This is a genomic window from Candidatus Goldiibacteriota bacterium HGW-Goldbacteria-1 (assembly GCA_002839855.1).
In the GTDB taxonomy this organism is placed as follows: domain Bacteria; phylum Oederibacteriota; class PGYV01; order PGYV01; family PGYV01; genus PGYV01.
Map to the genome: position 1 here is coordinate 17,323 of PGYV01000010.1, position 57,671 is coordinate 74,993.

The 57,671-nt window shown below is 42.9% G+C and carries 46 protein-coding genes (1 of these 46 running past the window's edge); 1 reads left to right on the forward strand and 45 read right to left on the reverse strand.

Annotation, left to right across the window (positions count from 1 at the left end; translation table 11 throughout):
- Positions 1 to 378: 378 nt before the first annotated feature.
- The 15 genes from CVV21_10660 to CVV21_10730 all read right to left on the reverse strand — a co-directional run bounded on the left by CVV21_10660 (position 379) and on the right by CVV21_10730 (position 17,010).
- A complete protein-coding gene (locus CVV21_10660) occupies positions 379 to 2,790 on the reverse strand; it encodes a hypothetical protein (GenBank protein PKL90847.1) in 2,412 nt (803 codons plus the stop codon).
- Entirely contained in the window at positions 2,774 to 3,115 is a 342-nt protein-coding gene (locus CVV21_10665; protein PKL90848.1) for a hypothetical protein, read from the reverse strand. The genes CVV21_10660 and CVV21_10665 overlap by 17 nt, the downstream gene beginning before the upstream one ends.
- An 86-nt stretch (positions 3,116 to 3,201) precedes the next feature.
- The gene (locus tag CVV21_10670; GenBank protein ID PKL90849.1) at positions 3,202 to 4,059 is read right to left on the reverse strand and encodes a hypothetical protein; all 858 of its coding nucleotides are present in this window, start codon (positions 4,057 to 4,059) and stop codon (positions 3,202 to 3,204) included.
- A gap of 27 nt (positions 4,060 to 4,086) precedes the next feature.
- Positions 4,087 to 4,923: a hypothetical protein gene (locus CVV21_10675; protein PKL90850.1), complete on the reverse strand. Its 837-nt coding sequence runs from the start codon at positions 4,921 to 4,923 to the stop codon at positions 4,087 to 4,089.
- Positions 4,923 to 5,936 carry a phenylalanine--tRNA ligase subunit alpha gene (locus CVV21_10680; GenBank protein PKL90851.1) on the reverse strand — a complete coding sequence of 338 codons (1,014 nt, stop codon included), beginning with the start codon at positions 5,934 to 5,936 and terminating at the stop codon, positions 4,923 to 4,925. Before CVV21_10680 ends, CVV21_10675 begins: the two co-directional genes overlap by 1 nt.
- Before the next feature lie 153 nt (positions 5,937 to 6,089).
- Positions 6,090 to 6,251: a hypothetical protein gene (locus CVV21_10685; GenBank protein ID PKL90852.1), complete on the reverse strand. Its 162-nt coding sequence runs from the start codon at positions 6,249 to 6,251 to the stop codon at positions 6,090 to 6,092.
- Positions 6,252 to 6,405: 154 nt separating this feature from the next.
- Entirely contained in the window at positions 6,406 to 7,176 is a 771-nt protein-coding gene (locus CVV21_10690; protein PKL90853.1) for a hypothetical protein, read from the reverse strand.
- A 192-nt stretch (positions 7,177 to 7,368) separates the two neighbouring features.
- On the reverse strand, positions 7,369 to 8,139 hold the full coding sequence (locus CVV21_10695) for an MBL fold metallo-hydrolase (protein ID PKL90854.1): 771 nt from the start codon (positions 8,137 to 8,139) through the stop codon (positions 7,369 to 7,371).
- On the reverse strand, positions 8,139 to 8,957 hold the full coding sequence (gene uppP / locus CVV21_10700) for an undecaprenyl-diphosphatase UppP (GenBank protein PKL90855.1): 819 nt from the start codon (positions 8,955 to 8,957) through the stop codon (positions 8,139 to 8,141). Before uppP ends, CVV21_10695 begins: the two co-directional genes overlap by 1 nt.
- Before the next feature lie 186 nt (positions 8,958 to 9,143).
- On the reverse strand, positions 9,144 to 12,032 hold the full coding sequence (locus tag CVV21_10705; protein PKL90856.1) for a hypothetical protein: 2,889 nt from the start codon (positions 12,030 to 12,032) through the stop codon (positions 9,144 to 9,146).
- Positions 12,033 to 12,563: 531 nt separating this feature from the next.
- Positions 12,564 to 13,904: a hypothetical protein gene (locus CVV21_10710; GenBank protein PKL90857.1), complete on the reverse strand. Its 1,341-nt coding sequence runs from the start codon at positions 13,902 to 13,904 to the stop codon at positions 12,564 to 12,566.
- Positions 13,905 to 14,047: 143 nt separating this feature from the next.
- A complete protein-coding gene (locus CVV21_10715; protein PKL90858.1) occupies positions 14,048 to 14,260 on the reverse strand; it encodes a hypothetical protein in 213 nt (70 codons plus the stop codon).
- Positions 14,257 to 15,585: a hypothetical protein gene (locus CVV21_10720; protein ID PKL90859.1), complete on the reverse strand. Its 1,329-nt coding sequence runs from the start codon at positions 15,583 to 15,585 to the stop codon at positions 14,257 to 14,259. The genes CVV21_10715 and CVV21_10720 overlap by 4 nt, the downstream gene beginning before the upstream one ends.
- Before the next feature lie 7 nt (positions 15,586 to 15,592).
- Positions 15,593 to 16,432 carry a hypothetical protein gene (locus tag CVV21_10725; GenBank protein PKL90860.1) on the reverse strand — a complete coding sequence of 280 codons (840 nt, stop codon included), beginning with the start codon at positions 16,430 to 16,432 and terminating at the stop codon, positions 15,593 to 15,595.
- A 20-nt stretch (positions 16,433 to 16,452) separates the two neighbouring features.
- Positions 16,453 to 17,010, reverse strand: coding sequence for a dCTP deaminase (locus CVV21_10730; protein ID PKL90861.1), 558 nt, complete (start codon positions 17,008 to 17,010; stop codon positions 16,453 to 16,455).
- Between the two features lie 170 nt (positions 17,011 to 17,180).
- On the opposite strand from CVV21_10730, the gene CVV21_10735 reads away from it, so the two are divergent.
- On the forward strand, positions 17,181 to 17,897 hold the full coding sequence (locus CVV21_10735; GenBank protein PKL90862.1) for a short-chain dehydrogenase: 717 nt from the start codon (positions 17,181 to 17,183) through the stop codon (positions 17,895 to 17,897).
- A 606-nt stretch (positions 17,898 to 18,503) separates the two neighbouring features.
- Here the strand turns inward: CVV21_10735 and CVV21_10740 are convergent.
- From CVV21_10740 to CVV21_10885, 30 genes are all read right to left on the reverse strand, one after another.
- Entirely contained in the window at positions 18,504 to 18,821 is a 318-nt protein-coding gene (locus CVV21_10740; protein PKL90863.1) for a hypothetical protein, read from the reverse strand.
- Positions 18,822 to 18,899: 78 nt separating this feature from the next.
- Positions 18,900 to 20,378, reverse strand: a complete 1,479-nt coding sequence (locus CVV21_10745) for a transcriptional regulator (GenBank protein PKL90864.1) — start codon at positions 20,376 to 20,378, stop codon at positions 18,900 to 18,902.
- 101 nt (positions 20,379 to 20,479) lie between these two features.
- Positions 20,480 to 21,046: a TIGR00730 family Rossman fold protein gene (locus CVV21_10750; protein PKL90865.1), complete on the reverse strand. Its 567-nt coding sequence runs from the start codon at positions 21,044 to 21,046 to the stop codon at positions 20,480 to 20,482.
- A gap of 14 nt (positions 21,047 to 21,060) precedes the next feature.
- Positions 21,061 to 21,402, reverse strand: a complete 342-nt coding sequence (locus tag CVV21_10755) for a hypothetical protein (GenBank protein PKL90866.1) — start codon at positions 21,400 to 21,402, stop codon at positions 21,061 to 21,063.
- Between the two features lie 14 nt (positions 21,403 to 21,416).
- On the reverse strand, positions 21,417 to 22,895 hold the full coding sequence (locus CVV21_10760) for a phospholipase (protein ID PKL90867.1): 1,479 nt from the start codon (positions 22,893 to 22,895) through the stop codon (positions 21,417 to 21,419).
- A 435-nt stretch (positions 22,896 to 23,330) separates the two neighbouring features.
- Positions 23,331 to 24,914, reverse strand: coding sequence for a hypothetical protein (locus CVV21_10765; GenBank protein ID PKL90868.1), 1,584 nt, complete (start codon positions 24,912 to 24,914; stop codon positions 23,331 to 23,333).
- The gene (locus CVV21_10770) at positions 24,887 to 25,276 is read right to left on the reverse strand and encodes an NADPH-dependent 7-cyano-7-deazaguanine reductase QueF (protein PKL90869.1); all 390 of its coding nucleotides are present in this window, start codon (positions 25,274 to 25,276) and stop codon (positions 24,887 to 24,889) included. The genes CVV21_10765 and CVV21_10770 overlap by 28 nt, the downstream gene beginning before the upstream one ends.
- A gap of 212 nt (positions 25,277 to 25,488) precedes the next feature.
- Positions 25,489 to 27,696, reverse strand: a complete 2,208-nt coding sequence (priA, locus tag CVV21_10775) for a primosomal protein N' (protein PKL90870.1) — start codon at positions 27,694 to 27,696, stop codon at positions 25,489 to 25,491.
- Entirely contained in the window at positions 27,693 to 28,451 is a 759-nt protein-coding gene (locus CVV21_10780; protein ID PKL90871.1) for a hypothetical protein, read from the reverse strand. The genes priA and CVV21_10780 overlap by 4 nt, the downstream gene beginning before the upstream one ends.
- Positions 28,439 to 29,365, reverse strand: coding sequence for a hypothetical protein (locus CVV21_10785; GenBank protein ID PKL90872.1), 927 nt, complete (start codon positions 29,363 to 29,365; stop codon positions 28,439 to 28,441). The genes CVV21_10780 and CVV21_10785 overlap by 13 nt, the downstream gene beginning before the upstream one ends.
- Before the next feature lie 205 nt (positions 29,366 to 29,570).
- Positions 29,571 to 29,765, reverse strand: a complete 195-nt coding sequence (locus tag CVV21_10790; protein PKL90873.1) for a hypothetical protein — start codon at positions 29,763 to 29,765, stop codon at positions 29,571 to 29,573.
- Positions 29,765 to 30,880, reverse strand: coding sequence for a hypothetical protein (locus CVV21_10795; GenBank protein ID PKL90874.1), 1,116 nt, complete (start codon positions 30,878 to 30,880; stop codon positions 29,765 to 29,767). Before CVV21_10795 ends, CVV21_10790 begins: the two co-directional genes overlap by 1 nt.
- Positions 30,877 to 33,264 carry a penicillin-binding protein 1C gene (gene pbpC, locus CVV21_10800; protein ID PKL90875.1) on the reverse strand — a complete coding sequence of 796 codons (2,388 nt, stop codon included), beginning with the start codon at positions 33,262 to 33,264 and terminating at the stop codon, positions 30,877 to 30,879. Before pbpC ends, CVV21_10795 begins: the two co-directional genes overlap by 4 nt.
- Positions 33,179 to 39,352: a hypothetical protein gene (locus tag CVV21_10805; GenBank protein ID PKL90876.1), complete on the reverse strand. Its 6,174-nt coding sequence runs from the start codon at positions 39,350 to 39,352 to the stop codon at positions 33,179 to 33,181. The genes pbpC and CVV21_10805 overlap by 86 nt, the downstream gene beginning before the upstream one ends.
- A 114-nt stretch (positions 39,353 to 39,466) precedes the next feature.
- Positions 39,467 to 40,288, reverse strand: coding sequence for a hypothetical protein (locus CVV21_10810; GenBank protein PKL90877.1), 822 nt, complete (start codon positions 40,286 to 40,288; stop codon positions 39,467 to 39,469).
- A 66-nt stretch (positions 40,289 to 40,354) separates the two neighbouring features.
- Entirely contained in the window at positions 40,355 to 41,146 is a 792-nt protein-coding gene (locus CVV21_10815) for a peptidoglycan editing factor PgeF (GenBank protein ID PKL90878.1), read from the reverse strand.
- On the reverse strand, positions 41,143 to 42,267 hold the full coding sequence (locus tag CVV21_10820) for a hypothetical protein (GenBank protein PKL90879.1): 1,125 nt from the start codon (positions 42,265 to 42,267) through the stop codon (positions 41,143 to 41,145). Before CVV21_10820 ends, CVV21_10815 begins: the two co-directional genes overlap by 4 nt.
- A 3-nt stretch (positions 42,268 to 42,270) precedes the next feature.
- Entirely contained in the window at positions 42,271 to 43,449 is a 1,179-nt protein-coding gene (gene ftsZ, locus CVV21_10825) for a cell division protein FtsZ (protein ID PKL90880.1), read from the reverse strand.
- An 11-nt stretch (positions 43,450 to 43,460) separates the two neighbouring features.
- A complete protein-coding gene (gene ftsA, locus CVV21_10830) occupies positions 43,461 to 44,708 on the reverse strand; it encodes a cell division protein FtsA (protein PKL90881.1) in 1,248 nt (415 codons plus the stop codon).
- A 14-nt stretch (positions 44,709 to 44,722) separates the two neighbouring features.
- A complete protein-coding gene (locus CVV21_10835; GenBank protein ID PKL90882.1) occupies positions 44,723 to 45,307 on the reverse strand; it encodes a hypothetical protein in 585 nt (194 codons plus the stop codon).
- Complete coding sequence (locus CVV21_10840) at positions 45,300 to 46,223, reverse strand: D-alanine--D-alanine ligase (GenBank protein PKL90883.1); 924 nt, start codon at positions 46,221 to 46,223, stop codon at positions 45,300 to 45,302. Before CVV21_10840 ends, CVV21_10835 begins: the two co-directional genes overlap by 8 nt.
- Before the next feature lie 29 nt (positions 46,224 to 46,252).
- Positions 46,253 to 47,152 carry a UDP-N-acetylenolpyruvoylglucosamine reductase gene (locus CVV21_10845; GenBank protein PKL90884.1) on the reverse strand — a complete coding sequence of 300 codons (900 nt, stop codon included), beginning with the start codon at positions 47,150 to 47,152 and terminating at the stop codon, positions 46,253 to 46,255.
- On the reverse strand, positions 47,152 to 48,516 hold the full coding sequence (locus CVV21_10850) for a UDP-N-acetylmuramate--L-alanine ligase (protein PKL90885.1): 1,365 nt from the start codon (positions 48,514 to 48,516) through the stop codon (positions 47,152 to 47,154). The genes CVV21_10845 and CVV21_10850 overlap by 1 nt, the downstream gene beginning before the upstream one ends.
- Positions 48,509 to 49,609: an undecaprenyldiphospho-muramoylpentapeptide beta-N-acetylglucosaminyltransferase gene (gene murG / locus CVV21_10855; protein PKL90886.1), complete on the reverse strand. Its 1,101-nt coding sequence runs from the start codon at positions 49,607 to 49,609 to the stop codon at positions 48,509 to 48,511. The genes CVV21_10850 and murG overlap by 8 nt, the downstream gene beginning before the upstream one ends.
- Complete coding sequence (ftsW, locus tag CVV21_10860) at positions 49,606 to 50,727, reverse strand: putative lipid II flippase FtsW (protein ID PKL90887.1); 1,122 nt, start codon at positions 50,725 to 50,727, stop codon at positions 49,606 to 49,608. Before ftsW ends, murG begins: the two co-directional genes overlap by 4 nt.
- Positions 50,714 to 52,084 (reverse strand): UDP-N-acetylmuramoyl-L-alanine--D-glutamate ligase, encoded by a 1,371-nt coding sequence (gene murD / locus CVV21_10865; protein ID PKL90888.1) that lies wholly within the window; start codon positions 52,082 to 52,084, stop codon positions 50,714 to 50,716. Before murD ends, ftsW begins: the two co-directional genes overlap by 14 nt.
- Positions 52,085 to 52,088: 4 nt before the next feature.
- Positions 52,089 to 53,171: a phospho-N-acetylmuramoyl-pentapeptide-transferase gene (locus tag CVV21_10870; protein ID PKL90889.1), complete on the reverse strand. Its 1,083-nt coding sequence runs from the start codon at positions 53,169 to 53,171 to the stop codon at positions 52,089 to 52,091.
- Between the two features lie 29 nt (positions 53,172 to 53,200).
- Positions 53,201 to 54,529 carry a hypothetical protein gene (locus CVV21_10875; GenBank protein PKL90890.1) on the reverse strand — a complete coding sequence of 443 codons (1,329 nt, stop codon included), beginning with the start codon at positions 54,527 to 54,529 and terminating at the stop codon, positions 53,201 to 53,203.
- Between the two features lies 1 nt (position 54,530).
- Entirely contained in the window at positions 54,531 to 56,006 is a 1,476-nt protein-coding gene (locus tag CVV21_10880; GenBank protein PKL90891.1) for a UDP-N-acetylmuramoyl-L-alanyl-D-glutamate--2,6-diaminopimelate ligase, read from the reverse strand.
- Positions 56,003 to 57,671: the 3' portion of a hypothetical protein gene (locus CVV21_10885; protein ID PKL90892.1), read on the reverse strand. It continues 458 nt past the right edge of the window; 1,669 of the gene's 2,127 nt are visible here — the last part of the coding sequence; the start codon falls outside the window, past its right edge — the gene reads right to left on this strand; its stop codon occupies positions 56,003 to 56,005. Before CVV21_10885 ends, CVV21_10880 begins: the two co-directional genes overlap by 4 nt.

Below are 57,671 nucleotides of genomic sequence, written 5' to 3' on the forward strand. Positions count from 1 at the left end.
TTTCAGTATGCGCCGCCCTAACCTGCTGTGTATCCGGCAGGAGCGGTTTAATGCATCGCCGGCAAATCCGTATGTGCCGTGGGCTTACGATTGCCAATGAATTAACATACCTTTGGATTTCAGGTTTGTTTGGATGCAAGAACACCAATTTGCGGCGCGTACTGAAAAAACATACACAAACCCTGTAAAGCCGAGGGACGGATGCACGGAGGGACAGAGGGACAGAAGTAAAGACAAACATAAAACCAAACAACAATACAAAATCTGCGGGCTAAAGACCCGCGTCTACCAAACCTTTCAAACCGCCCGGCCGTTACCTTTCCGCTTATGCTTAATTGCCTATAGCTTAAATCGCTATCATTTCCGAGCCGCCGCATTTTACCCCTGTTTTTTCTGCTCGTTTATCCAGTTATTTACAAAAACATCCACCTGAGAACCGGACGCGAAAACTTCAAAAACCTCCACGTCTTTCTCTATCCCTTTAAGCGCCACACCCTGTTCCATTTTAGACATGCACACATACCTGTTAAGCGTTCCGTCATAGTAATAGTGAATGTCATATGACAGGTTAAGTTTTTCTTTTGGGATAATATCCACTTCCGATTCGCGCCTTAACGCGTTATAAATTTCATTGGTTATAACAATCCCCTGGTTAAAGAGTTTCCGCTCGTGAACATAAACCCTTCTTGGAACAGCTTTTGTTCCGTAAAGTTTTTCAAGGTATTTTTTCACATCGCCATTACTGCCTGACAGCCTTGCGGCCTGGGTAAGGCTTGGGGACAGTACAATATTAAACCTGACCTGTTCTTCGCCGATAACCGCGAAAAAAAGTTCGCCTTCTGTCACGCCTATTCCTATTTCCACCTTGGGCATTGAATACTCTTCCGCGATTCTGCCGATAAGCTCATCCACATTTATATTTATCACGTTCAAACCGGCAAGAGCTTCCTTTATTTCATCCGGCATCGACGGTTCTATTTTCACCAGTACCGCGGGTTTTTTTTCTTTGGACAGCGCGCCCAGCCGCATAAGTTCCCTGAATATTTCCTTGGATTTTTCCGCCGCTTTCATTTCCGCGTCTTTGCGCAGCTTTGTATATTCCCGGTGTATCACGCATGCCGCCCTTACACAGTCCGCAGCCTTGGCGTAATGCGCCGCGTATCCGTCGCCCGCAAAATATATTTCCGTGCCGGCGTTTTCTTTTGACAGTTTATAAACGGTATTCAGGTAAGGGGTTAAAAAAGAAGCTGTGTCCTTGGTAAGTTTCATTGTGGTTTCCGTAGAGTTTCTTAAATCCGCAAACATGAATATCTTCCTGCCGCGCGCGCTTCCCTGCCCTCCCGGATACGCCGCACCCTGTTCCCTGAAGTAAAAAAGCCCTGATTCTTCAAAATGATTTTCTATCCGTGTCTTTTCATCATCGGGTATAGATACACATGCCGCTTCGTCCATCCCTATTTCTTCAGAAGTAATCCGTTTTATCACGCTCTGCCGCAGTATCTTTATGCCCTGCATCTGTTCGCTGAAAGCTGATTTCTTTCCGTATTTTTTTCTGATGTCTTTAAAGTCAGACGCAGTCTTAAAATACAGCGACATTATTTCAAGCGAATGCCATGCAATTTTTTCCAGCTCTTTGCGTAAAAGGGTGCCAAAGACATTATTTCTGCTGCGTTTTATCCTGTCCTCGGCTTCATCAATATATGCCATAAGTTCCTTTGCTTTCTTTCCCCCATTATCTTTAAGCGCGGAAAAAAGGTACTTTTTTACCTTAGCCTCATGAAAAACATCAGCTGCGGCTTCCCGGTGCTTTATCATATTTAGCAGCCGCCCGCTGCCCGATGCCGAAATTATATCCATCACTTTTTTCCTGACACGGCCGGCTTCAAAAGACTCTGTAAGTTTCTGCTTTAAATCCCTGTCTTTTTTTATTATATTCAGAAACCGTTTAAAATCTTTTTTGTCATACAAAATTATCTTTACCATCGCAAAATCCCCGGCAGCATACTTGACACCGCCTTTGGACGATATGTTTTTCGAAGCCGCCGCAGTGTCTGAAAGCGCCTGCAAAAGCCCGTTTATCTCTGCCGCGCTTATGCCAATTCTTTCATCTTTTGAAATAAGGAATTTCTCCACATTGTTAAGCTCCGCTATATCATTATAGACAAGGACATACCTGTTAATCAGGGGCTGAATCTTTCTTTTTTCCGCGGCGGTCTTTTCGTTTCTCATTTTATCCGTATCTTTATCTTCAAGGATTTCGGACAGAATAGCTTCAACTGTTTTTCCTATATGATACTTAAGAGTACCCCTCATTATGCTTAATTTTTCAAAATGGGTATGAAAGTATTCTTCGGTTATGGATGCAAAAAGGGAAGCCAATGATACCCAACAGAAAAATTCCAGGTCTTTTATTTTCAGCGTATTTTCCTGGTTTATGGCGTTTATTATGACGTTATGCGTCTTTTCCAGCAGCCTTGACCTGTTGCCGTAATACCAGGAACTGTATCTGTCCCAGCCAAGGCTTTCAAAATCTGAAAGTATTCCAAAATACAGCCCCGTCATGTGCGGGTCAGACGGCAGCGCTCCAAAATCTTTCTGTTTGTCATCCGTTATTACAAGCGAGATAAAACTTTCAATAAAATCATATACCTCTTTTTCAAAAGAAAAATCAAAAGTAACCCTGTAAAACTTATTTGTCGGGTCATACGCGACTTCCGCATTCTTACAGTAAAATTCCAGGTCAATCTTTCTGGGTGCCAGCCCTGCGCCTTCGCTAATTTGTTTTTTCATGGATGCGGATTCCGACCCCCTTTTTTATCTTATTTTTTCTTATGAAACCAACCGGCGCTTCAAAAGTGTGCTTTGCCCCGGCAGTAATAAAAAACTTAAAAGGTTTCAGCGATTCGGCATAATTTAAAACAACAAAATCCTTATCCGTCATTATGATATCCAGGTTAAACCTCATAAAAAATGTGTGAATTGAACTGCAGTCAGGAAAGAATAAGACGCCGTATTCAGGCATAGTTTTTCTGAACATTAACCCCGCAAGCCTGTCAAAAAATGACTCTGCGGTTTTATACTTTCTGATTAATATTTGGCTGCTTTTTTTCTGCATAATCTGATTTTACATATAGTTGGCCCAATTGTAAACACATAACTGCTAAAGCCCGGTACATCCCCCACTTATAAATCCGCCGCGCTTTAAAACCCCGACATTAACTTAATAATAATAGGCCCAAAAAGCACCATAAAAATTACGGGAAAAATGAATACCATAAGTGGAAAAAGCAGCTTTACAGGCGCTTCGTGCGCTTTTTTCTTCATCTGCATGAACCTTTTTTTTCTGGCTTCATCCGCCTGCGCCCTGACAATTTCCCTGACGTTTCCACCGGATTTATCCGCCCTTATAAAGGCGCCTACGGCAGAACTTACCTCCGGGATACCTATCCGTTCTTCCATATCTGACATTACTTCCTGAAAACTTTTTCCAAGCCGCATTTTTTTTGCCGCAACCCCAATTTCACCGGCAAAACTGCCTTTTGTTTTTTCCGGATATCTGCATACGGCGCGCGATACTGAAAGCCCGCCTTCTATGAACGCGCAGATAATATCCAGCGCGTCGGGTAACTCTTTAAATATACTGTCATTTTTTTTACGCAGTTTTGAATTTAATATCATTGACGGTATAAAAAACGCGCATACCCCTGAAAAAACCGCGAATAAAACATCCCCAAAAGATGCCAGAATTACAGCAGACACGCACAGCGCTGTAATCTCTTCCGTGTAAATAAAAGTAGCCGTGGTGTATCTGCCGTCCAAATCAAGTTTTTGCAGCACGGTATTTATTCCGCGGTAACGCGAAGTATTCGTAAAATTTGAATTGAATTTTAGAATTCCCGATTTGACATAAGCCGCAAGTTCTTTAATACCGCCACCGGCAGAAAGCCTTCTGCCCGCGGTAATTTCCAGAACAGTGCTGCGCCTTTCCGTTATCATCCCCGCGGCATATGTAAAAGCAGCCGCGCACACCCCAGCAAAAATTGCTGCAAGTAAGTTCATCTCTACCCCTCTATGTTGTAATTTTTTTTACTCTATCCTTACAATCCTGCTTATGAAAAACGCGCCTGCAGCTTCCATCAATACCGCCGTGCATAAAATTAACATTCCTGCTTTTGTATTAAAAAGCGGTTCGGTAAAAGACGGGTCAATAAAAGTAATGGCGCCTATTAACAGCACCGGTAAAAGCCCCACTGTAATTCCCGACATAACACCCTGCGATGTCAGCGCTTTAATTTCACGGTCAGCTTCATCGCGTTTTCTTATGGTTTCAAGTATGCCGCCAAGAATTTCGCTGACATTTCCGCCTGTTTCAAGCGCCGTTTCCAAAGCGGTAAGCATGATAACGTTTTCCCTTACAGGTACCTTTAGCGCAAGGGCGCTTAAAGATTCCGCCATTGATATGCCAAGCTGAGTACCTGACAGAACCGCCTTTATTTCCCTTCCAACCGGGCTTTTATCGCGCGCTGCAAAAGCGGACATAGCAGAAGCCAGGCTTAAACCCGACTTCATTCCGGAAATCATACTTTCAAGAAAAGCCGGAAGGTTCTTTCTGTATTCAATACAGTATTTTTTATGTTTATACGAAACGTAATATTTGGGAAGAAAATACACGGCAGGAAGAAAAAGAATCAGGACAAAAACATTCTGCATAATTAAAGATAACGCCATAAATACCGCAAATAGGACAATTTGAATCTTTTTAATTTCATTACCTTTTATCTCTGCCACGCTTTTTCTTACAAGGGTATTAACACTTCCCCTATAAGTTTTAACGGCGTTTGAAATGACAGACGCGATTTTACCCTTGTGATACACGGCAAGCGCGGCTGCGGCAAACATAAATATGGATACAATTATTTTCATTATTTGAACTGCTTTAAGAACCTTACGTCATTTTCAAAAAGAAGGCGCATGTCGTCAATCTGATACTTCAGCATGGCTATCCTTTCAACACCCATTCCAAAAGCAAAACCTGTATATTTTTCCGGGTCAATCCCTACGTTAGAAAGTACATTTGGGTGTATCATTCCCGCCCCCATTATTTCAAGCCACCCTGAATGCTTGCAGGCGGGGCATCCTTTGCCCATGCAGTTAACGCACTGCACATCCACTTCCGCGGAAGGTTCCGTGAAAGGGAAAAAACTTGGCCTAAAGCGTGTCTTTAGCGTGTTGCCGAAAACCTCTCTTAAAAACAGATCCAGAACCCCTTTTAAATCCGTAAAATGAATATTTTCATCCACCATAAAACCTTCCACCTGATGAAAAACCGATGAATGCGAAGCGTCCACGGCATCGCGCCTGTAAACCCTTCCCGGCGCTATTATTTTAAGCGGCGGTTTATGTTTTTTCATCGCCCTTACCTGCACGGGCGAAGTATGCGTCCTTAAAAGGTATCCGTTTTCCATATAAAAAGTATCATGCATATCAAGCGCGGGATGGTCTGCCGGGAAATTAAGCGATGTAAAATTATTTTCTTCCGTCTCTATTTCAGGCCCTTCTTCTATGGAAAAACCCATCCTTAGAAAGATGGAATTAATCTCTTCCGTTACAAGCGTCAGCGGGTGAAGCGCGCCTTTTTCTATATTATAAGCCGGCAGAGTAACGTCCACATCTTTTAAGCCTTCGGCTTTTTTGGATGACAGCATCTGCTTTTCTTTTTCTTCGGCAAGCGCTTCGCACATTTTCTTAAGGTCATTTATTTCAAGCCCGGCTTTTTTCTTCTCTTCCTTGTCCGTAATATCTTTCATGCCGGAAAAAAGGTCGGTGACAATTCCCTTTTTACCGGTATATTTCGCTTTAAACGCGTTAAGGCCGGCAGCATCGCTGACAGTTAAAATATCCTGCTTCATTGAATTTTCAATTGACGGTTTGTCCATAATCTCCCCTGCTTTTTAGTATCTGACGTTAATAAAAAATCCGGACAATGTCCGGATTTTTTTTAATATACTCTATAAGTGCTTTGTTGTAAAGCCTTTTTTACCGCGTGCTTTTAACTTTTTAAATGGCTTTTATGCTGAATAACTGCGGCCTTATTTACTCTCTTCTTTTACCCTTTCAAACTCATCATCATCGTGCTCTTTCTTGTCGGCTTTTTTCGCTTCCATATAAAGCAGGTACGCACCTACAGAACCGGTCTTTTCAAAAACCTTCCATAATTCCTTGCGGCGGTTCAAGCCAGTCGTTTTTTCCATAGCGCTCCGCATCTCCTATTATTTTCTATGTTAACCTATCCCATTTTTATGTTATGAAACTTTGTTCCGTACTTTAACAATGATTTTTTCTTTTATGAAATTATAGCAGAATAAGTTTTAAAGTCAAGAAAACCTAAATATTTTTATGCTATTTTCAGCGTTTTACCCCTGTATATATCATGCTATCGCCTTTAATTATTGATGCTTCAGAAAAATCATACCCGGAGTACATTTTGATATCTTTTAACCCCGAATTTTCAAGGATTTCTTTCATCTCATCAAAACCAAAAATACGCAGAGATTCGCTGTGGTTAAGGTTATATGTTTTTTCCTGATATTTCGCTTTTACATCCAGCATTATAGTCAGCACGCCTGTCTTTTCATCAAAGGTATTTTTTTCATGGATATCCGCTCTGCGTTCCCCGTCTTTATTTATATACGCGTTTTCTCTGTTTAAGAGGCGGGCATTGGCAAAGATGTTCCACGTTTCCATTACAAACACGCCGCCTTTTTTAAGCGCTTGCGCCATTTTAGTACAACAGCCCTGAATTTTCTTCCTGTCAATCAGGTAACATAAAACAGAATCCACGCAGATAACCGCGTCAAATAATTCACGGGATTTTATTTCTTCCAGCCCCATTGATATTAAATCTGCCTGTAACCCTTCTCTTTTCAGTTTCTCTGCTGTCTGTTCAATCATGCGGGGGCTTTTATCAATTCCGGTCATTTGATACCCGCAGCGGGCCAGCGGCACTAAAAACCTGCCTGTACCGCACCCTGCGTCCAGTACGGTATTTACCCTTCTATCAGAACCGGCAAAAATTTCATCCATAAAAGCAATTTCCTGCCCGTCTGCTTCATGTGAATTTTCCCCGTAAAGCACAAGGTCATAAAAAGCCGCAAAATCCGTATTGTATCCGTCCATCCGTCAATTCTCCCGCTTATACTTATCTGCCTATAGCTTAATTTAAGATTATATAAAGTCAACTGCCGCACCCTAAAGGGTGCGCCTACCAAATCAAGCCGCCAAGCCGCCAAGCCGCCAAGCCGCCAAGCCGCCAAGCCGCCGAGCTACCGAGCTGCCGAGCTGCCGAGCTGCCGAGCTGCTGCCTATAGCTTAACCCTCTATGTTCAACTCAAGCCCGTCATACGCCATCTTCACATTTCCGGGAAGCTGCGCTTCGGTTTTATTGTGTTCAAGCGAGTGGGCTATATGCGTTAAATATACTTTTTTTGCGCCTATTATCTCGGCAGCTTTTAGCGCCTGACTAAGGCTAAAGTGTGTCGGATGGGGTTCGTGGCGCAGCGCGTCCAGCACTAATACATCAATTCCTTTTAACTCTTTTATAGTCGCGTCAGGCAGCGCGGATACATCGGTTACATAAGCAAACCTGCCCGTTTTAAACGCCGCTATCTGTATATCGCCGTGCATCACCGGCAGCATCTGCACCTGAATATCTTTTGCTGTAAATATTGAATAGGGCTCTGTTTCTATCAGGTCCACTTTCGGTTTGCCCCCGCCTTCCTGGGTATCTTCAAAAATGTAAGCAAACCTCTTTCTTACCTCCGCGGCTGTCTGCGCGTCGCAATAAGCGGGTATCGCGTTTAACTGCAGTTCGTTATAACGCCTTATATCATCAAGCCCGGCTATATGATCCGCATGCGCGTGGGTTAATAACAGCGCGTCTATCCTTTTAATTCCATATTCCAGCGTCCTTAATCTGAATTCCGCGGGCGTGTCTATTACTACAGTTGTGCCTTTATCCTGTATCATAACCGAAGTCCTGTAACGGTTATTTTTAGGGTCTAAAGATGTGCATGTGGGGCAGGAACACCCGGCTACCGGAACTCCGTGCGAAGTGCCTGTACCAAGAAATTTAATCTTCATCAGTTAATTCCGTTTAATAAAATAATGATTCCCGCGGCTATTGCCAGCCTGTAAATCATAAACGCCATAAACCCGCGTTTTTTAATGAACGCCAGAAGAAATTTAATGGCAAATAGACCCGCAGCAGCGGACGCAATAAAACCTGCCGCTATAACCGCAATGCCTGCATCCGGGCCCGCCTGAATAATATCCGGAAGTTCGTGTACAAAAGCGCCGGCAATGGCGGGAATGGAAAGAAGAAAGGAAAATTCAGCTGCATCCTCTTTTTTGAATCCCATAAACAATGCCGCGGTCATTGTGATGCCCGACCTTGATACACCCGGCATAAGCGCTATTGCCTGAGCGCAGCCGATTATTATAGCGTGCCAGATTGTAAGCGACCCATTTTCTTTATTCTTTTTTCCTGTTAAATCGGCAAGGTAAAGTATCACGCCAAAAACCGCAAGCATAAGGGCAATACGTGCAGGAGAGCGAAATATGCCTTCTATAGCGTCATTAAACGCAAGGGCAAAAACAACCGCCGGAATTGTGGCAATAATTATGTAGATTGAAAGTTTAAAATCTACGGAGTTTCTTTCGCCGGAATCACCCAGCCCTTTAAAGAAGGACTTCATCATCGCCCATATCTTCTTCCTGTAAAATATCAGAACGCCTAAAAGCGTTCCGCCGTGCAGAAAAGCGCCAAAAGAAAGAGAGCTTAATAATTCCGAAACATTCATAAATTTCGGCACAAGCGCCAGATGCGCGGACGAACTTACAGGCAAAAATTCCGTAAGCCCCTGAATAATACCAAGTATAATAGAATTTATAAGCTCCAATTTGTCCTCCGGTTTTTTAGGTGATTATAACATAAACTTAGGGAAAAACTTAAGCTATAAGCAGTTAAGCAATTAAGCATAAGCGAAAACTTACGCTATATCTTAAATACCTAAATTGTTTATGCTTATTTCTTCGCTATAGCTTAATTGCCTATAGCTTAATTCGCTATTATTTCTCGCCTGCCATCAGTACCCAGTGCTTATCGAAAAATAAAATTTCCATATATCATCTGTCTTATCTATCCTCTTTGCCACTTCAAACTTCATAGGCATAAACTGACGCTGCAGGACAAAAGTATCTATGGTCACGCCTACGCCGGCGCCGCTTAAAATTTCTTTTTCATTTATGGCTTCCAAAACCCCTGTTTTCACCAATCCGGAATCAATAAATGCCTGTGTTTTAATATTTTTTACCATCCACCATTCAAGCGGCCAAAGCTTAAAATTAAGGTTCTTGGCAACTGTCTGGCGCAGTTCCGCTGAAACAAACCCTATCTTATCACCTGTAAATTCGCCATAGCCGGCGCCGCGCAGGGTGTTTATGCCGCCAAAAACAAAATATGGCTTATCGTCGCCGTCTGTCATCGCGGCCACGGCGCGCGATGCAAAGACAGTATTCATGCCGCTTATAAAATTAAGGTCAAAATACTTTCTGAATTCCGCCTGATACACACCATAACTTCTTGTCCCGCCAAACATTTTTTCGGCGGCCTGCACATATAAAGAGAAGTAATTGCCCGAAACCGGCCACATGTCGCGCCACGATACCGTATCGTGTTCATAATACAGCGCCGCCACATTTATAATATCAAACCTGTCGCCGTCAAATTCATAGCCGCTGCTGTAATTTATTTCGGTATATCTGTCAGAGACCCGCTGGGATGAAAAATTTATTCCCACACTGTCATAAAGGGTAAGCGGGTATTTCATATCAACAGTTGCACCTGCCTGCGTGCTGTCAAGCCGCGAGAAAAAATCACCCGTTTCAAAATCGTATAATTTATACGTGTTCTGATTGTAAAAGAAATATAAGGATAAATCAAACGGAAGCGCCATGTAAAGGTACTGCGTTTCAAACTGCGTGTAATACCCGGGCACGGCGTTTAACAGGACAGCAATATTGTGGTCACCCAGCATATCGGATAACTGCAGATATCCGGCGCCTATTATACCCGTATCCGTGCCGGCGCCAAGTATGGCAAATATCATATCCGGCGAAAAAGCGGTGGTGTACTTTTTATTTTCAGAGATAAGCTCCGCCGCCCCGCTTTCAATTTCTTCCCTGAATTCAAGGTCGTCCTGCCCTGTTGTTTTGGGTTCCTGTACCGCCGCTGTTATTCCCGCAGTATCAGAAGAGTTTTCTTTTTTTAAACCCGCTTCCCCGTAATAGGACAAAGGCAGGCCGGAAAAATCACTTTTAGCATTCCTTAAATATTTATAGATGTTATAACAGCCGTCTTCATAATATGAATACGCTATAAAATCGCCGGAAACAGAAGGCGAAAAAACACCGCCCGAAACATTGGTCAGCTGGCGGATTTCTTTGGTATCAATAATCATACTGTACAGGTTAAATATTCCGTTTTTATCAGAGACAAATATTATTTCTTTTTCCGCCGAAAATACCGGCGTTTCACAGTTACCCGCTTCTGCCGTGGTTAATAGCTGTTTTACCCCGCTTTTCAATTCATAATGACAAAGCCTGTTTACTCCTTCGTGTTCTTCGGAAAAAACAAGCGCCGTTGCGTCCTGCGACCATGACACGCCGCTGTTTTCATAGACATTATCAGTTATTCTTAACAGCTTTCCTGTTGCAGGCTCATACAGATAAACATCCGAGAAACCGGACACCGTACCGCACAGCGCTATGTATCGCCCGTCCGGTGATAAAGCGGGCGAACTTATTATATCAAGCCCCTCTATTTCATACTCTTTAAGCGCGCCGTTTTCAACATTGCCTTCAAACAACGCCATTTTGCCGCGTTTTTTCCCGGCAAAATATAACAGTTTTCCGTCTTTTGACCATGATATCGCATTACCGTTGGTATCAACACCTTCAAACTCCGCCAGAAAAGGCCGCACTATACCCGTACCGTCGTTTTTCATTATGAAGATTGTCTTTATTCCGTCTTTAGTGGAAACATACGCAATTCTGCTTCCGTCCGGCGAGAATGACGGCGCAAGGTTATACACAAGGTTCCTGTGGTCATTCTGTGTAAGCGCAGGGCCATATTTTACCGCTTCATCACGGCCCTGTATCTGCGCCCAATATTTTTTCTTAAGATAAAAAGCCCACTCTTTTTCAAACTGACTGAAATCTTTTTTTAATATCTGCCTAAACACAGCCTCTGTGCTTAATTCATCCGTATAAAATTTAAGGAATTTCTGTATGTTTTCCGCGCCGTATTTTGAAGCTATGTAATCAATGGCGCTCTGCGCCTCTTTATAAGCAAGATACACCTCTTCAAGGTGGGAAAACCCTTCCGCCTTATTCAGCGGCACCAGCCTGTCATTTATAACCGCGTCCCTTAAAACCATCTCTCCGCGCGTGTCAAAATCATCCGCGCAGTGTTCGGCCAACCCCTCCATTACCCACAAAGGCATAAACAAATCCTTATAAAGAGTCGCGTAAGAACGCATGCCTTCGCCGTATAATATATCAAATGATATTGCGTGCGTAATCTCGTGGGTTAATACCTCTTTGAACGCTTTAAGCGAACCGTTTGCCGGCAATACCACCCTGTTTTTATAAGCTTCTGTAAACCCGCCTGTTCCCTCACCAAGGTATGAAAGCGTTATATTTGTTGTGCCAAAATCAACCGGGTTTTCATAAATAAAAAGCGGAATTTTTTCTTTTGGCGTGTACCCAAGAATCTTGGTAATCTTTTCAAAAGCCTCTTCGGCGTAAATAACGCCAAATTTCGCAAGCAGTTCTTCGGATTTATAATAATAGATTTTAAAGTGCGGGGTTTCAAAGATATGCCAGTCCATATCCTTTGTGCGTATTTTGTTATACGCGAAAACGGACGACACAGTAAAAAGCAATATGAAACACACAGCGGCAATTTTTTTCATTCCTGCCCCTTAAACATAATTTTAACATATATGTAATTTTAGCATAAAATTGTGCGTTAGTAGAAGAACTATAAAGAGCCAAGAGACGGAGGGACAGAAGTAAAGACAAAAACAAAACAAATATCGAAAATTCGAAATTCGAAAATTAGATTAACACATACAGGGGTTGGGTGTATTTTTTTAGTATGCGCCGCCCTAACATACTATGTATCCGGCAAAAGCGGTTTAATGCATCGCCGGCAAATCCGTATCTGCCGCGGGCTCACGGTTGCCAACGGATGAACATACATTTGATTTCAAGTTTGTTTGGATGCAAACACACCGGTTTGCGGCGCGTACTGAAAAAATATACCCAAGCCCTGTAAAACTGGATGCTTGGATGCTTAGAGGCTTGGACTTTTGGTAAAAACAATTATAAAAAGCAAATACAACTACCGCAGACTAAAGACGCGGGACTGCCAAATCTAACCCGGTCCGCCGACCTTCCGATTTTCCAAGCATCTAAGCATCCAAGCATTCTAAGCCTCTGCCTTATATTTCCTTGCTCTTCCAATGCCCTTTTTTATAAAATATCCAGCCCACGATTCCCTGGAAGACAAACACGGACGCGATGCTTATGAATATTGCTTTATGCCCAATGGCGGGGTTACGCGACAGAAAAAATGCCAGCGGTATCTGCAGCGCAAAGAACGCCACTATGTTTATGGACATCGGGGTTTTTGTGGAACCCGCGCCGTTAAACGCGGCGCCGGCAAGCAGGCCAACGCCCATTAAAAGATAAAATGGAGAGACAATTCTTAGATACTGCACGCCATACTGAATGACTGTGTAATCGGGATTGAAAAACTTAATTATCATCGGCGCAAAATTATAAGCAATAAGCCAGCAGGTAAACGTAAATAAGCTGTACATTTTCAGCCCCGTTATAACGCTGTCTTCCGCCCGTTTAATCTGCCCTGCGCCCATATTATGCCCCACCATAACAGCAACAGACGAACCAATAGCCCATCCCAGCATCATTACAAAAACATCTATCCTGCTGCCTATTCCCATTGTGGCCAAAAGCGCGTCGCCGTGAGGCGCGGCAATTTTAAGCATTACCAACGCCGCAATATTGGAAGCAACTCCCTGAAGCATAGCGGGCGTTGATATACCGACATAATTGGCCAGGAATTTCCTGTCCAGTTTTATATCTTTTCTCTGAATCTTTAAAATACCTTCCTTCTGGGTAAGGATATAAATCATAATAAAAGTCGTCACAAAATATGAAATAAGCCTTGCAAGCGGCGCACCCATTATTCCAAGCTGAGGGAAACCCACCCATCCATAAATAAAAACCGGTTCCAGTATTGTATTAAGCGCGATAGAGACAAACAGCAGGTAAAAGTGTTTTCTTATCCCGCCCGCGGCCCTTAAAACGCCAAAGAAAACAAACAGCCCGCTGTCGTTTATCAGCGAGATAAGCGATAAAAGATATATGGATTTGGCAAGGGCAAACGTTTCGCCTTTGGCGCCGAAATATATAAGTATTTTATCCATAAATATAATATTTACCGCTGCAAAAATAAGCCCCATTACATATCCGGCAAATATCACATTAACTACGGCTTTTTTTAAGCCGTCATAATCCTTTCTTCCGGCATAGCGCGAAATAACCGCTGCCGCGCCCGTCATAAGCCCGCCTTCCATTGACCAGAAAACCCCAAAAATGAATCCTGTAATAGATATGGCAGCCTGCGCGGACACACCTATCTTTCCAAGCAGAAACATATCAAATACAGAAAAGAAATTCTGCATAAGGTTCGTTATTAAAAGCGGAACGCTTAAGTATAATAAATTCTGTAAAATACTGCCTTTTTCAAGTTCTCTCATTTATGCTCCGTTATATTTTAAATATAGATGCTTGGATGCTTGGAAGGTCTGATGCTCGGCAAAACCATTTTTATCCGTTCTTCCGCTTTTGCTTATTTTCTTTCTTTTAATATTTCGCTTCTGCTTAATTGCCTATAGCTTAATTATCTTTTTAAATTAACTACCGCACCTTTTTCGGTTTTCGCCTTGGTAGCCGCACCTTTTAAGGTGCGTTGTTTAGATTTCTCTCTTTTAAAAAACAATACCAACTTCAACTGCCGCACCCTAAAGGGTGCGCCTACCACTTCCAAACCAAAATACCACACGTCCGGCTTTCCAAGCATCCAAGCATCTAATCTTCCAAGCGTCCGGCTCAAAACTCCCTGTTCATCCAGTTTTTCCTTCCATAATAGAACAAGTAAATAAAAGCAAAAAATATAAGAGACAGGCTCATCGCCCAGAATATTCCGTATTCTTTAAAGGCTGTCATCGGAAGAATTAAAGCCATAACTATGCGCACCGGCCAGTAAACTATGAAACTTAAAACAAGTGAGAATCCAATCGCCCCCGCGGCGTTAAACGCGCTCTGCGCCATAAGCCCGGCGCCCATAAGAGGAAGAGCAAAAGCAATTGCTTTCATAAAATACCGGCCGTAATTTAAAGTCGCCGGGTCAGATGTAAACAGGCCAAGCACAAATTCAGGGAAGAAAAAATACACTAAAGCAGCCGGTATTGTAAAAACGGAAAAAACAGCCGCCGCGTCTTTCACAGCCTGCATTGCCCTGTCCTTATACCCGGCACCCAGGTTGTGCCCCACCACCACGCCGCCGGAATTGCCTATAGGCCACCCTATCATCATCACAAAATACCCTATTCTTAAAACTATTCCATACGCGGCAATAAACGCGTTGCCGTATCCGGATATAAGTTTAAGCATCAGCATTGAACTGGCATCAAAGACAAAACCCTGCAGTATTGCCTTGGCTGAAAACTGCGCGTAAGTTTTAAACAGAATCCTGTCCGGCTTAAAATATTCCGCCTTAAGCTTAAAAAAATGCCTGCCTTTTACAAAAACAAAACCGTAAACAAGCGCCATTAAAGTGTTAGTGCACAAAGCTGTAAGAGCCACGCCTTTTAAACCAAGGTTAAGTTTAAATATAAAAATAGGATTCAATATCACCCAAAACACGGACATCAGGGCCACTACTTTTAAAGGCGTTATGGAATCACCCGCACCCCTTAAAACACCAAGAAAAACCGAGAACACAGCAAAGGGCAGAAAACTTAATAACATTATGGATGTGTATTCTTTTGCCATCGTGAAAACTTCGCCTTTAGCGCCAAAAAATACAAGCATGGGATCCATAAAAATATATGCGGCCAGGCTGAATAAACCAAAAGCCAGAACAGCAAAGATAAGCATCTGCGCCACAGCGCGGTTAAGTTCCGCGTGGTTTCCCCTTCCGGTATAACGCGACGTCATAGTAATGGCCGCGTTAATAAGCCCGCCGTGCAGGGAAAGATACAACCCGTAAAAACTTGACATAACGATGGCAAAAGCCGCCAGCGCTTCCAGATTTATTCTTCCTATAAGATACATTTCAAATCCCGCGGCAAGATTCTGCAGCACATTTGCCGTAATCATAGGCCAGGACAGATGTATTATATGTGATTTTAAATTGCCGGTATGAAGTTCTCTCATTTTTTCCTTACTTCCTGCGCAGGCTTTTCATCAGTTTTATGTTTTTTATGTCCATATCATCTTCGTCCGGCGTTTCCATTATGACGGGTGTGTCTTTAAACCTTTTATCGTTAATAAGTTTTCTGAAGAACTCAATTCCAATCTCACCCTGACCAAGGTGCTGGTGCCTGTCTTTTTTGGAGCCAAGGGGGACCATTGAATCATTGGCGTGAAAACAAAGCAGTCTTTCAAGCCCTATTATTGAATCAAATCTTTTGAATATTTTCTCGTATTCGTTTTTAAGGTCATATCCCGCGCCAAAAGCGTGCGCGGTATCAAAACACACGCCTGTTTTGTCTTTATCTTTTACTTTTTTTAAAATATAGGCAATTTCCTCAAAATTACCGCCAATGGTATTGCCTGTGCCTGCAGTTATTTCTAATAATAACTTAGAGCCAAACTTTTTCATGCGCGACAGCGCCAGATTCATGCTTTCCGCCACAGTATCAAGCCCCTGTTCTAAAGTGCCGCCGCGGTAGCTGCCGGGATGAAAAACCAACCCGTCAAGTTTTAACACCTGCACCCTTTCCATCTCTTCATAAAAAGCATTTCTGGACTGTGCCAGTTTTGCGCTGTCCGTACTTGCAAGGTTAATTAAATAGGAGTCATGCGCGACAACTTTTTTCAATCCGCTATTCTTAAAGTCTTCAATAAATTTTTTAACATCAGCTGCGGGCGGAGTCTTAACATCCCACGTCCTTTGGTTGGCGGTAAATATCTGAATGGCTTCACAGCCCGTCCTTAACCCTTCTGACACGGCATTATATATTCCGCCTGCTATGGATACATGTACCCCTATTAATCCCATTTGTTTACACGCTGCCCGATTTACTTTTTTATCTTGGCGATAGTTATCTTTTTCTGCGCCTGATACTTGCCTTTTTTGTCAGCGTAAGATACCTCGCACGGTTCTTCTGCCTTTAAAAACAATACCTGTGCTATGCCTTCATTAGCGTAAAGTTTGGCAGGTAATGGAGTCAGGTTTGAAATGGAAATAGTGACAAACCCTTCCCATTCAGGTTCAAACGGCGTTATATTCATAAATATACCGCTTCTGGCATAAGTGGACTTGCCAAAAGTAATTGTCACAATATCGCGCGGTATGCGGAAATATTCCACGCTTTTTGCCAGCACGTAAGAGTTCGGCGGAATAATACATTCTTTTCCTTTATAATCAATGAAGTGCGATATATCAAAGTTCTTGGGGTCAACTATCGTTTTGGAAGCGGGGTTAAAAATTTTAAACTCATCAGATATTCTCATATCATAACCGTACGAAGATACGCCGGAAGATATAACGCCTTTTGCCACCTGCTTTGCCTGAAAGGGTTCTATCATCCCCTTTTTCGCCATCATCTTTATCCATTTATCATTCATCACGCCCATTATTATCTCCTTTTAAAACTTTTTTTAATTTTCGGCATTATATCATAATGCAAAACAAAATCAATAAATCCTTTTAATCTCTTATTTTGAACGTTAAAATGAGTGTTGACATTACCTGCTAATGTATTAAAATGGTCAGGTAAAATATTAAATTATCGGAGGTACTAAAAATGGACGTTAAAGGAAAAACAGCAATAATAACAGGCGCCAACCGCGGGCTTGGTTTTGCAATGTCAGAGAAACTTGCTTCAATGGGCGCGACAGTTATAATGGCGTGCAGGGATGCAAAAAAAGGAAAAGAAGCCGCGGCAAAGCTGACAGCAAAAGGTTATAAGGCAGTTGCAATGCAGGTAAAAGTGGATGATACCAATTCAATAAATAAATTTGCCAAAGAAGTCGCCAAAAAGTTCCCTGTGGTGGATATCCTGATAAACAACGCGGGAGTTAATTCCGAACCCGGCGAAACAGGAATAGAGAACCTTAACCTTGAAATGTTCCAGAAGATAATGAAGATTAACCTTGTAGGGCCTGTTTGGATATGCAAAAACATAGTGCCGTTAATGAAGAAATCTGATGACGCAAGGATTGTTAATTTTTCATCCGGCTTGGGCCAGCTTTCAGTTCCAAGAATGGGGCCATATCCGTCATACAGCATTTCAAAAACAGCTATAAACCAGCTGACAAAGTTTTTAGGCGAAGAATTGAAAAATACAAAGGTTAAAGTTTTTTCCGTTGACCCGGGCTGGGTTAAGACAGATTTAGGCGGCCCGCAGGCTCCCCTTTCAATTGAAGAAGGAATTGTAACCCCTATATGGTTAGCCACCGCAGACACAAAAGACCTTGTAAGCGGAGAGTTTTACAAGGAAAAACAGATTCTGGGCTGGTAATAATAATATAAATCAAAAGGCGGCACATACGTGCCGCCTTTTTTTATTTGCAGTGGTTTCATTAAGTGCTTTTACACCTTAGCTTTTCGTTGCCTGCCATTCACAAAAAACTTATCTTTTAATCCGTACTTTTCAGCAACTTCCATAAAATCCATAGTTCCGTTTATTTTATCTCTGCTGCCTTTATTCGGAATTTTTTTTGATTGTTTTTGAGATTTAACCGGAATTTTACCGCCCAAATTCTTCATGGCAGACCCCCTTCACATATATTTACTTTTCTCTTATCCCACTATTTAAAATTAAACTATAATATACTTCTCCAGTTTTTCTTTCCTTGTCTTCCAGTCAAGAGTTGCCTTTGTAAGCAAATCATAATACTTTTTATCACACCCTCTCCTCCTTATCAACTCATCATTTCCAACACAGAACAATACCCCGTGCATGACTACAACATCCACCTTTCTTTAGCTGGACTGAAACCAGCACAAAATCAAAGGCTCATTTTTGCCTCATTTGAACCATAAAAGTTATTGACTCGTTATTGGCTCATTTGAGCCAATAACCCGTATCACGCTTTTCTGTACCGCGAACCTTTAATAAACAATTCTAAATCAATTCTGAACGCAGTGCGTTCACTTTTATATATACTTTGAACACCAATTCTATTCTTCTGTGTTTAACTCTATCTAACTTCCCAGTACACGCCTCTTCTCCGCCTTTTCTGACTATAACACCTTTTTCTTTTAATATTTCCATCTGCTTCTGGACCGCAGATAGATTTATACAAAGTCTGCGCACAAGTTCATTTCTTGTTATCCTGGTATTTTTTTGTATTTCGGTGATTATTACAGCTTTCTTTTGAGTCAGATTCTGACCACCTAATCTATCAGCCCGGCATACTGGAGGCAAACCCTGCAATAATATATTTTAGCCCCAGCCTGCGGCTATAAAAGACTTAAAATATAAATGTCGGCTTTGTCTTGTTTGTGTCGGGTTACTGTACTATTTTTTGTCGGCTTTGTCGGGTTTATGTCGGTTTAAAAAATACTCTATATTCCTACCCGTTTTACCCTTTTTACCAAACACATGCTTTTTGCAAAGATCCGTTAAATCCCTAAGAGCCGTTCTGTCTGTTACATGACATATTTCTCTATATTCAGCATTTGTTATTTTCCCTTTTATTTTAACAAATTTTACCGCTTCAATCTGTCTTTCATTCAAATCTGCCTTTTTCATCATTTCATCTGTATATATGTCCCGCCCTATAGTTATTAAAACATCACTTGTCATTAACTTAAACTCCGGCTCGGGCAGCCCTTTTTCTTTGCACTTTCTCATCATTTCCGCTATACCAGTACCCTGCTTTTGTATATACCCCGCGCGGAACATTACTTCCGCTATTTTCGGATTCCTTGGCCTTGACGAATGAACCTGCTTTAACATGTCAGGACTCATTCCCTTCATAAGTGTTCCCGGATTCCATATATCCAGTCTGTCAGCAAAAAGGCCCAGCTGAACACTTCCTAATAACGCATAGTTTCTGTGAACTATGGCATTTGTTATAGCTTCTTCCACTACAAACTCCGGTATTTCAAATGGGCGGTCAAAATCCGCCCTACCCGGTTTTTGTATTACAGCCCTGCTTATAGCTCCCAGAACAAAAGCCGCGCCATTGTCCACCTGATCAAAAAGCGTGCCTTCATATACGTGTTGGGATATCATGGGCTTTACATTTTCCACTCCCGGATAATGCGCACAGTTTATCTCTGATATTCTGAAGTATTTTTGCGGTTTCTTACCAAAAAGTAATATAGCCGCTATCGTGGGCTTGCCGTTATTAAGTAATTCAAAATGCTTAAGTACATCAAACGGTTTAGAACCGGCAGGCAACTTCAACCTTTTAACTGCAGTCCCCGTCTTTATGAACCATTCAATTTTTTCATCATCAATATCTGCAAGCGTAGCATCTTTTACAGGTCTATCCTCAAAATTACCTTTAAATATATCACCCTGAGTTTTAAGATAATCCACGAGGCTGTGCCTTACAATCTCCAGCAGTTCTTCCGTGGTCTCAAACCGTTTATAACAATGTCCACGTTCCTCATCCTTAATCCTTTTTAAAAACTTAACCGTTTCCTTTTCCCTCGCATCATCTTTTTTGCCTTTTATAAATATATAAACGCATTTGTCTTTCGCTTCATTGTATTCCCTTTCCACCGGCGATAAACCGTCTTTTCCCTTCTCCCCATACTCATTTCCCACTATTCCTATATATACATCGCATTCTGCGGCATTTTCCATGTACTCTTTTTTTGCAGAGTGTGATTTTGCAGCTTTCCGCCCTTCAAATATATATGGCGTGAAATATTCATTAAACAGGGCGTCGCCCTCTATCATGTTTTTCACAGTTTTGCGTTCAACCTGTAGTTCTTTTTGCACACTGCTTATGAAAACTTTATACATGTTTTTCACCTTCGACATATATTCTGCATAAATTCGTGACGCAATGCGTCACAAAACCAAAAAATTTCAACTTGTGTTTACAACAATTTAAACTCATATACAGTCATATAGAAACTGGTTTAAAACCACTTAGTATCCGTCTTTTCCGGTTTGTAGTTGTCAAAGAAATAAAAAATATCATCCACCGTCTCTGCCATGTGAAACAGCTTGAAAAAATCGGGTTTAATGAATTTCTCGTCCTGCATCTTGCGGAAGAGGAAAACCAGGCTGTTATAAAACCCGTTTGTGTTTAGAAATACCAGCGGACGGTCGTGATAATGAAGCTGTTTTAAGGTTATAAGTTCCATTGCCTCTTCTAAAGTACCGGAGCCGCCCGGCAAAAATACAAAAGCTTCTGACCGCTCATCCATAAGCGCTTTTCTTTCCCTTAGCCCTTCCGCTATTATCACTTCATCAAGGTCTTCTTTTCCAACACCCATATCCTTTATGGCCCTTGGAATAATTCCGATAACTTTCCCGCCGTTTTTCTGTACGGTATTGGCAATTGCGCCCATTAATCCTCTATTGCTTCCCCCATACACAAGAGTGCTTCCCCTTTTTGCCATCTTTTCCCCTAACAAAACCGCGTCATTAAAATACACTTTATCTACAGCATCAGAAGAAGCACAGAACACGCAAATATTCATCTTTGCCTCCTGTTTTATTTTTTAAAGAAAAATAAGACTGCCGAAAGCACAATCCCCACAAGGACAATCATCGTTGTATCTTTTACCAGCATCGGATATGCCATAAGCAGTATCCCGTCAACAATGTAAACCGCATTTGCTTTTCTTTTTCCATAAAGAAATGCAAATACCCCTACACCGCTGAAAATAACAGTCCATAACAGCCCTGCGGCGGAAAATCCCATAATCATATCTGCCGTGGGCGGGCCTGCCTTCTGCTGCGCGTCTGATAACTGCGCTAATTTTTCCACCGCGTCTTCCGAAAGCATATCTTCCACCCTGAACCCGTGAAGTAATCCATTAATTAACTTAATCATATTTCCTCCATTTTTTAAAAACTGCACCAGCCAGTCATTTCCTGCAGTTTGTATTTTAACCTTAATAACTTCCTTGTGTCTCTATATTTTTCAAAATCAGCAGTATATGTATTGCCGTCATCATTGGACCATATCCGGTTAAAGTACCCTTCGGCCTTATCAAAAAACTTCGTTTTTTTACCTGATTCAACCATTATATCAGCTTCCAGATTAAGATTGTCCATGTTCCTTCTGGTCATATTGCAGGAGCCCTGTATCATGCTGTAACTTCCGCTGTTTTCAAATATAAACATCTTGCCGTGGCACTGTTCCCCGTTTGTGTTATACCATCTTATCTTTGCCAGCTTATCCGATAATTCATAAATTTCATTTGCCGCAGGCCTGTTTGGAGTGCCGTCACGCTGCCTGCCAAAAGAGTCTTTATTAGGGTCAAGAATAATTCTTACATCCACCCCTCTTTTGGCGGCCTTTGCAAGTTCCTTTACAATATCCTGCTCGCTTAAATAAAACATTACAACTTTAATTGAGGAGCCTTTTTTTGACGCTTTTATCTTTTTTACAAGTTCCCTCTTTATAGCTTTTTCACTGATAAAAGAGGCTTGTGTTGTGCCGGTCTTATCCTTTACTTCACCAGGTTTATAATCAAGCTTTGTCCCGGAAAATTCCGCTATGCCTGTCTCGCTTTTTATCGCATCTTTCCAGACAGAATCATCAATACGCACAGCCGTGTTGCCGTGCGCGCTTGACGCATCGCTTGCGTTATTTGATGTAATAAGAACAGACATCTTATTGGACGGCGCATCGGTAATTACAAGTTTTCTGTGGTTAGCTTTTAAATTTAACAAACGCAAAATAGACCGCACGGTTATTTTTTTGTCATCAGCGGCAAGCAGGTTTGGCAGTAACCCACCCTTATCCGAATTACCCATCCACTGAAAGAAAAGCCTCCAGAACGCTGAATACAAAAACACGCTGTCACGCAGTTTTTCAAGGGCGGTAATTGTAACAACAATGCCGGCATTTTTCATTGCTTCAAAATTCTCTGACTTCACACCGCCATACTGGGTATTGATGGGGTCAGTGGTAACAGAGATAAAGATATCAGGATTATCTGTTTTCTTTTTAATAAGAGTATTACAGAATTCAGAACTTAACTTTCTGAAGTTTTCAGGCTTCGAACCCTGAAAACCATTTATCAGAAATATATCGCTTATTATTACTTTTTCGGCCGCTTTTATCATACTGAATATTTCATCAAATATTTCCTGTTCTACTACCCTTTTTCCCTTGGAATCAACATATGTGACATCGCACAGGAATTTTACAGAATCATCCGGTATGTTATACGCTGACCCGGTTATATCGGTCCCTTTAGGCATTGGTTTAACTGCGTTAATTATCATGGTTATGACCAAAAGACCACAAAGGATTAACAGCGCCATCCCGATTTTATTTAACTTTGTTTTCAATGATATCCTCCGGTATTTAAACATGATGGTTGGACGCTTGGATGCTTGGATGCTTAGTAAAACCAACCAAACCGCCGCTCTCCGCTTCTGCCTTTTCACTCATAGCTTATTAGCAGATTAAGCAATTAAGCTATAACGTGAACATACACCTCTATTTTTCGCTTACGCTTCTGCTTATATGCTTAATGCTTATCTTTTTATTTTTCTCCGCTTCTGCTTATCTGCCTATAGCTTAATTCGCTCTTATTTACAATCAACTACCGCGGGCTAAAGACCCGCGTCTACCAAACCTTTACCAAACCTTTTTTCGGATTTCGCTTTGGTAGCCGCACCCTTTAGGGTGCGTTGTTTAGATTTATATCTTTCAAAACCAAAATCAATACCAATTTCAACTACCGCACCCTAAAGGGTGCGCCTACCAGATCCAAACCATCCCGCAATCCCGCCGAGCCGCTGCCTTCAAAACATTTCTTCTATCCCATACTCCGACACCGCAAGGCCTATCTGTGACCTGCCCGGACCGTACTCTTTATCATGTGATTCCGGGCCGCCGCCCCATCCTTCATACCACATATACGTTTTCCCTTTATGTTCATATAACTGTCCGTACCAAATACCGCCGTCATCAAATGCCCCTTTGGCAGAACGGGAGAATATAGGGTTCTGCGTTCCGCGGTGCCAGTTAACAAGGTCATAGGAATACGCCAGCCCAAAAAATGGCGGGTAATCAATGTATTTATTATCCCCGCAATAAAGCATGTAATAAATGCCGTTTTTCTCTGTTATCCTGGGGGTGGTCACACTTTTTCCATCCCATGTATTAACATCCGGCGCAGGTTCAAATATCGGTTTATCAGAGTACTTTATGAAATTATAACCGTCATCAGAGGTGGCAAGGTAAATGGAGTATCCTGTTTTGGCGTTTGGCAGTACATAATACAGATAAATTACGCCTTCCTTTAATACCGCTTCCGGCGCCCTGCCTTTAATTACCGGTTTTTTAAATTTTTTAAAATCGTAAAAATCTTTTGATACCGCAAGGCCTATACTGTCATCCCCTTCACCAAGGCCGCTGTAATAAAGAAATACTTTTCCGTTAAAATGTATTGCGGCCGGGTCAAGCGCGGCGTTATCATCAAAAGTTCCTTTTTTACCAACCCCTACTATGGGATTTTTTACATAATCAATAAAATGCACCGCGTCAAAATTTTCCATGGAAGATGTGGCAAGGCATATTTTGTCATGCCCGTCGCCGCCCCTGTAATAAAAATACATTGTATTATTATTTATAAGAATATCCGGATTTGCCGTGTGCCAGCTTTTATAGGAGTTTTGTACAATAGGCATTATAGGATTATTTTCATATTTTACCCAGTACGGGTTTTTGGAGATTACCCTGTCTTTAAAATCGTATTTAATGACATTTTTTGAATTAATTAAATTCATTGCCCGCAATGCCGCCGCAGATATATCCGTATTATTTTTAAGCGCGGCTAAGAACGGCAGCGCCTGCCTGTATTTCGTTTCACCTGCCAAAAGGCATATTTCATTTAAACTGACCGCATCCAATTTTTCAGCACCATCAAAGGTTAATACAGAAGCCTTGCCGCTTCTAAAAAGCACCGCGTCGGCAAGCGTCTTTTCCTGACTGTTTAAATCTTTATAGTTTACTTCTATGAACGTTAAAACATCTGCCGGTGCTTTTCTATTTTTAGAAGATATAAGAAAATATAAAAGGTGTCCTTTTTTATTTTTTGCCCCTGCCATTCTCCCCACAACTATCATGTCTGCCATGGGGGAGTCCATTAAAGCAAGCGCTTTTGCCGCATAAGGGTACAGTTTTTCATCTTCAAGGAATTTTAAGGAATCCACCATGTAACTGCTGTCATTTAACCGCCACATGTCGGTAAGGGCGGATTTTATGGATGTAATATCACCTGAATCAAAGCGTTCTTTAATACCGGGCTTTTTTTCAGCACAGGAAATTAAAAAAAATGTCAGCAGAATGCCTGCTGTCAGCGCTTTCCAAACTCCATCGCGCATTTGGCGTCTATCCCCCCTCTTGTATTATAAATTGTTTCAACAAGAAGATATTTTGGATTTAATATTTTTTTAATGTCACTAAAAATACGGTCCGTGGCTTTTTCCTGATAAATGCCCACATTACGGAAACTGACAAAGTAATATTTAAGAGCTTTTAATTCCAGTATTTTAGCTGAAGGGATGTAGGTAATAACCACTTCCGCCACATCCGGAAGCCCGGAAAATGGGCACACAGCGGAAAATTCCCGCGTTTTGTATTCTATAAGCTGATTTCCGCCGTCGTATTTTATGGTTTCCAGCGCTTTTGTATCTATTTTAGATTCAGGTAAAAAGTTGTACGACCTTCCTTCAGCTTTTGCCATTTAAACCTCCTGTGATAATAAAATTATTATAACATATTTAAAAACCGGATGCTTGGACGCTTAGATGGTTAGAGGCTCGGTAAAGACAATTACAAAAACCAAATCAACTGCCCCAGCCCTGTCACCTCCACCATCGCAGCTTTATTGCCGCGGCGGCGTGAAAAGTGCGCACTTACCAATCATCTAAGCCTCCAAGCATCCAAACCTCTGCCTTATAACGTACTCGCCGGATCAACAATTACCGTTACGTCCGCGCCTTTTACTTTTTTTCTTGCGGCGCGGGCTATAAAATTCAGGTCTTTGCGTGACTTTCCTTTAATAAGGATGCTTATCCTGTATTTATTTCTTATCCGCGAAAGCGGGGCGTCGCACGGCCCAAGCACTTCTATTCCGCTTATCTTGTTTATTTCAATCTGTTCATCAATTGCAGCGCGCAGCTTGTCCCCTGCTTTTTCAGCTTTATCGTGGTCCTCGTCCTTACACACAAACTGAATTATCCCGGTGTAAGGTGGATAGTTCATTTCTTTTCTTATGCTTAACTGTTCCTGATAGAATTTCTCTATCTCATATTTTTTTACGTATTTAATGCCCACCGCGTCAGGGTTGTATGTCTGTATTGCCACTGTCCCGTTTTTTCCGCCGCGTCCCGTCCTTCCTGCCACCTGTGTTAACAGTTGAAAGACCCTTTCTTCAGCCCGGAAGTCCGGCAGGTTTAAAACAGAATCTATCCCCACAACGCCCACAAATGTCACTTCGGGAAAATCAAAACCCTTTGCTATCATCTGTGTGCCTATTAATATATCTATCTCTTTTTCTTTTATCTGCCTGTACACTTCAAAATACTCGTTTTTCCCGCCCATGGTATCCATATCCACGCGCTTTATCCTTTTATCGGGGAAAAATTTAGTAATCACTTCTTCTATCTTCTGCGTGCCGGTGCCCGAAAAACTAAGTCTGTTTTTGCATTTAGGGCAATAGACCGTCGGCTTTACGCTTAAATCACAGTAATGGCACCGCATGTCATTGCCTTCTTTATGAAAAACAAGCGGTATGTCGCAGTTATCGCATTTTTCTATATGTCCGCATTTTTTGCAGAAAATGAAACTTGAAAAACCCCTGCGGTTCATAAACAGTATTGCCTGTTCCCCCGCCTTTAACGTCTCTTTCATCGGGTCCATAAGAAGGTCTGACAGAAATAATTCCTGCCCGTGCTGCCAGTCCGCTTTCATGTCCACCACTTTAATATCCGGCATCGGCCTTCCGTGCACCCTTTTTTCAAGTTTTATCATTTCGTATTTTCCGGTGACGGCATTGTGATAAGATTCCGCGGAAGGCGTGGCGCTTCCCAGTATAACCACCGCGTTATTCATTTTGGCGCGGTATACTGCAACATCGCGGCCGTTATATCGCGGCTCGCTTTCCTGTTTATATGAACTGTCAAATTCTTCGTCTACTATTATAAGCCCTATGTTATCAAACGGCGCAAAAACAGATGACCGTGTCCCCACCACCACATCAGCGCCGTTGTTCTTTATTTTAAGCCATTCATGCAGCCGTTCCCCTTCTTCAAGGCCGCTGTGATATACAGCCACACGTTCCCCAAACGCCCTTTTAAAACGCTCCATTATCTGCGGCGTTAAGAATATTTCCGGCACAAGCACAATTACCTTTTTCCCCTGCTTTACCGCATGCTCCGCCGCTTTTATGTAAACTTCTGTCTTGCCGGAACCTGTCACCCCGAATACAAGAAATGGCGCAAACCTATTTGCGTCTATAGCGGAATTAATTCTGGTTAGGGCGTGTTTCTGCTCCGCTGTTAGTTCTTTGTGGGTTTCAATTTCAGCATCCCCGCTGTCCGGCGCTTTGGACGGCTGCCGTTTTTCTTTTACCTTAGCGGAAAATTCGGAACGCAGCGCGCCTTTTTCTTCAAGTGATTCTGTAATTTTATAAATATTTTTTAAGTTAAGTATGCTCTGGGCATCCCTGATATCGGCTTTTTTTCCTCTTCTTTTATAAAGAAAATCATACAAAAGTTTTTCATGCCCCTCAAGCTTTGCCGCGCCGGTAAAATCCGCCCTTAAGCGTATCATCTTTTTTGATTTCACCTTTAACAAAGCGGCAAGCATCGCGGAGAATACAATTCCGGGCGGTGAAATGTAATATTGCGCAAGCCACAGCCCCAGTTTCATCAACTCATCGCTTATGACAGACTGTTCATCAACAACCCTTTCAATTGGTTTGATTCGGTTTGTGTCTATGCCCGCGTTTTTAAGATTAGTATCTATTACTATTCCGGTTGCAAGTTTCTGCCCTAACGGTACCATTACCCTGCACCCTTTTATGATATTCAGGTTTTCCGGGACAGCATAAGTTAGAAGGGCGTCAATACCTGAGAAAACCGCCACACTTGCGTATTTCACTTTTTACCCGCCTTAAACTTAACCGTGCCTTCTGATTTTATGTTTATACCCCGCTGTGCGGCTCGTTTATTGTATTCTGCCGCTATGTCATACACTTTCATACCGGCAGGGATATCAAATAATTCCGGTTTTAATTTTGTTTTTACAAGTTTTTTCATTTTATATCTTTCAACAAGAGGGCCTGCTGTAATTTTGCTTCCCGCAAAATCAAGTTCGTGCTTCGGCGCTTTAATCTGCATCTCTTTCACAAAACCGCTTTTCGCATAACGCCATTCCGTTAATTTAGCCTTTAAATACATTGAAGAAGACTGCCTTAAAACAGCGTAATTTATCTTTTCGCACACTGTGATTCCCAGAAGCGCGCTTTTAGATTCGCCTTCCTTTTTTTTCGCGTTTACCACAAAAGGAAGCAGTTTTCCAAGATACCTTGTGTACTCCGCGGCAGAATCCGCAAATACGGTATTTGATGAATAGTTGGGGATGTAAATTTTACCGTCCTTAATAATGTAAACTTTATTGACTCCGCCGCTGTTTTCTTCCACCCTGTATTTTCCGCACATATAATAGAAAACCGCGTCTATTACCTGTTTTTGACCGTCTTCTTCACGTTCTATTTTAGCTGTCCACCGGCACTGCTCGTAAGGCGGCGTAAGCCCTATTATATCAAAGCAGTTTTCAGCCTTTATGCTGTTAGCAGATGATATATACAACACAACCATTAAAAGAAATATTATTATGCTTTTTATTTTGGCCATTGCTCGCCCTCAAACGCATTAGTGCTGTCAAATGCCCCGCCCGTTATTTTATTAACATAGTTCTGCGCGGAAATTATGATATTATCGCCGTACATTACCGCCATATAAAAATATAAAGGCATCATAAGCCCGCAGGCAAGGGAAAAGGCCCAGATAAATTCAGCATAAAAGACATCAAACCTTTTCAAAATAAGAAGCGTGGTTAACGCCATGAAAAAAAGCCATAACACCCTCATCACTTTAAATACTTTATTGCCCCACAACAGCCCCGGCGCCCTTGCCAGAAAGAAAAATGTAATAAAGGGAAAGTAAAACATAAAACTTATCGGTTCGGCAAAAAAAAATTTTATGATGTCGTTAAAAGGCTGATTTTTGGAAAACAGATATACCTTATCATCTATATTTATAATGCCGTCTTTTTGTTTTCTTAAGTCCTCTTTGGAAAGGGTGGTTTTTTCAAGCCTGTAAATAAAAGCCCCAAGTACTTTGCCCAGTATTTTCGCGTCAGAGGTATACCAGCGCCACATCATGCGCGCTATAAGGTCATCTTCCATGTATTCCAGATATTGCACCGGCATAATATCATTCAGGTTTTCCGAAACTGCTATGGCGCCGCGGCGCATGTATTTATTCAGATATACCGCTATCACCTTATCATCTTCTGTTTTTATGCCCAAAGCCAGATATTCCTGTGCTTTAGCCTTAAGGTCAGTTTCTTCCTTATTAAGTTCATTAAATACAATAACCTTGATTTCATGAACCTTTTCAAGGCGCCAGGCGTGCCAGGAAAGATAATTTTTGCCTCCCAGATCGCCGTATGGCTGATAATAATTTCCGGGAAGATTCATAAGCTGCAGCCCATAGGCAAAAGCAGCAGTTAAAAGCATTAATAACAACATGATTATTTTTTTCATGGATGCATTATACCATAAACGAAGGGACGGAGGAATGGCAGCTCAGCAGCTCAGAAAAATAACGGGATGGTTTGGATCTGGTAGGCGCACCTTTTAATACTGAGCCTATAATAAAATTGCTCGGCATTATGTGCGGCAGTTAAAGTTGTTTTTTTTTTGAAAAATATAAATCTAAACAACGCGCCCTAAAGGGACGCAGCTACCATTACCAAACCAGGTTGCCAAGCCGCTTAGCTGCTGAGCCGCCAAGCCGCAGCAGTTTCGGCGCGTACTGAAAAAACATACCCAAACCCGATAAAGCCGAGGGACGGATGCACAGAGGATTGGAAGTAAAAACAAATCTAAAATCTACTGCCGCACCCTGAAGGGTGCGCCTACCAGATCTAAACCCAGCTGCCATTATTCCGGCATTCCCGGATAATAAAATTTAAGTATATCCTGATAACTAAACCCCTTTAAAGCAAGCGCATACGCACCGGCCAGGCATAACCCGCAGCCGTGGCCCGCGCCCTGCCCTTTAAGGATAAAATCACTTCCCTTTTTTGTAACTGTAAACTTTCTTGACGGTATATTTGCCCAGCCATATTTTTTTCCATAAGCAGAGATAAACCGGTCAGCAGCCATTTCAATTATGCCCTTTTTATGTTTTATCTTAATTACCCTGACATTACCGCCCGGGCTTGTGTCCCCTGTCATAAAATCAATACTCCCTGAAATTCGCTCCCCCATACTGCCTTTTACCACGCTTCTTATTTCAGATGCTTTTATCTTTTTTTCCCACCTGTAAAATATATGTTTTTCACAGAAATCGCCGCTTGCGCTGCCGCATCTGACCACACTTTTAATATTATTTTCACCCCGCCAGACATTGCCTGCGGATTCGCTTTTTCCGCCGCAGCACCCTGAAAAATAAATATCCGCAGGTTTCCCCTGCTTATCTTTCAATATAATTCCACGTGTTTCAAAAGCAGCTTTTATGTTACTTTGCTTTTTAAGTTCCGGCCTGCCGTTTAACCGCTGGCAGTGTGTAAGGTCACAAAGGTCGTAATAGCCGTGCCTTTGCCTGTTTTTTTCCGCGTAAGTCCTTATCGCAACAGCCAATGCTTTATCAGATTCAGGGTGTGAATATACCCCTTCAAGTTCACCGTCCAGGCTGGCTGCCACATAATCTTCCATATCCATTTCAACAATAACACCCGCTTCTTTTTCAGCGGGCGGCACAAAAAACATCACCTTTCCTTTATAAATATAGCCTTTACCGTTCAGACGTATTTCATATTCACCATAACTGCCGCTATTTAATAAATATTGTTTTGTTATTATCTTCTCGTTATTACTTATAATTTCAATATTATCACCCTTCACGTACCGCACTTTTATTTTTTCCGCGGTGTTTAACTGCAGCGCTTCCAGTGATTTCGGATGATATATATTCAGCACCCTGATTTTTATAGATTCTGCAGATACCGGAATACTTAACAACAAAAAAAATACCGCGCTTAGAAGCACCCTCACCTTTTCACCATAACTTTAAAACTTATGGAATCCGACGCCCCTGTGTCATCCTGTACGGTAAGCGAATACTTGCCCGGCTTGGGGCTGATATACAACACTTCATCCGTCGCGCTTTTATTTACCGGATTGCCGTTTAAAAGCCATATTCCGCCCGTAACTCCTGACGCAAAAGACGCCTTAAGGGTTATCTTCTGAAAATCTTCAGGCAGGCTCTCTGTAATGAAATACACGCCGCCGTTTTCAGGGCTTGTTATTTTGGGTTTTAACATTATATTCTGCGATACTTCCTGCGGGTCATAAGCAGGCACAGCTTCCAGATGCTGCCCTCTTTCCTTTAAATACGCTGCAATATCGGCGGGCCATATTTCCGCCACATATGAACGGTATGCAGAATCAGGATTCTTAAAAGAACCGGGATCCGCCCTTAACCCTGTCTTTTTATTCACATATATTTTTTTATGCACCCTGCATGCCGGCTCTGTGTTGATTCCCTTAATATATATATCTTCATCCGTCTTTTTACAGTACGGCCCGGCCGGCTGCCCGGAGACAGAGCAGATTTTTCTTGTTCCTATATCCGCGGGCGGGTCAAACCACACATCCCTGCTGCGCGTAAGATAATTAAAAATTTCAATTACCACCGGCGCCGCTGCTTTAATGCCCACAAGTTTAAATGACGGCGAGGCGTCCGCATTTCCAAGCCATACGCCCACGGTATAATCGGGGTTATAACCCACGCACCACGCGTTGCCGTATCCAAAAGATGTCCCTGTTTTAAAAGCCACTTTGCCCCTTGAATGGGTGAATTCCCACGCCTGCGGAAGGTCAGGCCTTACCGCTTCTGCCAGCATCTGCGTTATCATGTAGGCGGTGCCCGCGGAAAAAACCCTTACCGGTTCCTCCTGCGCTTTAATATCTTTATGTATAAAATTTAGTTTTCTTAAAAGGCCGTAATTCGCGATGGCGGAATACATTGTCACAAGTTCTTCCAGGCTTACGGGATACGCGCCAAGCGCCGCCGCAAGGCCCGGATTTGTGTCCCTTCTTTTCATATCGTAATACCCATTTTTTCTTAGAAATCCCAGCAGGCCGTTGGCGCCAAGGCTGTATTCAAGATATACTGCCGTGCTGTTATAAGAACGTGACAGCGCGTCAAAAGCCGTTACCAGCCCGGAAAACTTGCGGTCGGAATTAACAGGCGAGTACCCGTCATAGTCCCTTGGAATATCGTACAGGATTTTTTTTGGCGTTATCATGCCGTGCTCCGCCGCCATGGCATAAACAAAAGGTTTTAACGCCGAACCCGGCGAACGCACTATGGAAACACCGTCAATCTCGCCGCAGTGTTCTTTATCCTGAAAATCAGGCGAACCCACATAAGCCACAACATTCATCGTGCGGTTATCCGCCACAATTACAGCGCCGTTAAAAACGCCGTAATCTTTAAGCTCTCGGGACGCAAATTTAAGCCGGTATTCACACATAGCCTGAAGCGCTTCATCAATAAAGTATTTTCTTACGTATCCGCTGTTATGTATCCTTTTATTTACAAGGTGCTGCAGCCTGTATGGATTGCTGTATCTTCTGTCAGACACAGGTTCTTGTGCGGCGGTATTTATACCTTCCCCAAAAATTCCGCCTATCCTTTTTATCACTTCATCCCTTGCTTTACGCGCCCTCTGCGGGCTGCGGTCAGGCCTTAGCGAATTCGGTGATTTTGGCAGGGCTATTAAAAGCGCGGCTTCGGGAAAAGTTAAATTAATTGGGGCTTTATTAAAATATAGATATGACGCCGCAGCCACTCCTTCTATGTTTCCGCCCATCGGAATATTATTCAGGTACATTTCAAGAATCTGTTTCTTTGAAAAATTCACTTCCAGCTGCGACGCCCTGAAAGCTTCTATTATTTTTGCGCCCATAGTCCTTTTTCTTGGCTCTATAAGTTTGGCAAGCTGCATTGTAATGGTGGAACCGCCGGATACCACGCGCATACTGGTCACATTAAGAAAAGCGGCGCGCGCCACGGCAAAAGGGTTTATACCCGGGTGAAAATAAAACATACGGTCTTCATATTCCACAATACCGCGCTTTATGAATTCGGGCATATCTGAAAGCGGGGTTTTTATACGGTACATTCCGGACGGGGACAGACCCAGCCTTAACAGCCGGTTTTCCTGCGTGATGTGAAGGACAGAGTAATCTTCCTGCAGCCTGTAAAGCGGCAAAGGGAAAAAAACGTTAAGCAAAAACCATACGGCCGCGGGCAAAAGCACCGCGGCCGCTGTTATCAATACCGGTTTATTTGCCGGCTTTAGAAGGTATTGCTTCAGGCGAAACAACAAGGTATTCTTTTTCATGCGTCTCCGCTTTGATATCCGGATCATACATAGCTTCCGCGAATATGTTGGGTATGGTGTACTTGCCCGGTGTAACCGCCCTTACCGCATAAGAGAAGGTTGTCTTACCCGAGAAAGCGCCGGTAAACAGAAGTATTCTGTCGTCGCGAATGTCCTGATATTCAAGCGCCATGTCGGACGCCGGAGTGAATTTTAGGAATCCGCTTGTCCTTAACCTTGGGTTTTCAATTTCAAACCCTGCCGGCAGCATATCCACAACTATTACGTTATCAAGGGACCTGCCGTTTAAGGCTTCAAGTTCAACAGATACAACTATAAGTTTCCCCTGCACGACATTAGTAAGGTTAATCTCTTTGCCGTTTTCATCAAAATACTTTCTTGATACTTTAAGCCCGTTAGAATAACTTTTAGGCCTTTTTTCAAGCGGGGTTCCTTCCGTGTAAAAATTGTAGTATAAAGGCGTTTCACCGCTGTTTTTTACCGTGTACTCTTTCCACACGTTTTTTGTATCAGAATAAAAACCTTTGCCTTCATCTTTAATGGTGCTGTGTTTCGCGCCGTTCACATACAGGTCCGCGCTCATTTCGCCGTTACGTCCGGGAAGGTTGTTTAATTCCGCAAGCCCCATTAACGCCCACGCTGTTTCCTGCGTGCTGCCGAAAGAGCCGTCATCCCTGACCCTTTCTATAAGCAGGTTTTCCGTTATTTTTGTGCGCGCTGTCTCTTTTGCCTCTGCCTGCGCGGCCGCTTTTAAGTACATTCCAAGGTTACGCGTATATGAATTAAACGATTCGCTTAATTCCCTAAGCATATATTTGGACTTGAAATCCTCGTACAGTACCATTTTTGCGGCATCCCTGTTATCGGCATAAGAATACGACATGGAAAGCAGCATTTTATCGGACTCATCGGTACCTTCAATAAACCTTTTGGCATCCTTGTAAATAAGCCCGCCTTTTACCATTATGTCGCGCTGTTCCGTGCCCGGCAGATATTTTGTCTTTTCCAGCTGTTTCGCGAACTCTTTCATTGCCGCGCTTACCTTTTTGTCTTTCTTAAGATAAAGCATGTACAAACTTTCAATGTAATTCATCTTTTTTGTATCCGGCCTTCCCACAAGCGCCTGTATGTACATTTTGTAAATGTTGTTTGACGTTTCATACTCGCTTATTTCCTGGTTGTATGCACGCCTGTCAAGCCGCCCCTGCTGCTGCGCGGGTTCATCCGGATTTTCTTTTATACCCAGCCTGTCAAGCACGCGCCGGTAAAGGTCTTCCGGCACATTGTAACCCTGCCTTTTTGCCTCTACAAGGAAATGCGCGGTATAAAGCGACAGATATCTTGATGCTGCGCCGTTTCCGCCCGGCCAGTATGTTAATGTCCCGTCACCCATGACAAACTTGTTCAGTTTCTTAATTCCTTCTTCTATGTACGCGTCCACATTCGCGGCATAATCCTTTATCATCCATTGCGCCACTCCAAGGTCTTTTAAATAAAGCATCGGGAACACTGAAGATACAGTCTGTTCAAGGCAGCCGTAAGGATAACGTACAAGATATTCAAGCGCCGGCGCGTATTCCGCCAGCCTGCTTTTGGATACAAAGAGCCTTACTTTTTTTCCAAATTTTATATACTCCTGCGGAATTTTGCCGGTTATTTCTTTTCCAGGTTCCAGCTTGCCCCTTACCACTTTTGTTTCAAGGTGGGCCGCAGGCCTTATGCTTAATTCGCGCTTAACCGACATTTTTTGCCCGTTGCCGGTTACATTTATGTCAAGCTTCGCGGCGCCGGCTTCTTTTAACGCTTTTCCGGAGAAAGTTAACTTCTTTTCTTTTTTGTTCTCAAGGTAAATTTCTGTCCCTTCCCCTTTTGAAACTGTAATGGGCCCCTGCGTATCTATCCTTGCCGTAAACGTGCCGGAAAAACCGGTATTATTATAAATTCTGACCGGCATTTCAAACTCATCAAGCAGCGCTAAAAATCTTGGCAGGTTAGGGGTTATAACAATAGGGTCCACTATATTTACAAATTTATCCGCGGAACCAAACTGGCCGCCGTCCACCGCAAGTACCATTATCCTTGCCTTGCCGTTAAACCTGGCGGATTCAAACTTGTAGCTTACTTCACCGTTTTCATCCGTATAAAGTATGCCGGAGAACCTGGCAAAAGATTCCACCCGTTTCGCGATTACCGGGTTTAAATGTTTCTGAAGCGGTTCATAATAGTCGCCGCCTATCGCCCGTTTTGTGGCATTTACATCTGTCAGTACTTTATTCATTATGGAATAACTTTGAGTTTCAAGCGCTTTTTTCCTGTAATAGTATTCAAGCGGATCCGGCGTTTCAAACCTTATTATTTGAAGGATGCCTTCATCCACCGCGGCCAGCACCACAGCCGCATTTGCTTTTGCCTTGCCAAGCCTTACTTTTACATTAATGCCGTCAGTGGACATCACCTCTTCGCCGCAGATTATTTTTGGCGCAAGGTCCTTTGCCGACCGGTTTATTGAAACCGTGGCAATACCCGCGGACATAAACGGAAGAGAAGTATATTTTTCTTCAGGTTTTCTTACCGCCATTACATTCAAATAAACATTGGGCAGATATTCATCTTTTATATCAAAATAAACCACAGCGCTGCCGTTTTCCAGTTCTATGTATTTTTCCGCGAATACTTTTTCACGCTCCAGCGTCACATAAGCGCGGCCCGAAAAAGGCGCGTTGATGACCGCCTTCATTTTATCGCCGGGCAGGTATTTGTCTTTATCAAGAACTATTTCCACCCTGTCCGCTTTTGTCATGTCATAAGTGGTATAGCCCGGGCCGCTTACGTTTAATTTTATCCCGGTCCTCATGCCCTGCTCGCTTCCCGCGTAAATTGTATATTCGCCTTCTGTATCCGCGTCAATTTCCAGCGTGGCTTTTCCATTGATATCCATGGCTTTATTAATTACCACTTCGCTGTAATTGGAAGAGGCGTAATAATCCCTGTTCCAGCGGTTTCTGCGGAACATGGAATACCACACAGTGCGTTTTACAAGCACCTGAACATCTTTGATATTTTCTTCAACGCCTTCACCGTTTACCGCGGCAAGGTCTATTATTACTTTATCGCCTTTTTTGTAAACTTTGCGTTCATCATGCACTTTGACGCCAAGATAGTATTTATAAACATGCACCGGAATCCTTTTCATGGTGCCTACAGCCCTTCCGCCGTCGTCAAAAACTTCCGCGTAAACCTCCGCCATTAAAGCGGAAGGCGGAAGCACCGCGCCCGGTATGCGGACTTCATAATCAAAGTTACCAATTTCGTTTAATTTTTCAGTTCCAAGCCTTTCCGTCCTTGCATCATATGACCTTTCCGGATCGCTGAACACATACCCTTTAAATGAAGGGTGCGTAAAGGCGTGCTGCACAAATTCCACCTGCGCGTTTACTTTATTGCCCGCAGCAGGCGGCCCAAACATCTGATTTGCTTTTACCCTGAACCTTAACGGATCGCCGGGAATAAGAGTTTCTTTATCAGTTGTTATTGCCACGTTTATTTTATCCGGAATGAACTCTTCTATTTTTATTGAGGTGCTGCCGATACTGCGCCTCTGCGAATCAGGCACTATAAGCTGCACGGAATATTCGCCTGTCTGCGCGCCAAGCGCTATGGGCACTTCAAAAACCGCCATGCCTTTTGTATTTGTCTGAACTTTTTTAATGTAGAAGTTTCCGCCCTGCGGATTTTGTATCACGCATTCCACAAACAAAGCGGGCGGCGTCGTGTTATTATCACCCCTGACTATGGCGGTAATAAATGCCTTTTCTCCCGGCCTGTACAGACCCCTTTCAGAGGTTAAGAAACCCTTTAACCCGTACTCGCCGTTTCTTTCGCCGCCGGTATCAAACAGGTAATTATTTGTCATATCCGCCCCAAGGGTCAGGTATGAAAAATCCTCCCCGTTTTCGGCCAGAATTAAAAACGGGTTGAATTCGTAAAAGTTTTTGTTGTAATTGTCAAACTGCACCCTGCCTTCCGCGTCTGTTGTCATCTGCTTAATCACCTGATTATCAGTGGACATAAGTTTTACCGTCACACCGGACATAGGGTTAAGTTTGGTTACAGACACGGCTTTTACAAGCAGTGTGTTGTCATAAACCTTTGCCATAAGCCCGATATCGGTGCAGCGGACCGTCTTTCTTTTTGTTTCATACGTGCGCTGGTCGCGCAGTTCCACAAAAAAGACACCCTTAAAAGGCTGGTCATTCAGGCTTTTCATATTAATAAATTCGGTCTGTTCCTGATTTATCTGCCCGCCGTAAATTTCGTGCACCGTATCAAATACGCGCTTGCCGGTATTGTAGTAGCTTCCGCTGCTGAGGTAATAGACCAGATTATTTTTAAAAACTTTATTTACATATACGTTAAACCGGTCAAGGTTCATTGTTTTAACCGCAATATTCATGTTTCCGTCAGGGGATAAAATTTCACCCTGTTCCGCAAAATCGCACATTGACGGCATATCTTTAAGCGTCACCCTGTTGGAATAGTCGTTTGGCATGGGCTCGCCGGTTTTTGCAACTATCCCTTTTGACACATTAACTTCGTATGTTATATTGGGCTGGAAATCCGCTTCAAGCATGGCAAACCTGTATTCGGTGGAAACTTTGAAAGGCAGAACTTCCGGTTCTTTGCCAAAAGAAGCGGGCTTAATAATCATGATGTGTTTTTTTACCTGCTCTTCAGAAATCGGCATGTTAAAACCGACCGCCACAGAACTGCTTCCTTCCGTGTGCCATGGTATTACTTCGGTAACGCTTAAATATTCTTTCGAAGGAATCCCGATTTCTTTTGCATATTCAGTACCCATTTCACTTTTACATTCCGCGCACATCAAATCTTTCTGAATTAAAACTTTAATATACTGCCTGTCATAGATTCTGTTGAAATCCTTTATTTTTATGTAGTATCTTGTGGGCTGGTCGGATTTTTCAAGCCTGTATTCCAGGGGCGATTCACTTGTCCCTTTTGAGGTCACTACTTTTTTAAACGCGCGAAGGCTGTTTTTTAAAGCCTGCTCTTCCACGGGATAATTAAAGTTTATTTCGCCTATCAGTTCTTTTTCCGTATCTGTAATGACATCCCTGTCAAAGAAATACCTGTGGTCAACTATTTTTAACAGCGGAGTATTGAAAGAAACTTTTTTCCCGCCCACTATTTTCTTTCCCAGCGCTGCAAAATTTTCTGTATTTACCTTTACCGTGTATGATGCAGCCGGCGGAAGAGGCGCGTCCGGTTTAAAGACTATCGTTTTTTCATTCTGGAATTCATATACGCCAGTAATATCAGGAGAAATATCCAGTAATTTCGCTGGTGTGGTTTCATTTTTAAGCTTGACCGGCGCGGTAAATTCCGCCCTTATTGTTACGCTTGTATCCACTTCGCCTTTAGGCGATATGTCGGCAACAGTAACAAGAAATTTCCCGGAAATCGCGCTTAATACAACCTTTAAAAGTATAAGCCCAAGTATAACCGCAGCAGCGATTGAAAGTTTTTTTCTTTTGTCCTTTATACCCTTAACCTTGCCAAAAGCCGCGGGGGCAAATTTATTCTTAATAACCGAAAAAAGGCTTTTAAGCTTAGCCCATACAAACTTTGAAATTTTTACAAAAAACCCCGATACTTTTTCCCATATAAACTTTAAAAACGCGCCAATCTCTTCCATATACCTGTATATATAATAGGAAAGCAGCGGGAGGATGTAAAACATGTTGAAGCTTGTGATATATGAGTTTAAACCTCTGAAATACAGATTCCTTAACCACCCTGTCACAAAAAACGCGCCGATAAAAATAAGGGCGCCTTTTGTAAGTTCCCTTTCTTTACCCCACTTCTTTTTCCTGAAATAAGCCAATAACAACAAAAGCAGGCCAAGAAGCACAAATTTTGGCGCTCCGGTTAAGAAATTACGAATTGTACTGATAAAGCTCTGAAATTCCCTGACCACCTGATAATTTAATTTTGGTATTAACAGATACGCAAGAAACGGAAGAATAACAAAAAAAAGAATTAATTTCCCTGTAAACAAAGCGCCTTTCATAAAACCTTTTTTGGGTATTTTAGCCATATTACCCTCCCCTGATTTTTTTTAGATTATAACACAAACCGTTATAAGGCGTAAATAAATATACATATAACCGCAGATATTTGACCGGTAAATACGGTTAAAGGTTTGGAGGTTTTAAGATATTTTAAGGAGAAACTTGATTGTGTTTTCAAGGGCTTCTGTGTCAATTGCTGTATCTTTGCACGGCCCGAAAGGGCGCTTGTTTGGGATGCCTACCACAGTTATAGAACCCGGGGTATCTGACATTCCGGCTATAAGGTCGCGTTCACACGCCACCCCTATTATGGCATCCGGCTTAACTTTTTTTATCATCTGCCTTGCGGAAGAACCGCCTGTCGCGGTAAAAGAAGTAACTTTATATTTCTCCGTCAGCTCCGCGGCTTTAAGGCGCGTCTCTTTATCAAGGCAGCGCGGAAGCAGAACAAGCAGATTCTGGCTTTTAAATTTTTTACGCGTTGCATATACAAGCGCGTTATTTACTTCAACAAGGGAGTGCCCTATTCTGTCTTTTGATATTTTAAAAAAAGCTCCGATTTTGTAAACTACAGGGTAAATCCATTCAATGTGAAGCCCGTTTTTACGGGCAAATGGCAGCACCGCAAAATTGAAACTTACCGAAACTAAAAGTAAAAAAGACCATATATATAGCGCTGCAAGTATTACTATTAATATCTTCATCACAAGAAGGTCAACAATAGGATTCCACTGATTCAGCCTTGGCGCTATCATATAATAGGCAAACATGGCCGCTGACGTTAAAAAAAGAAGCGCCGCAAAGTAAAAGGATAAAAACAGCTCCTTTCCCTCTTTTATCTCTTTTTCATATCCTGATAAATCGCCAACCCACCCAGCCCATTCATCGCCAAGCCTGCGGTCTATTACCTGCGGGTTTTTTGTCGTTTCCTGCAGGCTCTGTTTTTCTTGGTCTGCCATCATTACCTCTGTTTATTGTTTTTTACTTTTATTAATTATACCAGACAGGCAGAAAATATGTTTTGTCTTTTATTTAATACCTATCAGATACATCATTCTGCCGGTTTCTTTGCCGTCACGCCGGTAGCTGTAAAACATCTTACTGTGCGTGAAAGTATCCATTTCATTTATGAATATATTTTCTTCTTTTACCCCGCACGATAACAGCAGGTTTTTGTTTCCCTGCCACATGTTCATTGTTGTTCCTATCTTTTTTTCTTTGAATATTTTGCTGAATAACGGGTCTTTCTGCAGATTTTCATAGACTTCCGGGCCCACTGCAAAAGACTTGGGCGCTATTGCCGGCGACATGGAAACAAGCATGTGCTCCGGCGAGCATTTAAATTCATTTATCATTATCATGGCAGTTTTTAAAATCAGTTTGTTTGCCACCCCGCGCCAGCCTGTGTGTACAGCCGCTATCACTTTTTTATCAGGGCACGCGATGACGCTTGTCACGCAGTCAGCGGCACGCACCGCGATGGCATAACCCTTTTCATCGGTAATCAAAGCGTCACATTCAGTATCCGTTACATAAGTCCTGTTTTCCGGCGTTATGACGCAGACATTATCACCATGCACCTGTACAGGCGCGTAAATTTTATCAATATGAAGCGCGCGTTTAACCTTATCAATATTTTTTACAACTCTTTTATGGCTGTCCAGCGAATTAAAACCCGTATTCAGGCTTGCATACACGCCTTCACTTTCACCGCCGGTTCTTGTGGTAAACGCTTCATAAAACAAACCCGTCTTATTGATTACTTTATTTCTTATAAAAAGCATCTGGTTCTTGGGATATAATTCAAAATTTTTGTTCATAGCACCCTTTCCAGGTAATCAAGCACGCCTGTATAAATTCCTAAAGCCACGGAACTTCTGAATTGTTCGTCCGCAAGCTTTTTTTCCTCTTCTTTATTTGATATAAAAGCGCATTCCACCAGAACGGAAGGCATAGCTGTTTTAGCCAGCACATAAAAAGGCGCGCGTTCCGTGGGCAGCCATTTTAATTTAAGTTTTTTCACCAGGCTGCTTTGAATATAACCCGCCGATTCTATACTTAAATATTCAAAGGCGCCTTTTTTTAGATCGCTTAACAGCATGTCAAAAGAACCGCCCCTGCTGTTTTCAAATTTCGCGGCTTCCGCGGCTTCCCGTGAAGACGCAGTCCTGCTGTATATATAGCTTCTTGTGCCCTGCACTCCGCGGTTGCGCGCCGCGTTACAATGAATACTGATAAAAAGATCGGCTTTATTTTTGTTGGCAAATTCCGCCCTGTCTTTAAGCGGAATGAAAATATCTTTTTCGCGTGTCATCAGAATCTTCAGGTCTTTATTCTTTTTAAGCTGTTCTCTTAGCTTTAACCCGACATCCAAAACGACATCTTTTTCATATAATCCCGCGGGGCCGATGGCACCGGGGTCATTGCCGCCGTGGCCGGGGTCAATTATTATGATGAAAGGCCCTTCTTTCTTTTTCTTACCGGATTTTTTTACAGTCTCTTCCACTATCCTTATTTCATCAGCCGCAGCTGTATTTACGGCAGCAGTAGCCGTAGCCGCGGATACAGGTATTGATACAGCCTTTGAAGAAGTTGGAACAGCTGTGGGTAATAATGCAGTTTCAGCAGGCCTTTGTTTTACTTCACCCAATACCTTAGTTATTTCATCAAAAGTCCTCTGGCTTAAAAAAACATTTGCCCCGTTCACAAAAGGAGGAGTATCAACGCGGATTAACTTATTCCCGGATTTTATGTAAGGGTAATTTAAAACAATTTTTACTTCTTTATTGCCGCCGCCCACGGTTATAAAGCCGCGGTCCCAGTCAGCGGTGTAATCAGTATTTGTCTCTCTTAAAAGGTATTTTAAACTTACAAGTTCTTCCGCAAAACATACCCCTGCCGTTAAAAAGAGCAGTACCGGCAGGAGTATTTTTTTTAACATATTTTACTGAAGCCTTTTTTCATACATGCGTGTTTCCATCATTCTCTGATAGGTGGGCCTGTCCACATCTTCATAAGACCCTTCATACGCTTTTCTTGACCACGCCGCCACATTGCGCGAACTGTTCCTTGATTCATGTTCCTGCCTCATTTCGGGCTGTTCCTGAACTTTAGGCGCCTGTGCACATTCTTTAACCTCTTCCATTTCTTTGATTCCCGTTACAAGCACAATTACCTCTATTTCATCTCCCAGTTCCTCGTCATTTACCATACCATATTTCACAAACGCGTTTTCACCCGTCATTTTGTTAAGGTTGTCTATTTCCTGCAGTTCATTTAAATTAATGCACCCCGCAAAATTAACAAGTATATTCTTGGCTCCGTTTAACAGCGCGTTGCCCGTGAACGGGTCGTTCATTGCTTTTTCAAACGCTTTTTTAATTTTATCCGTGCCGCCCGCCCTGCCGATACCAAGAAAAACATCTCCGTCTGATTTTAAAGCTGTCTTTACATCTTCAAAATCAATATTTTGATATCCGGTTTTGGATATCATGTAAACCATCCCGTTTATAATATTTACAAGGGCGCGGTTAACTTCCATGTACGCTGTGGTGACCGGCATCTGTTTGTCGCACGCCTGAAATATCCTGTCATTTGGAATAGCAATTATATTATTTACTTTTTCTTTAAGCCTTTTCATTGACGTTTCAACTATATGCTGCTTGCCGGCGTTTTTCATTTCCATCTTAAACGGAGTAATTACAACAGCCACGGTCATTATGTCCAGTTCACGCGCTATTTCCGCAATTACCGGCGCTGCTCCGCTTCCGGTGCCGCCGCCCAGCCCCGCTGCTATAAAAAGCAGGTCTGTTCCGCGCAGCATATTTGCAATGTATTCCCTGTCTTCTTCCGCGGCGCGTTCTCCCTGTTCAGGATTGCTTCCGGCGCCCCTGCCTCCCGTTAACATCCTTCCAATCTGAACTTTGTCCGCCACATTGACACGCCTTAACGACTGAATGTCGGTGTTGACAGCGATTAAGTCCGCGTCACGCACGCCCATTTCCGACATTGCGTTAACAATGTTACATCCGCATCCTCCGACACCCACCACCTTTATTATTGCCCCCACCCTTTCTCCGGCTGTTTCTTCATCCCCTACAAGTTCAAATTTCAGTGCATCCATGCTGCGCCTCCTTATATATATTCGCTTATCAGATTTTTAATTATTTGCCATATGCTGTCGCCGCTTTTTTTCTTTAAAAAGTGGTTGTTTAATCCGCTTTCGTTTACGTAATAACCCACAAGCCCTACTGCCGTGGAATATTCCGGCTGGCTGACAATGTCATAAAGGCCCACTATCTTTTCTTTAATGGGCACTCCCACGCGCGCCCTTACATTCATCTGTTCCCTGAACATGCGTTCTATGCCGTTTAACTGCGCTGTGCCGCCTGTTATTACAACACCGCCGCTATACTGCCCTTTTTCAATACCCTCTTTTTCAAGTTCTATCTGCACAAATTCCACAAGTTCCTTTACGCGCGCCTGAATATAGCTTGCAAGCTGCCTGCGGGAAACCTGTGTCACTTTATTGCTTCCCATATCCGGCACATCAACCATTTCATCTTCTGCCGCGTCTTCGGGATAAACCAGCCCGTGTTTTTTCTTAATTTCTTCCGCGTTTGTCTTTGTGGTCTGAAGAAGCGTCACAAGGTCAGATGTTATAAGGTTACCGCCCACGGGAATAACCTTTACAAATTTCAGCGCGTCTTTCTGATATATAGCCAAATCGGTGGTGCCTCCGCCTATATCCACAAGCAGGACTCCGATATCTTTTTCATCAGCGTAAAGCACTGCTTCTGAAGAGGCTATTGACTGAAGTACTACATCTTCCGTGCTGTAGCCGGCCTTGCTTATAACTTTTCTTACGTTATCTATAGCGGTCACCGACCCTGTAATTATGTACGCATCCACTTCAAGCTTAAGCCCGGTCATTCCTATCGGGTTCTTTATTTCATCCTGCGAATCAACAATATACTGCGTTGGAATTACGTGCAGCACTTCCATGTCATGCGACATAGGCACGCTTGTAGCGCCTTCAATTGCCCTGTCCTTGTCAGCTTCAGTAATCTCTTTCTGTTTGCTGTGGGAAAGCGACGTCATGCCGTGACCTTTTATTCCTGCAATATTTTTCCCGGAAACAGACGCGACCACAGAATTAACTTTCACGCTTGCCATCTGTTCAGCTTTCATCAGGGACTTTCTTATGGCGTCGGAAGTGTCGGCGATATTTACAACGTTGCCTTTGGAAACGCCTTTATTTTCCTCCCAGCCTGTGCCTATTACATTTATTTCGTTCTCCCTGATTTCCGCGACAACCGTACACACCTTTGTGGTTCCGATGTCAACCGCGGCTACAATATGCCCGTCATTTGATGATCCCATTTATTCACGCCCCTTCATCTGATTATCACCCTGTCTTTGTAACGCATATCTATGACAGAGTATTTTTTATTCATCCCGCCCGCTTTTTTTATCACAAGGGCAAGGTTGCTTAACTTCGCGTTATCCAGGTCATTGCCCGCGATAACTTTTTTTCCGTCCATTGTTATCATTACTATCATTTCCGGATTTTTAATATTTATTTCTGATATACCTTCAAGCCCTGATGATGACAGCCTTAATACCGACTTTAAAGCTTTTTTATATGCCGTATTTTTAGTATCCGCCGAAATTCCAGTAAGCACGGGAAGGTCATGCCTTTCTTCGGCATCATCAACAGGTTTAAGGCTGCCCGTTGAATTTAAAACAAAAAGCCCTCCGGACGTCATTACAAGATACTTCTGCTGCGCAAAAGGAGACGTAATCTGCGGCATTTCCGGAAGCCTGAAATTTTTTGCCGCATAACCTATTATCCTGGTGCCGGCAAATAACAGCATTACTATAAGCACGCCGCCCAAAACAGCATTCTTAAAGCCGTTTTTAAGCGCAACAGCGCCCGCTGTGTTAACCCTTCTGGCCATAAATTGTTTTCTTTTATACATTCTTCTTTTTTAACGCTCCTTCTATTAATATCAAAAGCAGCTGATAAAAACTTATGCCCGCAGCTTTGGCGGATTCCGGAAAAAGGCTTGTGGGTGTCATTCCGGGAAGCGTATTTGCTTCAAGTACGTATGGCACGCCTTTGCTTACTATTATATCCACCCTTACGTATTCCTCGCACATCAGGGCGGACGCGACTTTTAAAGCGGTTTGTTTCGCGTTTTCCATGTCTTTTTTCGAAAGCCTTGCCGGTATTATATGCGTGGATTTGCCTGCCGTGTATTTTGCGTCATAATCGTAAAATTCATTCTGCGGCACTATTTCTATTACCGGCAGCACTTTCCCGTTTAAAACCGGAAGCGATATTTCCACGCCCTTTATATATTCTTCCACTAAAACTGCCCTTCCTATTTTCAGGACAGACTTTATTGCGGCCTGCGCCTCTTTACTATTTTTCACCAAAAAAACTCCGACCGAAGAACCGTTATCCACGGGTTTAAAATAAAGCGGATATTTCAGTTTCAAGCTTCCCGGCCCATTTTTTTTATCCAGTACCTGAAACGCGGGGGTCGGGATATTATTGCTTAACATTATCTCTTTTGATTTAACCTTATCCATCACAAGCGCGGAAGCAAGCACGCCGCACCCTGTATAGGGTATTTTGTAAAATTCAAGAATGCCCTGTACTATCCCGTCTTCACCGTAAGTCCCGTGCAGGCCGTTAACAACCACATCAGGTTTCGCGTTTATAACAGACGAAAAATCCCTTTTATTAATATCTATCTCTGTTACGTTATGCCCGTTTGCCCTTAACGCAGCGGCAATGCCCGCGCCTGTTAAAAGCGAAACTTTGCGTTCTTTTGAAAGCCCGCCTTTTAAAACCACAATCTTAAGCTTTTTTAAATCTGCCTTTTTCATAATATCTCCATAAATATTTTAACTTGATGCTATCTTATGTACCTGACTTCCTCTTCAAGGCGGATTCCTTTTTTCTTAAGCACTGTCTTTTTTACATAATCCGCAAGTTTTACCACATCATTAAATCTGGCATTGCCTTTATTTATTATAAAGTTAGCGTGCTTTTCTGATACTGCCGCGCCGCCTATCTGTTTGCCTTTAAGCCCGCATTCTTCAATCACGCGCCCTGCCACATATTCCGGAAACTTATTCTTAAAATAACTTCCGGCGCTTGGTTCCTGCGGATGTTTCGCTTTCCGCAGTTCTATTATGCGGCTTACCTCTTTTTTCACCTTCGCAGGCGTGCTTTTTTTCAGTTTCAATTCCACACCTGTTATCACGCACTCTTTTTTCATGAATATGCTTTTTCTGTATGAAAACACCTTTTTACAGGATTTAACCTTTGTCAAAGCGCTGCCCGCGCCCGCAACATGAACCACATCTATCACTTCCGCGAACGATTTTCCAAAAGCCCCCGCGTTCATATACGCGGCGCCGCCCACAGAACCGGGGATACCGGACATGAATTCCATTCCCGACAGGCCGTTCTTCGCGGCAAATTCCATAAGTTCTTCAATAGTAGCGCCGGCACCCGCAAAAATACCGGATGCGCCTTTTTTTTCAATGTGTGAAAAGCCGTTTTTCAGCGATATAAAAACCTTATTAATTCTGCCGTCCTTTATAACCATATTTGACATACAGCCGACAGCCATAAATGGCATACCGTGAGATTTGCACGCCTTAATCACGGCGCTTACTTCTTTTTCAGAACGCGGAATTACAAACAAAGCGGCTTTGCCGCCTATTTTAAAATATGAAAGCTCTTTCACGGCAAAGTCCGCAAAAAGCTCAATTCCCGCCTCTGATAACTGCCTGCGCAGAGAATTCATTAAGCCTCCCTTTCAAGGAGTTTTTGTATCTGATTCACGTTTCCGGCTCCCATTAACATCACATAGTCGCCTTTTTTTACAATGCCCATTACCCTGTTAACTATTGCTTCCCAGTTTTTTTCATAATAAACATTTTTATAACCCGACTCTGCCATTGCGTCCAGTATAAGCTGGCTGGTAACACCGGGTACCGGCGCTTCCCTTGACGGATAAATTGAATCCAGCACCACCACGTCCGCCAGAGATAATGACTTTGCAAAATCAAGATAATGAAACTGAGTGCGCGAAAAGAGATGCGGCTGAAAAACCGCTATCACTTTTTTCTTTCCTGCCACAACCCTGGCTGTTTCCAGCGTCTTTGCTATTTCCGCAGGATGGTGAGCGTAATCATCCACCACAGTAAAAAGTTTATTCAGATAAACATTAAACCTTCTCTGCACGTTCTGGAATCCGGCAAGGGCTTTTTTAATGACCGCCGGCTTTATTCCCTGCCCGTAAGCGATAGAGATACACAGCGCCGCATTCATAACATTATGGCTTCCGGGTATGTTCAGTGTAAACACACCCAGTTTTTTCTTTTCAAAAGTTATTTCAAAAGTCTGTGAAAAACCTTTTACCTTTATATTGCTTATAACCACATCATTATCGCGTTTTGTGCCGAAAAACACTTTTTTCACGTATATTTCACTTTCAATATCCCTTACATTTTTGTCATCGCCGTTAAGATAAGCCGCGCCAAAAAAAGGCGTCTTATTTATAAACTGCACGAAAGCCTGTTTTAAGTTATCCATTCTTTTATAGTAATCCATATGGTCATTATCTATGTTTGTAACTCCGCATATCACGGGGTTCAGGTGAAGGAACGATCCGAACGCCTCACACGCTTCCGCAATTACATACTCGCCTTTTCCCGCTTTGGCATGCGCGCCTTTTGATTTTACAAGCCCGCCCACTACAAAAGTGGGGTCAAGTCCGGCTTCTTCAAATATTCCGGCAAGCATGGAAGTGGTGGTGGTTTTGCCGTGCGACCCTGCTATTGCCACGCCTTTTTTAAGCCTCATTACTTCGTTAAGCATTACCGCGCGCGGAATAACCGGAATTTTCATCCTTCTGGCTTCGGTTATTTCCGGATTTGTTTCCGGCACCGCATTGCTGTACACAAGCACCTGCGCGTTTTTAACATTCTTTTTATCATGGCCTAAAAATACTTTCCCGCCCATGGATTTAATACGCATTGTGGTGTCAGACTCTTTGGCGTCCGAACCGCTGACCGAATAGCCCATATTAATGAATATTTCCGCCAGGCCGTTCATCCCTGACCCGCCGACGCCTACAAAATGTATCCTTTTTACTGTTTCAGCCATGTAACTCTCCTGTTATCTTCAATATAATCCGCGTTATATTTTCCGCGCCGTTGCCCGCGTAAGAACTTAAAAGTTTTTCACGCATTGATGCCGCAAATTTCACATCCAAAACCTTTTTTAAATTTTCCATAAGCGTTATTACATTCAGCGCGCTGTCTTTTATCACAAGCGCCGCCTGCCTTTGCGCAAAAGATACGGCGTTCTTTTCCTGATGATTGCCTGTCGCGTGCGGGTAAGGCACAAGCACCGAAGGCAGGCCGCACGCCGTTATCTCTGTCAGTGTTCCCGCGCCGGCCCTTAACACACCCGCGTCCGCTGCCGCGTACGCAAGCTCCGCTTTATTTATAAATTTTAAGAGCTTTATTTTTATTTTGTATTTCTTAACAGTTTCTTCAAGCCTTACATAATCTTCATCGCCGCACATCCACAGAAGCTGTAAATCCGCGAGCTGTTTTTCAATTTCCGGCAAAGCCTCTTCAATAACCCTGTTAATTTTCTTTGCCGCCCTGCTGCCCGGCATGATAAGAAGCACTTTTTTCGCCGGGTCAAGTTCAAATTCCGTGTAGCCTTCTGCTTTATCCGCTTTTATTATCCCTTCCCTGACAGGGTTGCCTGTCACAGAAGCCTTTTTTGCCGGAAAATATTTTTTTGTTTCCATAAAACCAACCGTCACGGCAGACGCGGCCGCGGCAAGCATTCTGTTTGCCAGCCCCGGATATACATTCGGTTCGTGTATAAGCGTCTTCCTGCCGGTTAAGGCCGCTGACAGCACAAAAGGAAAAGAAGCAAAGCCTCCTGTTCCCACCACCATATCCGGCCTGAATTGATTCACTATTTTTAACGCGTCAAAGAGCGACTTTATTACAAGAACCCCGTTTACAATATTCTTAAAAGTAAACTTTCTTATCAGGGGCCTTGCTTCTATTCCCTTAAAATCATAACCTCTCTGCGGGATTATTGAAGCTTCCATTCCGCTTTTATTGCCCGCAAAAAGCACTTCTGCGTTTTGCACTTGCTTTATCAAATCTTCGGCAACCGCCAGCGCCGGATATATGTGCCCGCCCGTACCGCCGCAGGCAAAAATTATCTTCATTTACCCTCACCAAAAACTTTACGGGATACGCCAAGCAGTATTCCCGCTGCCATAAGAGAAACAAGAAGCGATGAGCCTCCCGCGCTGAAAAATGGCAGCGTAGTGCCTTTCGGAGGCAGTATGCCTGTTGCCACGCCCATATTGGTAAAAGCCTGGACGCCTATCATAAAAGTCACGGCGCACGCAAGAAGTTTTAAAAACCTGTCTTTGGCATTTATTGCAATGGCGCTTCCCCTCCATAGAAATATGAAAAACATTACAGCTACAAGTGCCGCGCCTATGAATCCGGTCTCTTCACCTACTATTGAATATATATAGTCCGTATGCGGAGTGGGCAGATATAGAAACTTCTGCTGCCCCTGCGAAAGTCCCATTCCAAATATGCCTCCGGTGCCTATAGCTATAAGCGACTGCGCTGTCTGCCAGCCGGCTCCAAAATAATCTTTCCACGGGTCAAGATATACAAACATCCTTTTTACCCTGTATGGTTCCACAACAATCATCGCCACAACCACAAACACCGCGGCAGGAATAGTAACCGCGAAAATCTTCAAAGGCGCCCCTGAAATAAGCGTCATAATTATAAAAAGCGCCATTATTATGAACGTACCGCCAAGGTCGCGCTGCAGTATAAGGCCAAAACATACGGCCGCGGTAACCACAATTGATTTTATGAAAATCTTTTTAAACGGCGTCTTTACATCACTGAATAAAAACGCCAGATACATGGCGTAAAACAGCTTAACAAATTCAAAAGGCTGTATCTGCGGAAGCCCGGGCAGTTTAAGCCATCGCACCGCACCGCCTGCTTTTTTTCCAAATCCCGGTACGTGCACCATAAAAAGCATAATCACAAATACAAACAGCAGAAACGGAATAAACTTTTTCATTTTTTCAGGCTCATATACCATAAAAAAACCGGCCGCTATTATGCCTAAAAACGCCCACACAAGCTGTTTTTTAAAAAAATATGCTGAATCGCCGTAGTCTTCATAACTTACAACAGAACTTGCGCTGTAAACCATGATAAGCCCCAGCAATGTAAGTACCAGCACATCTATTAAAAGGACCGGGTCAACCCTGTCCAGCGCTTTTGCTTTGGCATTAACCTTTGCCATTATCAGCCGCCTTTAAAACATATTTTTTAAACTCATCGCCCCTGTGCCCATAGCTTTTGAAAAGGTCAAAACTTGCGCACGCGGGGGATAATAACACCACTTCCACATCAAGCGCATAGCCGGCGTTAACCGCTTCTTCCATAGAGGCGCACTTTGTAACGGGTAATAAGCCGCCAAATATACCTTCTATTTTGTCCCTGTTTTCACCCAAAGCAATTATTGCTTTAACATTACCCGGCAGTACTTTTTTTAACTGTTCAAAATCCGTATTCTTTTCCCTGCCGCCCAGTATAAGCGCCAGCGGTTGTTTAAAAGTTTCAAGCGCGCGTATTACAGCGTCCACATTGGTTCCTTTTGAATCATCATAAAACTTCTTCCCGTTTACCTCTGCCACGAATTCAATCCTGTGCGGAAGCCCTTTAAAGTTTTTAATGGTTTCCGCCGCTTTATTCATATCAAGGCCGCAAACTTCCGCCAAAGCCAGGCACGCCAGAATATTTTCAACGTTATGTTTACCCAATAGTTTCACGCCTTCAGCATCAAACAGTTTTTCTTTCCTGCCGTTTATCTTTTTAAAATAAGCGTTTTCACCGAAAAAATAACAATCATCAGACTCCGCGTAAGCTGAAAAATATACCTTACGCGACTTTGACATGGACGCCATAATTTCCGTAAACCTGTCATGCCTGTTTAATACCAGGACGTCCTGCGCGGTATGATTTAAAAAAATTCTTGCCTTGGACTCCGCGTACGCCTGCATGGAATCATACCTGTCCATGTGGTCATCAGTTATATTAAGTATCACGGCCGCATCAGTTTTAAATTCCTTTATTGTATCCAGCTGAAAACTGCTTATCTCCATTACCACGTGCGTATATCCCGTCTTAGAACACACCACATCACAGAAGGGAATTCCTATATTTCCTGCCAGCGCGGCTTTGTCTCCCAGCTGCGCCTTGAATATTTCATCAGTAAGCGTTGTAACTGTTGTTTTGCCGTTTGTTCCGGTAATACCAATTATCTTTGTCCCCTTTTCCATAAAACGGTACGCAAATTCTATTTCACCGGTTACCTCTTTATTATGCCTTTTGGCCATTTCAAACCATTCACCCGCAAGCGGCACTCCGGGGCTTACCACTATTATATCGGCGTTTAAAACGGTTTCATTGCCATGGCCGCCCGCCTCTATCTCTATTCCCAAAGTTTCCAGGTTTAACACATCCTGTTCCATCTTAGCCTTTGGTTTAACATCGCTTAAAACCACTTTTGCGGCGCCTTTCTTTTTTGCAAGCACAGCCGCTGAAATACCGCTTTTGCCCGCGCCAAGCACAACAATATTTTTTCCGTCAATGTTCATAACGTCACCTTATCTTCAGCGTGCTTAACGTGAACAGCAGCACAATTACCGCCGCTATCCAGAAACGCACTATGATTTTCGGTTCAGATATCCCTTTAAGCTGAAAATGGTGGTGCAATGGCGCCATTCTAAATATTCTCTTTTTGGTAAGTTTAAAAGATGTCACCTGAAGAATCACAGACAGCACCTCTGCCACAAAAACAAGGCCAAGTATCAGAAGCAGTATTTCCTGTTTTATAAGCATTGCTATCGTGCCTATTACACCGCCCAGCATAAGGGCGCCGACATCACCCATAAAAACTTCAGCCGGATAAGAGTTAAACCACAAAAAACCAAGCAAAGCGCCGGCAAAAGCCGCTCCAAAGACCGCAAGTTCGCCGGCTTTCGGAACATGGGTAAGGATAAGGTAAGAGGAGAAATTCATGTTTCCTATTATATACGCAAGCACCACAAGCGCTGCGAATACAAACAATGCCAGCCCGCTTGCCAGCCCGTCAAGGCCGTCCGTAAGGTTAACCGCGTTAGACCAGCCGGAGATAAGAATTCCTCCAAAGATGAAATACGCCCAGAATGGCAGAACCAGAACCTGCTTTATAAATGGAAGCGCCACCTGCGCGGCGTAAACTTTATCCCCTTCCAGATGAAGATAAAACGCGGTGATGGCAAACGCCCCTGCAAACTGCAGCACAAGTTTCCACTGCCCGCTTAATCCTTTAGTTCCTATTTTAAGTTTTAACATATCATCAAGAAGCCCTATCCCGCCGAACCACAGTGCGGCAAAAAGGGTCATATATACATATTCATTGTCAAACCTGCCCCAAAGAAGCATGGAAACAAGCACGGAAAAAAGAATCATAATGCCGCCCATAGTCGGCGTACCCTGTTTTTCAAGGTGTTTTTTAGGACCGTCCTGCCTGACTACCTGGCCAATCTTCATTTGGCGCAGCATCCTGATTACGAATTTGCCTATAATCACGGTAATAAGAAAAGCCGTGATAGCGGCGAAAGCCGACCTTACCGTAATATACCTGAAAACATTAAGCGCGGAAAACTGCGCGCTAAGCGGGTATATCAAATGATAAAACATGTGCGGCACTTCCTTTTCTTAAAGTTATTTTATTTAATTATCTCTTCAAGTTTATTTCCCCTTGAACCTTTAAGGAAAACTGTATTTCCCTTTTTAAGGTACGGTACAAGGGCTTTCTTTAATTCCTGCCTGTCAGTAAAACACACAGCCTTCTTTTTTTTATTGCCTTTAACATAACCTTTCTCCACGTCACGGGCAAAACGCCCGTATATAAGAAGCGCCGAAGGCTTAATCCGCGCTATCTTTGCTCCTATTTCCCTGTGCATTGCAGGTGAATTTTTCCCAAGTTCCAGCATATCCCCTGACACTATCACAAGGTTCTTTCTTTTCATCTGTTTTAAAGACATAAGCGAAGCCGCGTAAGAGTCCGGATTGGCGTTATAACTGTCATTTATCACGCTTGCGCCTTTTAACTTTATCTCTTCAAACCTCATTAACCCTTTCATGGAAAAAACTGCCAGCGCTTTTTTTACTTTCTTTAAATCCACGCCAAGTACTCCTGCTGCCGCAGCAGCTGCAGCTATATTATAAATATTATGAATGCCTTTAAGTTTCGTACTCATCTGAACCTTATTAAGCGAAAATTTCGTTCCCGTCACTGACTCTTTTACCGCCGATATTGCGTAATCTGTTTTCGCGTTCATACCAAAACTTATCACCTTATTTCCTGCTTTTCCGCTTAAAAACTTATAGTACCGGTCATCGCCGTTTAATACAGCAGTTCCGCCTTTTCTTAAACCTTCAAATATTTCCGCCTTCGCCTCTGCTATCTTATCCTGACTTCCCATATTGCCGATGTGAGCGCGGCCGATGTTTGTTATTATCACCGCGTCTAAAGGCGTCAGCTGAGCAAGTTTACTAATCTCGCCTTTGTGATTCATTCCCATTTCAAGTACCAGCGCCCGGGTTTCATTTTCCAGCCCAAACAGCGTAAGCGGCACTCCAAGGTAATTATTAAAACTTTTCTCGCTTTTCTTTGTAACGTATTCTTCCTGTAAAAACGCACCAAGCAGTTCTTTCGTGGTGGTCTTACCGTTGCTGCCTGTTACCGCCGCTGTCTTTAAATTATTGAACTTGGCCGCGTAATACCTGCCAAGGTTCATTATTGCCTCTTTGGTGTCATCAACAACAATACACGGCACGCCTTTTATCTTTTTTTCCGTAATACATGCAATCGCGCCTTTTTTTACAGCTTCAGCTGCAAAATCGTGGCCGTCATTTTTTTCGCCTTTTATCGCCACAAACACATAATGTTTTTTAATATTTCTTGTATCCGCGGTAATTCCCGCTATTTTTTTATCATCGCCTTTAAACGACGCGTTAAAAAGCGAATATATCTCGCTTAGATTCATTCTCATCTTATTTCTTACCTCTTTTTTTCAAAGCGGCACGCGCCTCTTCCTGATCTGAAAAATGCGTCTTTTTCCCCATAACATCCTGATATGTTTCATGCCCTTTGCCTGCCAGTATTACAATATCTTCTTTTTGTGCCATATTAACAGCAAGCCTTATGGCTTTTTTTCTGTCAGGTTCAAGATAAATGTTGTCTTTGCGCTTTATTCCCTCTGCTATGTCTTTTATTATCTCGCCGGGATCTTCCATCCTGGGATTGTCTGATGTCACCACAACAACATCCGCCAATTTTGCGGCGGCAGCTCCCATCATTGGCCTTTTACCGCGGTCTTTATTTCCGCCCGCGCCGAAAAGCATAATTACCCGCCCTGTCTTTATTTCATTTGCCACTTCCAGCACTTTTTCTATGGAATCAGCGGTATGCGCAAAATCCACTATAACCGTTATCTCTTTCGCGTATACTATTTCCATCCTGCCTGCCACGCCTTTAAACTTCTTTACGGCTTTTATAACCGCGTTTATTCCGGCAAACTTTATTACAGCGCTTATGGCACACATAATATTGCTTATGTTGTGCTCTCCCGTCATCGTGCAGCTTAAGCTTACAGGCCTGTTTTTTAATAATAATTTTACATCCATACCGCTGCGGGACAGTGAATATTCAACAGCACTGATATCCGCATCTTTCTTTAACGAACATGTGGCTGTTTTTATTCCGGCTTTCTTTGCCGCGCTGATAAATTTCATGGCGCCCGGGTCATCCGTATTAACGATAAGAACACCGCTTTTTTCAATGCACTTTACTATCTTTAACTTTGCAGCCAGGTAATTTTCATAATTTCCGTGATAATCAAAGTGATCCCTGGTGACATTAGTAATTACCGCTGAGGCCAGTTTTATATTCTTTATTCTGTCCTGGTCAAGGCCATGGCTTGAAACTTCCATCACCAGGTATTTAATCTTTTTAATCGCCGACTGCTTTATTATCCTGTGAATTGCCAGGTTGGAAGGCGTGGTATTATTCGATGTTACCGCCTTTTTTCCCACCCTGTATTCCACAGTCCCTATCATCGACTGTTCCTTGCCCTCTGCCTCTTTTAACATGGCGGCCGCAAGATAAGCCGTGGTGGTCTTGCCTTTAGTACCGGTAATGCCTATTACCCGGACTTTTTTTCTGTATTCACCGTAAAAATAATCCACGGTTTTGTACAGCGCTTCTCTTACATCGTTCACCTTTATCACACACGCGGCTTTTAAGCCCGGTATTTCCCTGCTTACCACAATACAGGACGCCCCGCGCGCGGCGGCATCGGATGCGTATTTGTGCCCGTCTGTTGTTCTTCCAATAACGCAGAAGAAAGCCAAACCCTTTTTTACAAGGGCTGAATTTTCTTCAGCGTCGCTTATTTTCACAGAGCCGCGCCCGAATATAATTTTTCCGCCCAGCATTGCCGCAAGTTTTTCGCAGGTTATCATTTTCATACGCCGTCCCTCATATCAAAACTTACCGTACAGACAGCGCCTTTTTTCATAGCCACTCCCGGCTTTGGATCCTGGCTTACGGCAAAACCGCTTCCCGAACATTTCGCATTCAAACCGTAGAGCCTTAACACTTCCATCGCACGCCTTACAGTCATGCCCTTTACATTCGGCATATATGTTTTTTCTTTATTATCATTATTTTCATCACCAAGAAAAATCTGCGCGTATTTTCCGGATACCATTTTTTCACCGGGTTCCGGTTCCTGCGCTATGACCACTTTTCCAAAACCATGCCTCTGATATTTTATTTTTTCTTCCGCAAGCAATAATTTTGCCTCGTTAAAAGTTTTATCTTTTATGCGCGGCATCTTTGCTGTTTGAAAATTATCGCCGCTTTCTGTTACCTGTGCCGTAACAGTCTCATCCGGCAGCACCTTAAAATATGAAGCCATCATGGTGTTTAAGTTTCTGAATATCGGCCCTGCCAGGTCGCCTCCATAATATATAAACCCTTCCGGTTCATCTATTGTCACCAGCGTAACCGTCTTAGGATTATCCGCAGGCATAAATCCTATAAATGACGCCACATACTTATTTGCCGCATACCCTTTGCCGTCCGTTTTGTGTTTCTGCGCGGTACCTGTCTTTCCCGCCACGCGATATCCCGCCACAGCAGCTTTCTTTCCGGACCCGTCTTTTTCCATAACAGCTTCCAGCATTGATACAAGTTTCTCCCGCCTGCTGCCGGTGGCAGGGCCGTCCTGTTTTTTTATTTTATGCCTGTATACCGTGCGCCCGTTCTTCTGTATCTTTTCAATAAGGTAAGGAGTCACAAGTTTGCCGCCGTTTGCAATAGCCGCATACGCGCGGACAAGCTGAAGCGATGATACCGCAACTTCCTGCCCGTAAGGCACAGAAGTTATTGACACTTTGTCCCATTTGTTGGCGTTCCTAAGAAGCCCTGTAACTTCACCGGGAAGGTCAATTCCTGTCTTTGAACCAAAACCATAAGCCAGGTATTCCTGATACAAATCAGCCGGCTTTAGTTTCATTGCCAGTTTTACCGTACCGATGTTGGATGAAACCTTTATTATTTCAGTGGCGGTCAAATCACCGTGTTTTTCGTGGTCATGAATAGTCCTGTTATATTTCCCTATTTTAAAAACCTCTTTACCCATTCCGCAGTAAGTCTTTTCGTCATCAGAATTGGGAAACTTTTCCAGATAAGCGGCCATTGTAAATATTTTAAAAGTGGAACCCGGCTCATACATATCGGTTATAATCCGGTTTCTTTTTTTATCAGCATTGGCCGTGGATGGGGTGTTAGGGTCATAAGAGGGATAATTTACAGCCGCGTAAATCGCGCCTGTCTCCGGATTCATAACAATTATGCTGCCGGATTTAGCCCTGCTTTTATTCACAGTCTCTTCCAGCTGTCGGTATGCAGCGTACTGTATATTGCCGTCTATTGTGGTATAAATATCCGCGCCGCGTTCGCCTTTTTTTATTTTCTTATTGCCGATTAAAATCGGCCTTCTTTTTGCATCCACCCGGATTTCTTCCCTTCCAAGTTTCCCTTTCATATATTTTTCATAAGCCATTTCAATGCCTTCAAGCCCTTTATTATCTGTTCCTGCAAAGCCTGTAATGTGCGCGGTTATTTCG

Bases quoted from the DNA above. Each gene is read 5' to 3' on its own strand.
- ftsW (PKL90887.1), bottom strand. From the start codon at position 50,727: ATGGCAAAGGTTAATGCCAAAGCAAAAGCGCTGGACAGGGTTGACCCG.
- CVV21_10725 (PKL90860.1), bottom strand. From the start codon at position 16,432: ATGGGATTAATAGGGGTACATGTATCCATAGCAGGCGGAATATATAAT.
- CVV21_10755 (PKL90866.1), bottom strand. From the start codon at position 21,402: ATGATTAAGTTAATTAATGGATTACTTCACGGGTTCAGGGTGGAAGAT.
- pbpC (PKL90875.1), bottom strand. From the start codon at position 33,264: ATGATCCGGATATCAAAGCGGAGACGCATGAAAAAGAATACCTTGTTG.
- CVV21_10665 (PKL90848.1), bottom strand. From the start codon at position 3,115: ATGCAGAAAAAAAGCAGCCAAATATTAATCAGAAAGTATAAAACCGCA.
- CVV21_10750 (PKL90865.1), bottom strand. From the start codon at position 21,046: ATGAATATTTGCGTGTTCTGTGCTTCTTCTGATGCTGTAGATAAAGTG.
- CVV21_10760 (PKL90867.1), bottom strand. From the start codon at position 22,895: ATGTTTAAATACCGGAGGATATCATTGAAAACAAAGTTAAATAAAATC.
- CVV21_10880 (PKL90891.1), bottom strand. From the start codon at position 56,006: ATGAAAATGATAACCTGCGAAAAACTTGCGGCAATGCTGGGCGGAAAA.
- CVV21_10780 (PKL90871.1), bottom strand. From the start codon at position 28,451: ATGGCCAAAATAAAAAGCATAATAATATTTCTTTTAATGGTTGTGTTG.
- ftsA (PKL90881.1), bottom strand. From the start codon at position 44,708: ATGGGATCATCAAATGACGGGCATATTGTAGCCGCGGTTGACATCGGA.
- CVV21_10670 (PKL90849.1), bottom strand. From the start codon at position 4,059: ATGAACTTACTTGCAGCAATTTTTGCTGGGGTGTGCGCGGCTGCTTTT.
- CVV21_10660 (PKL90847.1), bottom strand. From the start codon at position 2,790: ATGAAAAAACAAATTAGCGAAGGCGCAGGGCTGGCACCCAGAAAGATT.
- CVV21_10840 (PKL90883.1), bottom strand. From the start codon at position 46,223: ATGAAAAAGGCAGATTTAAAAAAGCTTAAGATTGTGGTTTTAAAAGGC.
- CVV21_10690 (PKL90853.1), bottom strand. From the start codon at position 7,176: ATGGACGGATACAATACGGATTTTGCGGCTTTTTATGACCTTGTGCTT.
- CVV21_10810 (PKL90877.1), bottom strand. From the start codon at position 40,288: ATGATGGCAGACCAAGAAAAACAGAGCCTGCAGGAAACGACAAAAAAC.
- CVV21_10845 (PKL90884.1), bottom strand. From the start codon at position 47,152: ATGAATTCTCTGCGCAGGCAGTTATCAGAGGCGGGAATTGAGCTTTTT.
- CVV21_10850 (PKL90885.1), bottom strand. From the start codon at position 48,516: ATGGCTGAAACAGTAAAAAGGATACATTTTGTAGGCGTCGGCGGGTCA.
- CVV21_10765 (PKL90868.1), bottom strand. From the start codon at position 24,914: ATGCGCGATGGAGTTTGGAAAGCGCTGACAGCAGGCATTCTGCTGACA.
- CVV21_10745 (PKL90864.1), bottom strand. From the start codon at position 20,378: ATGTCGAAGGTGAAAAACATGTATAAAGTTTTCATAAGCAGTGTGCAA.
- CVV21_10685 (PKL90852.1), bottom strand. From the start codon at position 6,251: ATGGAAAAAACGACTGGCTTGAACCGCCGCAAGGAATTATGGAAGGTT.
- CVV21_10835 (PKL90882.1), bottom strand. From the start codon at position 45,307: ATGTATAAAAGAAAACAATTTATGGCCAGAAGGGTTAACACAGCGGGC.
- CVV21_10805 (PKL90876.1), bottom strand. From the start codon at position 39,352: ATGGCTAAAATACCCAAAAAAGGTTTTATGAAAGGCGCTTTGTTTACA.
- CVV21_10815 (PKL90878.1), bottom strand. From the start codon at position 41,146: ATGAACAAAAATTTTGAATTATATCCCAAGAACCAGATGCTTTTTATA.
- CVV21_10820 (PKL90879.1), bottom strand. From the start codon at position 42,267: ATGTTAAAAAAAATACTCCTGCCGGTACTGCTCTTTTTAACGGCAGGG.
- CVV21_10680 (PKL90851.1), bottom strand. From the start codon at position 5,936: ATGGACAAACCGTCAATTGAAAATTCAATGAAGCAGGATATTTTAACT.
- CVV21_10870 (PKL90889.1), bottom strand. From the start codon at position 53,171: ATGTTTTATCATTTGATATACCCGCTTAGCGCGCAGTTTTCCGCGCTT.
- CVV21_10710 (PKL90857.1), bottom strand. From the start codon at position 13,904: ATGAGAGAACTTGAAAAAGGCAGTATTTTACAGAATTTATTATACTTA.
- CVV21_10720 (PKL90859.1), bottom strand. From the start codon at position 15,585: ATGAGAGAACTTCATACCGGCAATTTAAAATCACATATAATACATCTG.
- CVV21_10770 (PKL90869.1), bottom strand. From the start codon at position 25,276: ATGGCAAAAGCTGAAGGAAGGTCGTACAACTTTTTACCTGAATCTAAA.
- CVV21_10785 (PKL90872.1), bottom strand. From the start codon at position 29,365: ATGAAAAAAATAATCATGTTGTTATTAATGCTTTTAACTGCTGCTTTT.
- ftsZ (PKL90880.1), bottom strand. From the start codon at position 43,449: ATGGATGCACTGAAATTTGAACTTGTAGGGGATGAAGAAACAGCCGGA.
- CVV21_10875 (PKL90890.1), bottom strand. From the start codon at position 54,529: ATGAGAATGAATCTAAGCGAGATATATTCGCTTTTTAACGCGTCGTTT.
- CVV21_10735 (PKL90862.1), top strand. From the start codon at position 17,181: ATGGACGTTAAAGGAAAAACAGCAATAATAACAGGCGCCAACCGCGGG.
- CVV21_10705 (PKL90856.1), bottom strand. From the start codon at position 12,032: ATGAAAAAAATTGCCGCTGTGTGTTTCATATTGCTTTTTACTGTGTCG.
- murG (PKL90886.1), bottom strand. From the start codon at position 49,609: ATGAAGATAATTTTTGCCTGCGGCGGTACGGGCGGGCACATATATCCG.
- CVV21_10675 (PKL90850.1), bottom strand. From the start codon at position 4,923: ATGAAAATAATTGTATCCATATTTATGTTTGCCGCAGCCGCGCTTGCC.
- CVV21_10730 (PKL90861.1), bottom strand. From the start codon at position 17,010: ATGGGCGTGATGAATGATAAATGGATAAAGATGATGGCGAAAAAGGGG.
- CVV21_10695 (PKL90854.1), bottom strand. From the start codon at position 8,139: ATGAAGATTAAATTTCTTGGTACAGGCACTTCGCACGGAGTTCCGGTA.
- CVV21_10790 (PKL90873.1), bottom strand. From the start codon at position 29,765: ATGGCAGCTGGGTTTAGATCTGGTAGGCGCACCCTTCAGGGTGCGGCA.
- murD (PKL90888.1), bottom strand. From the start codon at position 52,084: ATGAACATTGACGGAAAAAATATTGTTGTGCTTGGCGCGGGCAAAAGC.